Genomic DNA, 57671 nt, shown 5'->3' with positions numbered 1-57671 from the left:
CTCCGGCTCGTGGGAGATGGCGCAAGAGTGCCTGAAGATGAATTTCTATCTCTCCTTCGGGGGGCCGGTCACCTATAAAAATGGCAAGCGCCCGCAAGAGGTGGTCGCCAAAGTGCCGCTGGAACGCCTGCTGGTGGAGACCGATTCGCCCTATCTCACGCCGGAGCCGCACCGCGGCAAGCGCAACCAGCCTGCTTTCGTCCGCCATGTGGCGGAGAAGATCGCGACGCTCCGCAACATGTCTGTAGAGCAGATCGCGCTGCAGACGACGAAAAACGCGTGCGAGCTGTTCCGCCTGCCCGAATAGCCCGAATAGAAGAGACGTGGAAGCCCTATTGATCATCATGGTCAATAGGGCTTTTTTGATCAGCTTCTGTTCAACTGGCTTGACGAAAGTGCACTTTGATGATGTTGAGCAGCTGGTTGGCATTGCTCAGCGTTTCGTTGGCCAGAATCTGCCCTTCCGGATTGATCAGCACGGCGGCTGGCACTTTCTCGATGTGATAGTTGGACATCACAAAGCGCGAACGCAGATGATGCACACCTGCCGGCACTTGTTTCTGCGCCTCCTCTTCCGATTCGCCGCTGATCACCAGCAGGCGCAGGTTGGGGTGCGCCTGCTGCACGTGCGGGAGGTGGGTGATCAGCTCCTGGCAGATCGAGCACCCTTGCTTCGTGAAGAGGAGCAGCGAATGCTCGCCCTGGTGTTCGGCGAGCTTGACCATCGTGCCGTGCTGATCCTCCTCCCGAAACAGCGGCGCCTTCATTCCCGCCTTCAGCGTCAGTTTCCCCACCTGTGATCCATCGGTGCGAAAACGGTTGAGAAACTGTGTGATCAGCTTGGTCAGCATAAAGATGACGACCAATTGGACGGCGACAAAAATCCACAGTCCGATGTTGGAGATCAAAAGAAAGGTTTCCATCTACAAGCTCCTTCCGATCGGCTTCACCAATCTGCCCATCTGTTTTCGCATCACAGCAAGCTCGCTTCCAAGCGAGAGCGCGAGCAAGGAAAGCCCGGCCATCACCGCCATCATCCAAAAGCCAAATCCGAACGAACTACCTACCGCTCCTCCTGCGAGCATGCTGTCCAAACTGCCATACGCGGTGGCGATCGTCGCGACATACCCGCAGAGGCAGATCAGCAGGAGGTTGCGAGCGACGAGCCACCACGACAGCTGATGCGTGCCGGCCGCTCCACCGCATCCGCAGGACACTTCCTTTCGTCCACGAAAGAGGTTGATCGCGATGGCGAGCGTGTAGATCACAAGCAGCCCCGCCCCGACCAATGCCGCAGAGGTGCGGTACAGGCCGACGGCGAACAGGGCGCCGAGCAGCAGTTCGACCCACACTTCGGCGCGGGCGAAGATTCCGGCCCATGCGGCGGGCAGAATCTGATAGTCTTTGACGATCAGCACATGCTCTTCCATCTTCCTCACCTTCGACCAGCCTGTGCTCAGAAAGAGCATGGCGAGCACGAGAGCAAAATATAGGGATGCCTCTTCCATGAGGCTCACCTCGTTTCCTGTGAAGTTCCTGCTACCTGTGATCGATCAGGCGTACCATTTTGCCTGTGCGCCGTACATCTGAGCGTACTCGGCGTTTAAGGCGATCAACTCCTCGTGGGAGCCGATCTCGACAACCTGCCCATCCTTCATCACGATGATGCGGTCTGCCATCCGCGCGGCAGACATCCGGTGCGAGATGAAGATCGAAGTCTTGTCGCGAGTCAGCGATTCGAACTGGCGGAACACTTCCATCTCCGCATGCGGATCGAGCGCGGCGGTCGGCTCGTCGAGGATGATCACATCCCCATCCCGAAACAGGGCGCGCGCCAACGCGATCTTTTGCCATTGGCCCCCCGAGAGGTCTTCGCCATCCTGTAAAAAACGGCCCAAGTAGGTGTTGTAGCCGTTGGGGAACTTCTGGACAAACTCATCGACGCCGCTGGTCGCCGCCACCTCTTGGACATGCGGATGATCGTCGAGCCGCTCGATGTCGCCAAAGGCGATGTTGTCGTGAGCGGAATAGGAGTACCGCATATAGTCCTGAAAGATGACCGTAATATGCTGATAGAGGTCGCTCTTGTCGATCTGCTTGATGTTCAGGCCATCCAGCGAGATGCTGCCCGATGTGACCGGATAGAGGCCCATCAGACATTTGACCAGCGTGGTCTTGCCCGATCCGTTCTCGCCGACGATCGCGACCTTTTCGCCTGGGCGAATCTGGAAGGAAACGTTTTGCAAGACCGGCCTGTCCTGACCTGGATAGGAAAAGGTCACAGCATCGATCTCGATCCCAGTCTTCAGCGGGGCGGGGAAGGGCTGCGTGCCCGTCTCGCTGATCAGCGCTTGATTTTCATATTCGAGGAAGTGGAAAAAGTTTTGGATGTACAGGCTCTCTTCATAAATCCGTGCGGAGAGCATCGAGATCTGGTTGATCGAGCTCTGCGTTCCTTGCACCGCCTGCCCGATCGCCACAAAGTCGCCGATCTTCACCGAGGTGGTGCGGATCAGCCAGATGATGATCCCGGCAGAGCCGACATAGAACAGCGCGGTCAAACCGTCCAGCCCGACATCTGCCAGCTGCTGCTTGCGCAACAGCTTGAGCGACTGGTTGGCATTCCGCCAAAATCGGTCCGACCAGCGCTTGGCCAGGTGGGACGCCAGCCCGAACAGCCGAATCTCCTTTGCCGCGTTGCGATCTTGCAACAGGTGGCTCGTGTAGTTGGCCTCCCGAGCGAGCGGCGTCTGGAACAGAAACAGGCGGAATTTAGAGTTGCCAAACTTTCTCTGCACCAAAAAGATCGGAACGGCTGCGACCAGGCTGAGCAAGACCAAGCTCCAATGCACGGTGAACAGGTAGATCAGGAAGGACCCGATCACGATCCCCGATTTTCCGATGTTGAGCAGGTTGCGGATCGGCGAGACAAACCGCGAGCCCTGATTGCCCTGCACGCGGCTGAGATGATGATAAAAATCGGGGATGTCAAAATAGGCGAGCGGCACAGAGGTGGTCTTGGCCAAGATCACCTGTTGCAGATCATGGTCGAGCCGAAGCTCGATCTTGCGATCCAAATACTCTTGCCAATTGGTCATCACCGAGGAGAACAGGCTGATCAGAAACTGCAGCAACAGCAGGCTGAGCGCCAGTCGGTAGTCCCCCGCCTGATCCATGATCAGGTTGGCGACCGCGTTGATCAGCTCTTTGGTGATCCAGAGCGCGGTGACCGGGATCAAGCCGGCGATGATGCTGAAGAGGATCGTGGTGATCAACCACGCTTTGCCGAGCTTCCAGACCATGCGAACCGATTTGAGCAGATGCTTCATCTTCATCCGCTCACCCGTTCGCGGCGGCCGACGCCCCGCGATGCTGCTCTGTGGGCGCTGTTGCTTTAGGCGTTTGCGCAAACAGCTTGACCATCGGTCGCTCAACCCGCGTCACGACGCCTCGCGCATCGACGAGGCAAGCGGTCGGGAAGGCGGTGACCTGCAGTTGCTCGTGCAGCAGCTGATCGTCTGCTGAGATGATCTGGACGAGATCACCATATTTTTTGACATACTTTTCATACGCATCCTGTTTCTCCGCTCGCAAGACCACAAGAAGTGGAAGTGCAGGAGCGTTTCCTTGGAATGCTTGGAGATAGTCTTCGATCTCCTTCTGGCAGGGGGGGCAGGTCGGCGAAGAGAACATCACGACCGCTTCCCGTTGTTTCAGATGCTCCGGCCAAGGCATGGCATCTGCAAGCTGGAGTCCGATCAGCGGATGCAGGCTGGCGACAGATGATTGCCCTTCGGTCGGCAGGAAAGCGATCTCCCCGCGCAGTCTGCGGGTCCAGATCAATGCCAGGCCGAGCATGGTGCAGCAGAAAATGGCTAGAAGCGCTGTTGTAGTTTGCATGAGATCTCACCCCGTCGAACGGATCGTTCAGAATGTGTGGCAGGTAGGTTGTGAAGAGAGGTCAGGTCTGCAGGAGCTATGGAAAAGGAACAGACTGCCATGATGCAACAGCCTGTTCCCTTTTAGTTCTCACAGACTTGTCGGTAGTCACAGTCGCATTTTTTGAAGGACTGATTGTCGTTCATGTCAATCCAATAGGTGACATACCTGCTGGTTTAGCAGCCGCAGTGTTGGAAAACCGGTTTGTTGTTAATCCAAATGAACGATGCCTCGTAGGGGTAAGTCTGGCAGTTAATGTGGGTCGCGCAGGAAACATCAGCATCAGGTTCGACGATCGAATCTTGTTTCACACCGATCAGAGCAGAGAACTTGTCAAGCATGTACAACACCTCCAATGTAATTGTGGAAGATCTGCTTGCTTAACAGCCGCATTGTCGGAACACCCAATTGTTTCCGAGCAAAACGTACAATCCTTCAGAGTAGGGGTAGGACGTGCAACTGCTGTGATACGCGCAGTCGGCGGGAGCTTCAGGTTCGACGATCGAATCTCGGTTTACACCGATCAGAGCGGAGAACTTGTCGAGCATTTGCAGCACCTCCTCGCTTGAAGTATTCTCTAACAATTATAATATTATCATTAATAAGTAATGTAATCAATAATATTTTTAGAATAATTTGTCATATGCCCGATGGTTGCAGCAGATGTCTGTATCAGATGTAAGCAATGAAAAGGCTGTCGCAGTGCGACAGCCCGTTTCTATTCGTTGCTTAGGACAATCGTTGCTTAGCAATCGCAGTATTGGAATACTGCCTGGCCATTGATCCAATGGTAGGTTGCCTCGCCATTTCTGTTGCTGGGGGTTACGCAGTACGGGGTATTTTGGCAACCAATGATCGCCTCTGGTTCAACTACAGATTCCTGTTTTACACCGATCAGTGCAGAAAACTTGGTAATCATAAGCGACATCTCCTTGTTTGAAGTTTTTCGTTACATTTTTTATTATATTATTTATCTTATTTTCGATCAATAATATTTTAACAAAAAATAGAAAAAGAAAAGACTGTCGCAGCGCGACAGCCAGGGTTTTAAAACCAGTTCGCTCATGTCGAGGAGATATCCGCAGTAGTCGTAGACCTGCTTTCCATCGAGCTAGCAGAACGCCGCCGCTCTTGATCGTTGCAATCGGGGTGATTGCCGCAGTAACTTATGAACTCCTGTTCGACGACGAAGCCCGCTTGCTCGACCTCGATCAGCGCGAAAAGCTTGGAAATCATCTGCTATACCACCAGCTTTTGAAAGGAACGGTTCTTAGCAACCACAGTGTTGGAAGACACGCTCGTTGTTGTACCAATGGAAAGTGGCCTCGAAAGGATAGCTGGTGCAATCGTAGGAATTCTCGCAGGAGATCAGGACCTCCGGCTCAACAGATACGACCTGCTTCACACCGATGAGAGCTGAGAACTTGTTTAGCATCAGAACACCTCCTTCCTGATGCAGATGAAAAAGATTGTCGATGCGACAGCCCGTTCCTATTAACCCCTTAGTCGGTGCAACCGCAGTATTGGAATACTGCCTTGCGATCGATCACATAGTAGGTTGCCATGCCATCTTTGTTGCCGGGTGTTACGCAGGACGCCTTCCATTGGCAACCAAATTCCACCTCCGGTTCAACTACAGATTGCTGTTTCACACCGATCAGTGCAGAAAACTTGGTAAACATCAGAGATCATCTCCTTGTTTGGAATTTTTCCTTACATTACCAATTATATCATTTTAGGTATATAAAATCAATAATATTTTAATAAATAAACAAAAAGGCTACCGCGTGATGCGGCAGCCAGACGTTCCCTGCGATTCAAAACCAGTTCACGTAGCTTGCTCGTTCGCACTCATTGGTCGCAATAGCACCCCGAAAATTCCGGTTCGTCCGAGTCTTCGTACATGACGTAGGTCGCAAGTTTCGGGGGTGCACAATGGAAGAAGGGAGCGCAGTACACCCCTACGATGATGCGGATCGCATCCGGTTGTTTGACACCGATTAAAGCGGAAAATTTCGAAATCATCGCTGCATCTCCTTCCCATTTTTAGTCAAGCTGCTCGTAATAAAATCACCGTTAGCGGAGACAGATGAAGAAGACTGTCAGGGCGACAGTCTTTTCATGATGCCTTTTCTACCTTAGTAGCACCCGCAGTGTTGGAAGACCCAAGTGCCATTCGGCAGGATGTGGAAGGTAGCTTCCATCGTGACATCGGTACATCTTCTGTCGGCGCGGCAGTCAACCAGTACTTCCGGTTCGATTTTGGATGCCTGATTGACACCAATCAGATTCGAAAATTTTTCGAGCATCAACAAACCCTCCTATACTGTGAATTTTCTGTAATAATGTAATATTATCATTAATATATAATTTTATCAATAATTTTTTAAAAAATAGAAGAATCTTTGGTGGGAGCGAAAAGGAAACAGGCTTGTCTAAGTTTAAGACAAGCCTGTTCAGGAGAAGCTTCTTCTGAGGTCGTTTATGATCCGTAGTAGTCACAGCCGCAATACTGGTAGACCGGTTGGTTGTTAAACCAGAAAAATACGGCACCGCGGGGATCGGTACAACCTGGGTATGAACCGCATGAGATCACATATTCGGGTTCTGCGGAAGCGGTCTCTTGTTTGACACCGATTAGAGCTGAAAACTTAGCAATCATCTCAAAACACCTCCTCTTTTCTATGGATATTGGAGGTGGTAGAAGAACAGAACCTACTTTTCGCATGGGTGAATGCGTGACAATCAGAATTTTTGCAGGGAAGCTACCACTTACACACCATCCGAATGTTGCTGCGGCTGTGAGAAGGTCAAGCAAACGGCTGGAGAATCTGATCATGAAGATGAGCGTTGTACCAGAATTGGAGGTAGATCGGAAGGAGTTCGGCAATTGCCGAGGCGTATTGCAAAAAAAATCGGAACCGGATGGACGAGGTGAGAAAAACTCTGAAGATCGGATCGAAAGTTTTGTCGGGGAAATTTGCGGCAGGAAAGGTGCAGAGTTAACCCTGTTGCGAGTCAGGTGAAGCAGATTGGAAGCTTCTAGTCACCAGTTGATATGGCGACTAGAAAGACAGCACAGAGTGAATCATCCGGAAACGGTATTACTGTTTTTTGCCGACTGTTCAATATGTTGTTCTCCCCATGCACACATCGAATCGAGAATGGGGCGTAAGGACCAGCCATAATCGGTTAGCGAATAGATGACCTTTGGCGGAACTTGTTCAAAAATCTCTCTCTGCAGCACCCCATCATGTTCAAGCTCGCGCAATTGCTGGGTCAGCATCTTCTGTGTGATGCCCGGCATCAGTCGTTTTAGCTCGCTGGTTCGCTTCTCCCCTTTGATCAGGTGGCACATGATAACGACCTTCCACTTTCCTCCGATCACTTCGAGCGTAGCTTCGACCGGAATGTTGTATTTCATCGTCCGCGTCTCCTCCTCATCAGATAGGAACTTTTTGGTGCCTATATTACTTTGGAGTGCCTATATCACTTGAAAGTGCGTACTTATCAGCAGCAACTTTACGGCTATATAATAACACTCGTGAACCAGAAGTAAAGGTCACACAATATGATCTGATAGAGGAGGATCACGATGAGCTTGCATATTTCTCGATCGGCGTCCCGATCCAGCATGTCGACGCAATCGGGAACTTGGGCTTTGATCGCTCTGGCGATCAGCGCATATGGAATCGGAACCACAGAGTTTGTTCCTGTCGGACTGCTCACCTCGATCGCCGAGGATCTAAATATCGGCCTTACGTTCGCGGGCCTGCTGATTTCCGGCTATGCGATCGGTGTCGCGGTCGGAGCACCGATCATCACCGCGCTGACCAATCGGATGAGCCGCAAGAAGCTGCTGATGTCGCTGATGGGGTTGTTCATCATCGGCAACGGGATTGCTGCGCTTTCCCCATCGTTTGAGCTGTTGTTGATCGCTCGTTTTGTCACAGCGTTCTCGCACGGTGTATTCTTTTCCATCGGATCGACCATCGCGGTTCAATTGGTCGCCCCCGAAAAAAAGGCGAGCGCGATCGCCCTGATGTTTACTGGCCTGACGATCGCGATCGTGACCGGTGTTCCGCTTGGGACTTTGATCGGGGAATTCTTCAACTGGCGGGCGACATTTGCCGGCGTGGCCTTATTAGGGCTGATCGCGCTCATCGCCAGCGCGATTCTGATTCCCAATCGATTGAAGCAATCCCCTCCGGTTGCGTTTTCGGATATGATCAAATTGATCACCAACGGCCGATTGGTGCTCGCCTTTCTGATCACGGCGCTCGGCTATGGCGGGACGTTCGTTGCGTTTACCTATCTGACACCGCTCCTGCACGATGTGACCGGGTTGAGCAGCGGCGCGATCAACATCATGTTGATCGGCTATGGTCTGGCTGTGGCAATCGGCAATTCGCTAGGTGGAAGATGGGCCAACAAGAGCCCGATTCGCGCGCTCTTCATCATGTTCATCCTGCAAGCAGCCGTGTTGGTCCTGCTGACATTTCTTGTGCCATATCGAACGGCCGGCATCATCGGGGTGCTTTTGATGGGTCTGTTCGCCTTCATGAATGTTCCCGGCCTTCAGCTGTATGTTGTCCAACTGGCCGAAAAATATTTTCCAGCAGCAGTGGATGTAGCTTCTGCGATCAACATTTCAGCGTTCAACATCGGCATTGCGATCGGCTCGGTGATCGGAGGACTTGTTGTAAATTCCTTCGGGCTTGTGCATACTCCGTGGGTCGGCGCTTTGCTGGTGATCGTTGCGGTGCTGCTGACGGGGATTTCCGCCAGGCTGGAGCGAACATAAGGTTCGGGGCAGAATGCTAACTTTTCAAGATGCTGATCATCTTGAATTCAAACCAGATCGATGAGGAGGATCATCACATGCAAAACTTGCAAGCGACTGTAAAACTAAACCACGGGAAACCTTTTCCGTGGCTCGGTCTAGGCGTCTTCAAGGTCGAGGAGGGCGATGCGGTCATTCAGGCTGTTGAGGAGGCGATCGTCGTCGGCTATCGTCATATCGATACGGCAGCCATCTACCAGAACGAAGAGGGCGTAGGCGAAGGGATCCGCCGCGGGCTGAAGCGCACCGGGCTTACGCGAGACGATCTGTTTATCACTTCGAAACTGTGGAATTCAGATCAGGGCTATGAGAGCGCGATTGCCGCCTATGAGACCAGCTTGAAAAAGCTCGGCTTGGAATCTCTCGACCTGTACCTGATCCACTGGCCGGTTGAGGGTAAATATCTGGAGAGCTGGAAGGCGCTCGAAACTCTGTATCGCGAAGGGCGCGTCGGCGCGATCGGAGTGAGCAATTTTCACATCCACCACCTGGAAAAACTGCTGAAAGAGGCGACGGTGAAGCCGGCGATCGATCAAGTGGAGCGCCATCCGCGACTCGTTCAGGCGGAGCTGAAGCGATTTTTAGACGAACAAGGCATCTTGCCCGTCGCCTGGTCGCCGCTGATGCAGGGGGAAATCTTGGGAGAGCCGGTGCTCATGGAGATTGCGGAACGCGCAGGAAAATCGGTCGCGCAGATCGTGCTGCGCTGGCAGCTCCAAAGCGGCTGGGCAACGATTCCGAAGTCGATCCACGCCAGCCGGATTCAGTCCAACGCGGCGCTCTTTGACTTCTCGTTGAGCGATGCCGATATGGCTGCGATCTCCGCCCTCGATCAGCATCGCAGGGTCGGACCAGATCCGGACAATTTCGATTTCTAGTTTGGAAGCAAAAGGCGCCTTGCAGTCGGATCTTTTTATCCGACTTGTGGAATTACCGGATGCTCTTCTCCGGCAGTCAATGATCGATGGAGTGGTATCGGTCGTTTTACTTGTTTGATTTCAGGGGCTGACATGAGAGGGGCTCGGTGATAGGCGAGCAACAAGAAAGGCTGTCGCGTCGATGCGACAGCCTTTTTTGTGCAACTGTGTTTAGAAGCAGTCACAGCGTACGAAGGTCAACATGCCATTTTTATCGCTGAAACTTGCGTAGGCGGAGGAGCATTCGGGCTGGAAGAGGCAGAGGAGATCCTCTTTCGGCTCGACATCCGGCTTTATCCCAAGCAGGGCAGAAAATTTCTCTATCAAGTTCGTCACCGCCTATTTTATTTTATGATAGTAATGTATCATTGTTAATTTGATAGATCAATAATTATTTAAATTGTTAGAAAATTTTAGTGAGGCAGCGGACCTGCCTGTGGAAGCAATGGCTTTTGCGTCTGGATGACCTGTGTACCGCGAGTTCGATTAGCAGAAATCGGCGATTTTCGACTCTTTTTGATCAAAGCTGACCATCATTTTATGCGTTCTACTTCTTTTCGAGCCACCCAACCGATTTCAATTTTCGGGAAGTGAGCGCAACCTTTTACACATAGAAGGAATATCCTTTTTCTTACAAGGGAATTTTACGGAAGTGACCTCTTCCTCTCCTTTTTTTGGTGCCGGTTTGCTATAATGGGACGGTACTGGAGTTTGTCAAGATCAAACGTGGGAGAGGTATGCTCGATGAGCAATAATAGATTGCGTTGGTTGAAGGATCTGGACTTCTTTTTGATTCTTGTGGTCATCGCCATCTGCGGCGCGAGTCTGCTTGCGATTTCCAGTGCGACTCGTTCGTTTGAAGGCGGTAGCACGCTGTTTGTGATCAAGCAATCGGTGTGGATCGGCCTCGGGCTGATCACGATGTTTGTTCTGATGCGCATCGATTATCGGCACTTGCTGCGCTATATTGAGTTCGCCTATTGGACGATCATCGTGCTGCTGTGCGTCGTCTTTCTATTTCCCAGCGTCGCCGCTGAGACAGGCGCGTACGGTTGGATTCCGCTGCCAGGCGGCACCAATCTGCAGCCGTCCGAGTTTTTTAAGGTGGTGTTCATCCTGATGCTGGCCAAATACTTGGCCAACGAGCAGGAGGATGAGGACGGGAAGTTGCCCGATCCTACCCGCAGCTATCTGCTGATCACCGGAGCGTCGATCTTGGGCATCGGGCTGATCGTCGCCGAACCTGATCTCGGTCAGACGATGATGCTGATGGCGATCGTCGCCACCGCTCTGTTTATGCATTTGCCGAAAAAGTGGTTCTGGTGGATGCTCGGCTCCGCATCTGTTGCGTTAGCTTTGTTCTTCACCTTGACGATGGTCTATCCGGAACAGTTTTTGTCTGGGATGGATTTTCTTGCTGAGAAAGGTGTTTTGGAAGAGCATCAGCTCAAGCGTTTCCACACGTTTATCCATCCAGAACAAGATCTGACCCGTGACGGATTTCAGGTCTATCAAGCGAAAATTGCCATCGGTTCGGGACAGCTGTTCGGCAAAGGGCTGTATCAGGGCTCACAGACCCAAGGGAACTGGGTGCCCGCACAGCACACCGACTTTATCTTCAGCACCATCGGGGAGGAGCTCGGCTTCGTCGGGGCGGTCGCGCTGATCTTCCTGTTCTTCCTGTTGCTCTACCGCATCGTCATGAACGGGTTTTCCGCGAAGGATCGCACCGGCTTCTACATCTGCGCGATGGTCGCGGGGATGTTCATCTTCCAGATCTTCGAGAACATCGGCATGTCGTTGCAGCTGATGCCGATGACCGGGGTCACGCTGCCGTTCATCTCGTATGGCGGCTCTTCGATCCTCGTCAACTTCATGCTGATCGGGATCGTGCTCAATGTCGGCTTGCGGCGTCGAAAGCTGAGCTTTAGCAACAACTGATCGGATGATCTGCGAGTTCCAAGCGGCAGCGAGGCCCACGGAACTCGCTTTTTTCAAACATTGAGGGGATGGGAAAAGATGAGAATCAAGGAAGTGATCGTCGTTGAGGGCTATCATGACAAACAGGCGATCGATGCGGCTGTCATCGCCGATTGTCTGATCTCAGGCGGCTCTGCTGTCAACGAGACGTTTCTCCGACAGGTCGAGCGGGCCGCTCGCGATCGCGGGGTGATCCTCTTCACCGACCCGGATCATGCGGGGGAGCGGATCAGACGGATCGTCGCCCGCCGCGTGCCAGGTTGCAAGCATGCGTTCTTGCCCCGCCACGAAGCGATGGCAGGCGGGGACATCGGCATCGAGAATGCGAAGCCGGATGCGATCCGCCGGGCGCTGGAGAGCGTTCGCACCGACTGGGCGGGCGAGGAGCCTGAGTTCTCCTGGGCGGAGATGACCGAGTACGGCCTGACCGCACATCCGCGAGCTGCGACGCGGAGGCAGCATCTTGGCGAAAAGCTCGGGATCGGCTACGGCAACGCGAAGGCGCTCTGGAAAAAGCTGAACATGCTCGGCGTGTCTCGCGAGGAGTTTGAGCGCGTGTATCAGGAGATCGAACCACAGTTTCAACTCCAAGGAGGAAAAAGCTCATCATGACCAAACGGCTCGTTTCGCCTGCTGTCACCCGCGATGTGGTGAATCGGCACGGCTTTCATTTTAAAAAATCGCTCGGCCAGAACTTTTTGATCGACGGCAACATCCTCGACAAGATCGTGACGGCGGCAGAGCTTGATCAACAGAACGGGGCGCTGGAGATCGGCCCTGGCATCGGCACGCTGACCCAGGAGCTGTGCGAAAGCGCTCGCCAGGTGGTCGCGGTGGAAAAGGACAACCGCTTGCTCCCCGTCTTGACGGAGACGCTCGCACCTTACAGCAATGTGCATGTCCACCACGCAGATGTGCTGGAGACCGACCTGCACGAGCTGTTTGCCACTTGGTTTGCCGACATGGAAGTATCGGTCGTCGCCAACCTGCCCTACTATGTCACGACGCCGATCGTGATGAAGCTGCTCGAAGAGCGATTGCCCTTGCGCCATATCGTCGTGATGGTGCAGCGCGAGGTGGCGGAGCGGATGGCAGCGAAGCCGGGCGGCAAGGACTACGGCACCCTGTCGATCGCCGTCCAATACTACACAGAGCCGGAGCTGGTCTGCCGCGTGCCAGAATCATCCTTCATGCCGGCGCCCAACGTGGAGTCGACGGTGATCAAGCTCAAAGTTCGCAAAGCGCCCGCTGTGCAGGTGGCAGACGAAAAGCTGTTCTTCGCGCTGGTCAAAGCGTCGTTCGCCCAGCGGCGGAAAACGCTGCTCAACAACCTGCAGAACAACCTGCAGCCCAAGCGGGACAAGGAGAGCATTTTGGCAGCGCTCGAACGCGCCGAAATCGAGCCGAGCCGCCGCGGGGAGACGCTCTCCTTAGCCGAGTATGCCCGACTTGCAGATCAATTGCTCAATTCCTGAGCCCGTTTGGGCGCCCGTCTACATGATTCTCCTCACCGCCGAATAAACTATCACCAAAGGGCGGTGAGACTTGATGGATTTTGTAAACCCGACAAAAGGAACGCTCTCCTTAGCGCTCGTGGCCCAAGACCTGCTGGACTATATGGCCGCAGAGCCCCAAGAGGACTATAAGATCATCATCGGCTCCGACTCGCAAAATAAAGAATCGCGCCTGAAGACCACCTTCGTGACGGCGCTGATCGTACATCGAGTGGGCAAAGGGGCGCGGTATTATTTTCATCGACGCACGAGGCCGATGGTCACCAACATGAAGCAGCGGATGTTCACCGAAGCTTCCTTATCGCTGATGCTGTGCGGGAAACTGCGCGAACTGCTGCACGATCAGCGGGTGCAGAACTTAGAAGTGCATCTCGATGTCGGGCAAAACGGGGCGACCGAACCGCTGATCAAAGAGCTGGTCGGCTGGGTGGAAGGAAGCGGGTATGAGGCGCGGATCAAGCCGGACTCGTTTGTCGCTTCGAAGGTGGCAGATCGCTACACCCGCTGTTGAACTTGTCAGCTTTTCGCTTGCGTATCCTAATCTGTATGAACAAAAGCCTTTGCTCATTCATCTGAGCAAAGGCTTTTTTGATCGATCGTTTGATCAATAGAAGGCAACTTCGTACGGCTCGGACGGCGAGAAGCCGGAGTACCCTTTCACCACGATATAGTAGGTCTGCCCGTCAACCGTGTTGAAACGGAGCGTTTCATCCGCATTGCCAGCACCGGTTGAACTTGCGATCACATTTGTACCGGTGGAGTCATACACGTAGAGATCATAGTCATAGCTGCCATATGGCACAAGCAGTCGCACGCGTTCATAATCGGTGATATCCGCAGTGAACTTGAACCAGTCCACATCTCCTGCTTTTCCGATCGTACCGCTTTTTCCTACTCCAAACAGGTTAGCCGTCGATTTGGTATCGTTCGGCTCAGATTCGGACGGGAATGCTTCTGGAGAGATGATCGAGAGAGCTTTGATGCCTTTGTCAGCTTGTACTTCTTGCGTGACTTCAGATGCGGATGCGCTCATCGAGCTGGCCAATGCCAGTACCGCCAATGCGGAAACCATTCCGACAGCGATTTTTTTCACAGTGTATCAACTCCTTGTGATTTGCTTGAGAAGAGGATATCAAAAGATTGGAATATTCGTATTTTTAATAGGGGCGGATGATCATTGGAAAACTTCAAGAATGATCGCGATCTCTTCCGTTTTTCTGCGACATTATTCTTTTATGAATACTGATAGAAATGATTGCTTGTGTTAGATCTTTTGATGAGGACTAAAGAAAGTGACCTTGCAAGCGATGATCGTTTTGCTTACATCGTTTCTTAGACAGCTTGCGACCAAGCGATCAAGAACGATTTAGAACGGGGAGAACACCCCTGCCAATTTCGGCTGGCGCGATCTATTTAAGTGAGAACCGCTTCGTGTAACCGATCGATCGCGTTTGTGATCAGACTAGCCTTTGCTCATTCATCTGAGCAAAGGCTTTTTTGGTGGGAAGAAGCGCAGTAGCAAAGCATCGGTATATTTTATTCATTATATATAATTACCTTTATTAAAATGGATAGAATCAGCGTTATATGCGAAAAAGTTAGATATTTTAAACGAAAAATCGAACGAAGCTCTTCCTAGTGGAACTAATTATAAGTTACAATCTCAATAGATGTGAGAAAAATAATTTAATTCAAGAACTATCCAAATCTCACGATTGAAATGCGATTGATGATTATCAATTCATTTACAATTTATGAAGGAAGGCGATGACGATGGCACGTTCGTTTTCTACATTGGTCGATCTCCTGCGAGGGAGAGCCGATCGGATGGCAGACCGGGTTGCATTCACCTTTTTGTTAGAAGATGGCTCGGAGGAGCGTCTCACCTATGGTCAATTGGATCGAGATGCACGGGGGCTTGCGATGCGCTTTCGACATCGAGCGCTCGGTGAGCGCGCCCTGTTGCTCTATCCGCCGGGGCTCGATTACATCCGAGCTTTTTTCGCTTGTCTGTATGCGGGTCTGGTACCGGTGCCCGCTTACCCGCCGCGCGCAAACGGTCATTTGGGTCGCCTGCAGGCGATCGTCTCCGATTCGGACGCGACGCTTGCGCTGACCACCGATTCGATCCTCGCGAGCGTCGAGGCGCGATTTGCAGATTCACCCAGCCTGCGCTCGCTGGAGTGGATGGTGCTCGACCGAGCGTCCGATCAGCTGGTCGATGCGTGGGCACCGCCTGCGATCGATAGCCAAGCGCTCGCCTTTCTGCAGTATACATCTGGCTCGACCGCCCTGCCCAAGGGCGTCATGCTCACACATGGAAACCTGTTGAACAACCTCGGCCTGATCGAGCGATCTTTCGGTACGAGCCCGGAGAGCCGCTGTGTGATCTGGTTGCCGCCCTATCATGACATGGGGCTGATCGGGGGGATCTTGCAGCCGTTGTTCACCGGATATCCGGTCACGCTGATGGCTCCGGTCGATTTTATCCAGCGTCCGTTCCGCTGGCTTGAGACGATCTCGCGCTTGAAAGCGACAGTCAGCGGCGGGCCGAACTTTGCGTACGACCTCTGTCTGCAAAAGATCACGCCGGAGCAGCGCGATACGCTCGACTTGAGCGGTTGGGAGGTCGCCTTCACCGGAGCGGAGCCTGTCCGCGCCGAGACGCTGGAGCGATTTGCCGACTATTTTGCTCCGTGCGGCTTTCGCAAGGAAGCGTTCTATCCCTGCTATGGCCTCGCAGAAGGCACTCTGTTCGTCTCCGGCGGCGCAAAGGCGGAACTGCCGATCGTTCGCCAGTTCGATGGCGCTTCGCTGACCGAAAACAGAGCGCTGGAAGTGGCTGATTTCAAGGAAGGCGACCGCACGCTCGTTTCCAGCGGTCGGCTGTCCCAGATGGAGCAGCAGATCGTCATCGTCGATCCGCAGACCGCGCAGGAGCGCGGACTGGGTGAGGTCGGGGAGATCTGGGTGTCCGGCCCGAGCGTGGCACAAGGGTACTGGAATCGTGCGGAACAGACGCAGGAAGTGTTTCAGGCACGCATCGCCGATTCGGGAGAGGCGTCTTTCTTGCGCACTGGAGATCTGGGATTTGTACAGGAAGGCGAGCTGTATGTCACCGGGCGGCTCAAAGACCTGATCATCATTCGCGGGCGCAACTATTACCCGCAAGATGTTGAGTTTACCGTCCAAGAGAGCCATGTTGCGGTGAAAAACAGCAACGGGGCAGCTTTTTCGGTCGAAGTGGAGGGGGAAGAGCGCCTGGTCGTGGTGCAGGAGATCGAACGCACGCACCGTCGCGCCAACCTCGCCGAGGTGGCGACCGCCGTTCGCCAGGCCGTTTCGGAGGAGCATCAGCTCCAAGTGTATGCGGTGGTGCTGCTCAAGCCGGTTAGCATCCCGAAAACCTCGTCGGGGAAGGTACAGCGACATGCTTGCCGCAATCGCTTCGTGGAGGGGACGCTCGATGTGCTGTTCAGCGATCTGCTCGACGCTCAGGCGGAGGTGGCGAGCGCAGCATCCGCAGAGACTTCGCTCGGAGAGGAAGCTTTGGAGTTGAAGCGGGAGCACCTGCTCGCCCTCGATCCTGAGCGGCGTCAGGCAGCATTGGAAGCGTACCTGATCGGACATGCGGCGCGCGTGCTTCGCCTCGCACCGACGCAGGTGAGCGCTGAGCAGTCGCTGCATGCGCTGGGGCTCGATTCGCTGATGGCTGTCGAGCTGAAGCAGGAATTGGAAGACTCGTTCGGCGTGGTGTTGCCGTTCGCCGATTTCTTGGCCGGTCCGAGCATCGCCGAGCTGGTGCGGGACGCTTGTGTGCAGCTGGACGGGGCAGATGTGAGCGAGGCGTCGCCCGCTTCGTCGGAGCACCTGTCTGTCGCCAGTCCGATCTCTTCGCTGTCGCACGGTCAGCAGGCGCTGTGGTTTTTGCATCGCCTCGACCCGGACAGCGCGGCGTACAACATCGCGCGCGCTGCGCGAGTGGTCGATCTCGATCTGCGCGCGTTTAGCAGCGCGCTCGACGAGCTGGTGAATCGCCATCCGCTCCTGCGCGCCAACTTTTCCATGCAGGACGGCCTGCCGATTCAGGTGGTGCGCGAGGAGGCGTCTGCGCATCTGGAATGGTTTGACGCGACCGCTTGGAGCGAGGAAGCGCTGCGCGAGCGCTTGCAGGCGGAGGCGATCGCCCCGTTCGATCTGGAGTCGGGTGCGCCGATGCGCATCCACCTGTTCAAGCGCTCCGAACGAGAGCATGTGCTGCTGTTCAATGCGCACCATCTGATCGTCGATTTCTGGTCGCTCAGCGTGCTGGTGCAGGAGTTGCAAGCCTATTATCAGGCGGCAAAGCGAAGCGAAACGCTGTCTTTCGCCGCGCCTCGTCGCGCGTATGCTGATCATGTGCGGGAACAGGTGGAGCGCTTGGCCGGGAAGCGCGGCGCAGAGCTTTTTGCCTATTGGGAGCAACAGCTGGGCGGCGAGCTGCCCCGCTTAGATCTGCCGACAGACCATCCCCGTCCACCTGTGCAGACTTCGCGCGGTTCTTCGCGCTCGTTCGCCTTGCCGAGCGCTTTGGCGCCATCGCTCAAGCGGTTGGCGAAGGAGATGGGCGTCACGCTGCACATGGTGTTTCTGGCCGTCTTCCAAGTGCTGCTGCATCGCTACTCCGGTCAGGAGGACATTCTGGTCGGCTCGCCGACCACCGGAAGAACCAGCGGGAAAGATGCGGGCGTGATCGGGTACTATGTGAATCCGGTCGTCCAAAGAGCAGATTTTTCTGCGCCGCTGACGTTCGCCGAGTTTCTGCAGCAGGTGCGGGCGACGGTGATCGGCGCGCTTGAGCATCAGGAGTATCCGTTCTCCCTGCTGGTTGATCGCTTGCAGCCCAAGCGCGATCTGAGCTATCCACCGCTGTTTCAAGCGATGTTCACCTATCAGCAGTCCCATTTGGCCCATGCCGGAATGGCAGGGTTTGCGCTCGGGGAGCCTGGCGTACAGCTGCAGATCGGGGACATGTCACTCACCTCGCTCCCGCTTGCGCAGGAGTTCGTTCAGTTTGACCTCGCGCTTACGATCGCCGAGGTCGAAGATGCGTTTGCGGGCCGCATGGAGTTCAACACGGCGCTCTTCTTGCCCGAGACGGTGGAGCGGATGATCGCCCATTTTGAAACGCTGGTCGAGAGCGTCGTTCAAGACTGTCAGCAACAGGTGGCAGAGCTTGCGATGCTGACCGAGGTCGAGCGCCAGCGACTGCTGATCGAGTGGAACAAGGCAGGGGCGGGCGTCGAAGCAGAAGCATGCGTTCATCAGCAGTTCGAAGCGCAGGTCGAGCGCACGCCAGATGCGATCGCCCTCGTGTTTGAGGACAGCGAGCTGACGTTTGGCGAGCTGAGCAGACGCGTCGATCGGCTGGCGCATCTTCTGCAGCAGCACGGGGTTGGCCCGAACGCGTTGGTCGGCCTCTGCATGGAGCGCAGTCTGGAGATGGTCGTCGGGCTGCTGGCGATCTTCAAAGCGGGTGGCGCTTATGTGCCGCTCGACCCTTCCTATCCGCAAGACCGGCTTGCGTTTATGATCCAAGATGCGAAGCTCTCCGTTCTGCTCGTCGACGAGGAGCAGGTGGGCGCGGAGCTTGTGGGCACCCTGCCCGAAACGGTCTGCCTGACTGTGCGCGGGGCTTCTTTGGAGATGGCGAGCGAGGCAGTTGTGCGCAGTGCGGCAACGCCAGACGATCTCGCCTATGTGATCTATACGTCCGGCTCGACCGGCTTGCCGAAGGGCGTGTTGCTGACGCATCGCAACGTGGTCAACTTCTTCGTCGGCATGGACGAGCGAGTGGGATGCGTTGCTGGCGATGCGATGCTCGCGGTAACCAGCATCAGCTTCGACATCGCCGTCTTGGAGATCTTCTGGACGTTGACGCGGGGCGGCAAGGTGGTCTTGCTCTCGGAGGAGGAGAAGATCAGATCGACCGTATCGTCGGGCGATCATGCCGATCTGGCCAGCGATCACTCCTTGCAAGCGCTGGCCGTCCGCCATGCGGTCACGCTGATGCAGTGCACGCCTTCGCTGATGACGATGATCGCGCAGAACGGAGCGGCGCTGCAGGCGCTCGGCTCGTTGCGCGTCCTGATGCTCGGCGGGGAAGCACTGCCGCAGCCGCTGGCCGAGCGGTTGCTGGAAGCGCTGCCGAGCACTCGCCTGATCAACATGTACGGCCCGACCGAAGCGACCGTCTGGGCGACGACGCATGAGGTGGATCGCCAGGACAGGCAGATCAAGATCGGCCGACCGATCGCCAACTATCAGGCGTACGTGTTGGATCGCCACCTGCAGCCTGTGCCGATCGGCGTGGCGGGGGAGCTGTACATCGGCGGCGCCGGGGTGGCCGGCGGCTATCTGAATCGGCCGGAGCTGACAGAGGAGCGCTTCCTCGCCCATCCGTTTGCCGGAGCAGGTCGATTGTATCGCACCGGAGATGCGGTGCGCTGGCTGGCAGACGGCACGCTCGACTATATCGGCCGGATCGACAACCAGGTGAAGATCAACGGCAACCGCGTGGAATTGGGTGAGATCGAGGCGCGGCTGGGACAGCATCAGGCGGTGCGTGAGGCGGCCGTGGTGGTGCGCGAAGTCGCTCCTGGGGAACAGCGCATGGTCGCCTATCTGGTGGCTGCAGTTTCACCTGTGCCGGAAGCGGGTGAATGGCGGAGCTTTTTGCGCGAGAGTTTGCCCGATTTTATGGTGCCTTCCGCCTTCGTGGTGTTGGAGGCGATGCCGCTGACGCCAAACGGCAAGATCGATCGCCGGGCATTGCCGGCGCCAGACCGTTCGCAGCTGGGCGCAAGCGGCGTCTATGTGGCACCGCGCACCGAGGTGGAGCAGGTGCTGGCAGACGTGTGGGCGAGCTCGCTGAAGCTTCAGCGCGTGGGCATCGAGGATAATTTCTTCGAGCTGGGCGGTGATTCGATCCTGAGCATTCAGATCATCAACCGCGCCAACCAGCTCGGCATCCGCTTGCAGCCGAAAGATCTGTTCAAGCATCAGACGATCGCCGAACTTTCGGCGGTGGCAAGCGTTGTGGCAGAGCGGATCGCAGACCGGGGGCTGGTGACAGGTGTGACCTTGCTGTCCCCGAGCCAACAGCAGTTTCTGCAGCAACAGGCGGCAGATGTTCATCATGCGAACCGAGCGGTGTGGCTCACGCTGAAGGAGAAGGTCGAGGTGAGCGTGCTGCGCGAGGCGATCGCACACCTGCTGATGCATCATGATGCGCTGCGGATGCACTATCTGCAGAGCGAGACGGGCTGGCGACAGGTGACTGCCGATCTGCCCGCAGAGGTGCCGCTGGTCGCGCTCAACCTGTCTGAGCTGGAAGCGTCCGAACAGGAGGCGGTCTTCCTCGCCGAAGCGGAGCGCCTTCAAGCGTCCTTCAACCTCGCCGAAGCACCGCTGGTGCGCTTTTTGCTCGCCGATTTTGGTGCTGAGCGAGCAGGTCGACTGCTGATCGTCGCACACCAGCTGATCATCGACAGCGCCTCTTGGCAGATTTTGCTCAGCGATCTGGAAGCTGCCTACCGCATGCGTGCGGCGGGAGAAGCGATCGGGCTGCCGGAGAAGACCGCTTCTTTCCAAGCGTGGTCGGAGCGCATGGCTCAGTTCGCATCGGCAGAGGAGCTGCCTGCTGCGCTTGACCGAGCGCCGGGGGCGGAGCTGATTGCGAAACGCCTGCCGACCGATCTGCCCGCCGGAGAGAACATGGTGGCATCCAGCCGTCAGATCGCGGTGAAGCTGAGCGCAGAGGAGACGGGAGCACTGCTGCAAGCAGCTCCGCAAGCGTACCGCACAACGCTTGAAGAACTGCTGTTGAGCGCGCTGGTCAGGTCGTTCGCCAACTGGACGGGGGAAGATGCACTTCTGATCGAGCTGGAGCGAGATCAGCGAAATGCGAGCTCGACCGATCTTGACCTCTCCCGCACCGTCGGCTGGTTGAGCAGCTCCGATCCGGTGCTGCTGCACGCAGGCGAGAGCGACTCGCTCAGCCAGATGATCAAAGGGGTCAAAGAGGCGGTTCGCTCGCAGGCAAATCGCCGCAGCGGCAGAGTCCTGTCGCTTGACGGGCGGGCAGCGACAGCAGGTCTGAGCGAAAGCGGGCAACCATCCGCTCGACCGGAAGTGGCGTATCGCCATCTTGGTCAGCGCTTTGTGGAATCCCCGCTGTTCGCCCTCGCGCCAGAGGAGTACAGTTTCATCCAAAGCGGTCGGAACAAAAGGAAGCATCTGCTGGAAATCGACAGCTTCGTGGCGGATGGGCAACTGCAACTCGTCTGGACGTACAGCGCCGATCTGCATCAGGAGCGGACGATCGAAGCGCTGGCCGATTCGACTCTGGAGAGGCTGCGCGATGTGCTCGCCCATTGCCTGTCATCCGAAGCGGGCGGATTTACACCGTCCGATTTCCCGGAGGCGCAGCTGACGCAGGAACAGCTCGACCAGATGATCGCCGAGCTGGCTGATCGCGCTCTGCCGCGAGCAGAGATCGAGCAGATGTATGAGCTGTCGTCCGTCCAACAAGGGATGCTCTACCACAGTCTGGTCGCCACACAATCTGGCATGTATGTGACGCAGGTGAATCTGGAGCTCCGCGGGGCGGTTGACGGGCCCGCTCTGAAGCGCGCCTGGGAGAGCTTGCTGGATCGCCACACGATCTTGCGCACCCGCTTCTATTGGCAGGGGACGAGCAATCTGCTCCAGATCGTTTCGCGCAAGCCACAGCTTCCGTTTGCTGAACTCGATTGGCAATCGGTGACACCGCTTGAGCGAGCGGAGCGCATGCGCGCATTTTTGCAGGAGGACAGCGACCGCGGGTTTGAACTGCACGAGGCACCGCTGATGCGCCTGACGCTGATCAGACTGCAAGAGAACGCCTATCGACTGGTCTGGACGTTCCATCACCTGCTGCTCGACGGTTGGTCTTTGCCGTTGCTGTTGCAGGAGTCGTTCGCCCTGTATAACGCCTATGCGCAGGGGCGGGAGGCGGAGCTTCCAGCTGTCAGACAGTATCGCGACTATATCGCCTGGTTGCAGAAGCAGGATCTCACCGCTGCGAAAAGCTATTGGCAACAACGCCTCGCCGGGTTTGCTGCGCCCACGCCGCTCGGTGCGGAGAAGACGCGCAGCTCGTCTCTGGCAGGCGAAACGAAATATGCGGAGCAGGAGCTGGCGCTTTCGGAGCGGGCGACCGCTTCTTTGACTGCGCTCGCCAGACAGCATCAGCTGACGATGAACACGCTGGTACAGGGCGCTTGGTCGATCCTGCTGTCCCGCTACAGCGGGGAGGCGGACGTGGTGTTCGGCACCACCCTCTCCGGTCGCGCAGGCGACTTGGCAGCTGTCGATTCGATGGTCGGGCTGTTCATCAACACGCTGCCGGTCAGGGCGCAGATCGCGCCAGATGCGCCTGTGCTCTCGCTCTTGCAGGAGATGCAGGCGCAGCAGCTGGAGATGCGCGAGTTCGAACAGACTCCGCTGCTCAGCGTGCAAGAGTGGAGCGATCTGCCGCGCGGCGTCAACCTGTTCGACTCGATTCTCGTCTTTGAAAACTACCCGATCGACGAAGCGCTGTCTGGCGGCGTCGAAGGGCTTGAGGTCACCGATGTCTCCTCTGTGGAGATGACCAACTATCCGTTGACGGTGACCGCGCTGCCTGGCGAGCGGCTGACGCTCAAAGCGAGCTACGACTGCCAGCGCTTTGAAGATGTGATGGTCGCTCAGATGATCGGCCATCTGCTCACCCTGTTGGAAAGCGTGTCGATCGGGCTGTCGCGTCCGATCGGCGAACTGCAGATGCTGACCGAGCGGGAGCGGCAAGAGCTGCTTACGGCGGGGAATGAGCTGACCGCCACCTTCCCGCAGGAGCTGTGCATTCACCAGCGCGTGGAGCGTCAGGCGATGCGCACGCCAGATGCGATCGCCGTCTCCTACGAGGGGCAGGAGCTGACCTATCGCGAGCTGAATTTGCGCGCCAACCGTCTGGCACACCGCCTGCAATCGCTGGGCGTCCGCAAAAATCAACTGGTCGGCATCTGCCTGGAGCGCTCGGCAGAGATGATCGTCGGATTGCTCGGCATCCTGAAGGCGGGCGGGGCCTATCTGCCGCTCGACCCGACTTACCCGCAGGATCGGCTCGCCTTCATGCTGGAGGATTCGCAGATCGCAGTGCTGGTCACGCAGGAGCTTCATCTCGACTCCTTGCCTGCCCACCGCGCGGAGGTCGTCTGCCTCGATCGCGGCGAGTTGGCTGACGAATCGGATGCCGATCTGCAGAGCGACGTGACGCCAGACGATCTGGCCTATGTGATCTATACGTCCGGTTCGACCGGCAAACCGAAAGGGGTTCCGATCCCGCACGCCAATGTGGGGCGTCTGTTCGATGCGACAGATGCTTGGTACTCGTTCGATCAGCAGGATGTGTGGACGCTCTTCCACTCGTTTGCGTTCGACTTTTCGGTCTGGGAGATCTGGGGTGCCCTGTTCTACGGCGGCAAGCTGGTCGTCGTGCCGTATTGGGTCAGCCGTTCACCAGAGGCGTACTATGACTTGCTGCTCCAAGAGCGAGTGACCGTTTTGAACCAGACGCCTTCCGCCTTCCGTCAGCTGATCAGCGTCGACGTGAGCAAGGAGGAGAGGGCGGAGCTGTCGCTTCGCTACGTGATCTTCGGCGGGGAGGCGCTCGAATTGAGCAGCCTGCTCCCGTGGTTTGAGCGCCACGGGGATCGGCAGCCGCAACTGGTCAACATGTACGGCATCACCGAGACGACCGTGCATGTCACCTACCGTCCGATCACTTTGGAAGATGCGCAAAGGGGTGCGGGCAGCGTGATCGGAATCCCGATCCCCGACCTGCAAGTCTACGTGCTGGATCAGAGCTTCCAGCCGGTGCCGATCGGCGTGATGGGCGAGATGTACGTCGGCGGCGCAGGCGTTGCGCGCGGCTATCTCAACCGCCCCGAACTGACGGCGGAGCGCTTCTTGCCCGATCGGTTTGCCGAGCGGGAGGGAGCTTTGCTGTATAGGACGGGTGATCTCGCCCGCCGCTTGCCAAGCGGTGAGCTGGAGTATGGCGGGCGGATCGACAGCCAAGTGAAAATTCGCGGATTCCGGATCGAGCTCGGCGAGATCGAGTCGGTGTTGAACGCCCACCCGCTGGTGCGGGAGTGCGTCGTCGTCGCGCGCGCGGATCGAGCGGGCGACAAGCGCCTGGTGGCCTATCTGGTCGCCGATGCGGCAGAGGGGCGGCCGGAGGTCAGCGCCTTGCGCGATCACTTGAAAGTGCAGGTGCCCGACTACATGGTTCCATCCGCCTTTGTTTGGATGGAGTCGATTCCGCTGACCGCCAACGGGAAGACAGATGTGCGGGCGCTTCCCGCGCCCGATCAGGTGCGCGCAGAGCTCGGCGGCGATCATATCGCGCCGCGCAACGAGGTGGAGCGCGCGCTGGCTGAGATCTGGTCGAACCTGTTGCGGGTGGAGCGAGTGGGCGTGTACGACAATTTCTTCGAGCTGGGCGGCGACTCGATCTTGAGCATTCAGATCATCAACCGCGCCAACCAGCAGGGCATTCATCTGACGCCCAAAGATCTGTTTCAACATCAGACGATCGCCGAGCTCGCTGAGGTGGCGAGCACCGCGTCCGCAACGACGATCGATCAGGGGATGGTCACAGGCCCGGTCGGCCTGACACCTGTGCAACGGTGGTTTTTCGAGCAAGAGCTGGTCGATGCCCACCACTACAACCAAGCGCTGACGCTCGACCTGCAGGAAGCGATCGATCTCGGCGCGATGCAGGCGGCGCTCTCGCAGCTGATCCTCCACCATGACGCGCTGCGGATGCGCTATCTGCGCGGGGAGCAGGGTGTCGAGCAGTTGAACGAGGCGGGAGGTGCAGACGCACCGCTCCACAGCTTCGATCTGTCCGACCTGCCCGCAGCTGAGCAGGAGCGATCCTTTGCGGCGGAGGCGGAGCGATTGCAGGCATCGCTAAGCTTGACCGAAGGCCGATTGGTGCAGTTTGCCCACTTCCGCATGGGCGAGGGGATTGCCGATCGCCTGCTGTTGGTCATCCATCACTTGGTGGTGGACGGCGTCTCGTGGCGCATTCTGCTGGAAGATTTGGAGACGGCGTACCGCCAGCGGACGGCCGACATGGAGCTCCAGCTTCCGCCGAAGACCACATCGCTGCAAGCTTGGTCAGCTCGCCTTGAGGAATACGCGCTGTCAGCAGGCGCGATGCTGTCGCTCGATCATTGGGAGCAGGTGCATCAGGCGGACGTACGCCCGCTGCCGACCGATTTTTCAGCGGGTGCGAACGATGTGGCATCGAGCCGCGAAGTGACCATCTCGCTCAGCGTCGAGGAAACGGATGCATTGCTGCAGGAAGCGCCTAAGGCGTATCGCACGCAGATCAACGATCTGCTGCTGACTGCGCTCGTCCAATCGTTTGCCGATTGGACGGGGGAACGCTCGCTGCTGCTCGCGCTGGAAGGGCATGGACGGGAAGATTTGCTCGGCGATGCGGATGTGTCGCGCACGGTCGGATGGTTTACTTCGCTTTACCCGGTTCATCTGCAAGTGAGCGAACGGGGCGATCTCGGGCAGAAGATCAAGGAGATCAAAGAGCTGTTGCGGACGATTCCCAACCGCGGGTTCGACTATGGGCTGTTGCGCTACTCAAGCCCCGCTCGCCCTCTGCTCGGCGAGGCGGCAGGTCTGGCGCACCCGGAAGTGCTGTTCAACTACCTCGGGCAGTTCGACCAGTCGTTTGCAGGGTCGTCGCTCTTTGCGCTGTCGCAAGTTTCCAGCGGCTCGATGCAGAGCGGGCGCAATGCGCGCAACTACCTGCTGGAGATCAATGGCGGGGTGCAAGAAGGGCAGCTGCGCCTGACTTGGACCTATAGCGCCAATCAACATCGCGCGGAGACGATCGAAAAAGTCGCCTCCTCCTTCCTCCACTCGTTGCGGGAGCTGATCGAACACTGCCAAACGCCTGAGGCGGGCGGCTTTACGCCATCCGATTTCCCGCAGGCGAACTTGAACCAGGCGGAGTTGGACGGGGTGATCGCCTCGCTCGCAGACCGCTCAGTTTCGTCTCGCGAATTCGAACAGCTCTATGCGCTGTCACACGTTCAACAGGGGATGCTGTATCACAGTCTGATCTCCCCCGACTCTGGCGTCTACGTGACGCAGGTCAAGCTGGATCTGCGCGGTCAGCTGGATCGGGAGGCGCTGGAGCGGGCGTGGCAACAGGTGGTCGAGCGCCATGCGATCTTGCGCACCTCCTTCTACTGGCAGGGGGATCGCGACATGTTGCAAGTGGTCAGGCGCGACGTCAAGATGGCGATCACGACGCTCGATTGGCAACAGCTTTCGGCAGAGGAGCAGACGGAGCGCTTTGTCCAATTTTTGCAGGCGGACAGCAAGCGCGGGTTTGACCTGCAGGAAGCGCCGCTGATGCGCCTCGTGCTGATCAAGCTGGAGGAGGGCGTGCACCGTCTGGTCTGGACGATGCACCACCTGCTGCTCGACGGCTGGTCGCTGCCGCTGCTGTTCAAAGAGGTGTTCGCGCTGTACGACCAGCAGGTGAGCGGAACGGTGGCTCAACTGGGCGGTTCGCGACCGTATCGCGACTACATCGCCTGGCTGCAATCCCAAAGTCTGGAGCTCGCGGAGCAACATTGGCGCAACAAGCTCGCCGGGTTTGACACTCCCACATCGCTCGGCGTCGAGCGGGCGCGCGGTTCGCTTCCGGCGGAGGAAGAAAAATATGCGGAGCAGCAGATCGCTTTGCCTGCAGAAGCTACAGCATCCTTGCAAGTGTTGGCCCGCCAGCATCAACTGACGCTGAGCACGCTGGTGCAGGGCGCGTGGGCGATCCTGCTCGCCCGCTACAGCGGTGGGGACGATGTGGTGTTCGGCACGACCGTCTCCGGCCGCCCCGCCCAACTGGCAGGGGTGGAGACGATGGTCGGCCTGTTTATCAACACACTGCCGATGCGAGCGACGTTCACCGCCGATACGCCGCTGCTGACCTTCTTAAAGGAACTGCAGGCGCAACAGGTGGAAGTGCGTGAGTTCGAACACACGCCGCTGGTCAGCGTGCAGGAATGGAGCGATGTTCCGCGCGGCACCAATCTGTTCGACTCGATCTTGGTCTTTGAGAACTACCCGATCGATGAGGCGCTGTCTGGCCAAGTCGCAGGGCTTGCGGTCAGCGATGTCAGCGCGGTCGAGATGACCAACTATCCGCTGACTGTGGTCGCACTGCCCGGTCAGGAACTGACGCTCAAGGTCAACTATGACCGCCAGCTCTATGCGGATGGGACGATCGGTGCGCTGCTCGGCCATCTGCGCACGCTGATCGAACAGATGCTCACGGTGAAAGATCAAACGGTCGCCGATTTGCCGATGCTGACCGCGCCGGAGAAGCAACAGCTGCTGGTCGAATGGAACGACGCGTCGACGCCCTACCCGGAAGTGTGCATCGATCGCCTGTTCAGCGAACAGGCGGAGCGCACGCCCGACGCGGTGGCGGTCGTCTATCAGGGCGAGCAACTGACCTATCGTGAACTGAACGCCCGCGCCAACCAGCTCGCGCACCATCTGCAAAAGCGCGGTGTCGGAGCGGAGACGTTCGTCGGCATCACCACCGAGCGGTCGCTCGGGATGATCGTCAGCCTGCTGGCGATTCTCAAAGCGGGCGGCACCTACGTGCCGATCGACCCGAACTATCCGGCAGAGCGCATCGCCTACATCTTGGAGGACACCGGCCTGCAAGTGCTGGTGACCACCGCAGAACAGGCAGAAAAGCTGCCGGCCCACCAAGCGCAGCTCATCTGCACCGATCGAGAGGCGGCGCTGATCGCGGCGGAGAGCGAGGAAACGCCGCTCTGTGCGACAGATCTTGATCGCCTCGCCTACGTGATCTACACGTCCGGCTCGACCGGCAAGCCGAAAGGAGTCTGCGTGCCGCATCGCGGTGTTGTTCGACTGGTCAAAGCGACCAACTATGTGAACTTCTCACCTGACGAGGTGTTCCTGCAGTTTGCGCCGGTCGCCTTTGACGCTTCGACGTTTGAGATCTGGGGCAGCCTGTTAAACGGCGCCCGCCTGGTGATCTTCCCGACGCAGCTGCCCTCCTTGATCGAGCTGGGCCGCGTGCTGCGAGAGCATCAGGTCACGACGATCTTCCTGACCACCGCGCTGTTCCATCAGATGGTCGAGGCGAGGTTGGAAGATCTGCAGAGCGTTCGCCAGCTGTTGGCCGGCGGTGAAGTGATGTCTGCCGCCCATCTGAAAAAATTGATCGACCAGTTGCCGAACACGCAATTTATCCACGTGTACGGCCCGACCGAGACGACCACGTTCGCCAGCTTCCATCCGGTGCGCGAGGTGGTGGTCGGCCAATCGGTGCCGATCGGCAAGCCGATCTCCAACACCTCGTTCTATGTGTTGGATCGCCAGCTGCAACCCGTTCCGGTAGGAGTGGCGGGAGAGCTGTACATCGGGGGCGCAGGGCTTGCTCGCGGCTACCTCAACCAGCCGGAGCTGACCCGCACTGCCTTTGTGCCCAGCCCGTTTGCTGAAGGGGAGCGCCTGTACAAGACGGGCGACCTGGTGCGCTATCTGCCCGACGGCTCGATCGACTTCCTCGCCCGGATCGACAGCCAGGTGAAAATCCGTGGGTTCCGCATCGAGCTCGGAGAGATCGAAAGCGTGCTCAGCGGGCATGAGAGCGTGCAAGAGGTGGTGGTGATCGCCAGAGAGGATGTGCCGGGCGACAGGAGATTGGTCGCCTATCTGGTGGCACAGGAAGCGGTCGAGCTGGAAGGCCGTGAACTGCGGAGCTATCTCAAAGAGCGCCTGCCCGACTACATGATCCCCTCCGCGTTCGTGCTGTTGGAAAAACTGCCGCTCAACCAAAACGGCAAGGTGGATCGCCGGGCATTGCCAGCGCCCGACCTCTCCCAACTCGGAGCGGGCAACGACTATGAAGCGCCGCGCAACGAGGTGGAGCAGTCGCTGGCAGACATCTGGTCGACCCTTTTGCGGGTGAAGCAGGTCGGCATTCATGACAACTTCTTTGAGCTGGGCGGCGACTCGATCTTGAGCATTCAGATCATCAACCGCGCGAATCAGCAGGGCATTCACCTGACGCCGAAAGATCTGTTCCACCATCAGACGATCGCCGAGCTGGCCGCGGTGGCAGGCACGGCGACCGAGACGGTGATCGATCAGGGCATGGTCACCGGAGCGGTGCTGTTGACGCCGATCCAGCGCTGGTTCTTCCAGTCGCAGCTGCAAGATGCTCACCATTTCAACATGTCGTTGCGCTTCGACTTGCAACAGGCGGTGGATGTCGAGCATCTGCGCGAGGCGATCGCTCACTTGCTGCTGCACCACGATGCGCTGCGGATGTGCTACCTCGAAAGCGAGAGCGGGTGGCAGCAGGAGAACGCTGCGTGGAGCGAGCAGGTTCCTTTCGCTTCCCTCGACCTGTCTGCGCTCGCCGCCGCCGATCAGGAAGCGACTTTGCTTGCCGAAGCGGAGCGCCTGCAAGCATCCTTTGCGCTCGCAGAAGCGCCGCTGGTGCGCTTCCTGCATGCGGATCTCGGTGCGGAGCGGGCGAACCAACTGCTGGTGATCGTGCACCATCTGGTGATCGACGGCGTCTCGTGGCGGATTTTGCTGCAAGATTTGGAGACCGCCTATCTTCAGCGCCTCGCCGGTCGCCCGATACAGTTGCCGCCGAAGACCACCTCGTTCCAAGAGTGGGCGAAGCGGTTGGCAGAACATGCGACCTCCGAGTCGTTGCGGGCGGAGCAGGACGCGTGGCTGCCCGCGAAGCAGGCGCGCATCGAGCGATTGCCGATCGACCTGCAGGCGGGTGACAACACGGTGGCATCGAGCCGCCATGTGATCGTCAAGCTGAGCGCCGCTGAGACGCAGGCGCTGCTGCAAGAAGCGCCCAGAGCGTACAACACGCAGATCAACGACCTGTTGCTGACCGCGCTTGGCGAATCGTTTGCCGCTTGGACGGGAGAGCGATCGCTCTGGGTCAGCCTGGAGGGGCACGGACGGGAGGACATCCTCGCAGGTGTCGACCTCTCCCGCACGGTCGGGTGGTTTACCACGTCCTATCCGGTGCAGCTACAACTTGGCGATCACCGCTCGATCGGTCGGACGATCAAAGGGATCAAAGAGCAGCTGCGCGCGCTTCCAAACCGCGGGATCGGCTACGGGCTGCTGCGCTATCTGCGCGCAGAGGAGCAGGGGCAAGGCGGAGCTTCCGCATGGGCCAATCCGCAGGTGATCTTCAACTACCTGGGCCAGTTTGACCAATCGTTTGCCGAGTCGTCGCTGCTGAAGCTTTCTGCCGAATCGAGCGGCTCGGTCTACAGCGGCCGCAACGAGCGCAGCCATCTGCTCGAAGTGAACGGAGGCGTGCAGGACGGACAGCTCTGGATCGACTGGACCTACAGCGCACATCTCCATCGCGAAGAGACGATCGAACGGTTGGCACAGTCCTATCTGGACGCTCTGCGCGCCGTGATCGAGCATTGCCGATCGGCAGAGGCGGGCGGGTTCACCCCGTCCGACTTCCCGGAGGCGAAGCTCGATCAGGAGGAGCTCGATCTGCTGGTCGCAACGTTGGCCGAACGCTCGATCAAGCGTGCGGAGATCGACCAGATCTACGCGCTGTCCCCCACGCAGGAGGGGATGTTGTACCACAGCTTGGTGTCGCCCGACACGGGGGTCTATGTGACGCAGGTCAACTTGGAGCTGCGCGGCCGCCTCGATCTGGCGGCGATGCATCGCGCCTGGCAAAACGTGTTGGATCGCCATGCGATCTTGCGCACTTCGTTCTACTGGCAAGGGACGAGCCAACTGGCGCAGGTCGTGCAGCGCCATGTACAGCTGCCGATCGAACAGCTCGATTGGCAGGAGCTCACAGCGGAAGAGCAGGCGGCGAACATCGAATCGTTTGCCAGCGAAGACTGCCGACGCGGCTTCGAACTGCACCTCGCGCCGCTGATGCGCCTGACGATCATCCGATTGGGCGAACAGGTGCAACGCCTGATCTGGACGTCCCATCACCTGCTGCTCGACGGCTGGTCGCTGCCGCTCTTGATCAAAGAGCTGTTTGCGCTGTACGACAGCGATGTGCAAGGGAACGAACTGCGACTGGGCAGCGCACGACCCTATCGCGAGTACATCGCCTGGCTGCAAAAACAGGACTTGGCGCTGGCGAAAGCGCACTGGCAACAACAGCTCTCCGGGTTCTTGGCACCGACTCCGCTCGGGGTCGATCGGACGCGCCTCGGTGACGCACCTGCGGAAAAAGAGTATCGGGAGCAACAGACGGTGCTGTCTCAGGAGCTGACCGCTGCGATGCAAGGGCGGGCCAGACAGCATCAGCTGACCTTGAACAATCTGGTGCAAGGCGCGTTTGCGATCATGCTCTCCCGCTACAGCGGGGAAGGCGATGTGCTGTTCGGCACCACCGTCTCGGGGCGCCCTGCCGATTTGACGGGCGTCGAATCGATGGTCGGGCTGTTTATCAACACGCTGCCGATGCGCGCGCAGTTCACGCCGGAGACCGACCTGTTGACGTTCCTGAAAGGGATGCAAGCGCAGCAGGCGAGCATGCGCGAGTTTGAACATACGCCGCTGGTGAACGTGCAGGAGTGGAGCGATGTACCGCGCGGCTCCGATCTGTTCGAGTCGATCTTGGTCTTTGAAAACTACCCGCTGCAGGAAGCTGTTTCAAAAGTCGGGGAGCTTGAGATCACCGATGTGCGGCTCGGACAGATGACCAACTATCCGCTGACGGTGACCGCGTTGCCAGGCGAAGCGTTGACGCTGCATGTGAGCTATGATGCGCAGCGCTTTGAAGATGTGGTGGTCACGCACATGCTCGGCCATCTGACCACGCTGCTGGAAAACATGCTGTCTCGCCCTGCACAGGCGATCGACGACCTGCCGATGCTGACCGAGCAGGAGCGACAGCACCTGCTGGTGGAGCTGGAGGCAGACCTGCCGGAGTCGGACGCGATCATCCATCGCCTGTTCGAAGCGCAGGTGGCGCGCACGCCAGATGCGGTGGCGGTGCAGTTCGCAGGGCAATCGCTGACCTATCGCGAGCTGAACGGCCGCGCCAATCGCTTGGCGAACCATCTGCGCGAGCTCGGCGTCGGCCCCGATGTGATGGTCACGCTGTTCGTCGAGCGCTCCGCAGACCTCGTGATCGGCCTGCTCGGCATCCTGAAGGCGGGCGGAGCGTACGTGCCGCTCGACACCGCCTATCCGGAGGAGCGCATCTCGCTGATCCTCGAAGACAGCGAGGCGTCGGTCATGGTGACACAGTCGCACCTGCTCGACCGACTGCCGGTCTCGCCTGCGAGCGTCGTCCGCCTCGATGCGGATCTGGAGCGCCTCGCCAGCTATTCAGAATCGAATCTGACGCACGAGGTCGCCCCGAGCGACCTGGCCTACATGATCTACACGTCCGGCTCGACCGGACGACCGAAAGCGGTGATGGTCGAGCATCGCAACCTGGTCAGCACGATCATGGCGGCGCAAGACCAGTTCGCGTTCGCCGAAGCGGACGTGTTCCCGTGGATCGCCTCGGTGGCGTTCGACATCGCGCTGTTCGAACTGCTCAACCCGCTGCTGGTCGGCGGCCGATCAGAAGTGTTGACCAAAGAGCAGGTGCTCGACGTGAGCCGACTGCTGACCGATCTGGAGCGGTACACGATGATCCACACGGTGCCGAGCCTGATGCGGCAGATCGTGCAGACGATCGAGGAGCAGCAGCGGCCGAGCGAGCGCTATGACCGCCTGCGGACGATCTTCATCGGCGGGGATGCGGTGCCGCCCGACCTGTTGCAAGCGATGCACCGGGTGTTCCGCCAAGCGGAGGTTCAGGTGCTGTACGGGCCGACAGAAGGCACGATCATCTGCTCCAGCTACCATGTGCCGCGCGAGCGAGCGCTGGACAAGATGGTGATCGGCACCAAGCTTGCCAACGCCAACTTGCGGGTCTGCGATGCGAGCGGACAGGCGGTGCCGGTCGGGGTATCGGGCGAGCTGTACATCGGCGGAGCGGGAGTCAGCCGCGGGTATTTCCGCCGAGCAGATCTGACTGAAGAGAAGTATGTGACGAGAGAAGGGAAGCGGTGGTACCGGACGGGAGACTTGGTGCGCCGCCTGCCAGACGGGACGCTGGAGTTCTTGGGCCGGATCGACAATCAGGTGAAGATTCGCGGGTTCCGCATCGAGCTGGGCGAGATCGAAACGGTGCTCTGCCAGCGCGCCGATGTGCGGGAAGCGATCGCCGTCGTGCACGAGCCGACTCCGGGCGACAAGCGTCTGGTCGCCTATGTGGTGCCAGAAGAGGGGGCGGAGCTGTCCGCAACCTCGCTGCGAGTCGATCTGAAAGCGAGCCTGCCCGACTATATGGTGCCGTCCGCCTTTATGGTGCTCGAAGCGCTGCCGCTGAACCAGAACGGCAAGGTCGATCGCCGCGCTCTGCCCGAGCCGACGCTCGATCGCACCGATCTGGACAGCAGCTATGTGGCGCCGCGCAACGAGGTGGAGCAGGCGCTGGCCGAAATCTGGTCGGCACTGCTGCGTCAGGAGCGCGTGGGCATCCACGATAATTTCTTCGAGCTGGGCGGCGACTCGATCTTGAGCATTCAGATCATCAACCGCGCCAACCAAAAGGGAGTCCGCCTGACTCCGAAAGACTTGTTCCAGCATCAGACGATCGCCGAGCTGGCTGCGGTGGCAGGCACTGCGGCAGAAGAGGTGATCGATCAGGGGCTGGTGACAGGGGAAGTGCTGTTGACGCCGATGCAGCAATGGTTCTTCGAGCAAAAGCTGGAAGCGGCGCACCACTTCAACATGTCGGTTCTGCTCGAACTGAAGGAGCGGGTGAACCTCGATCTGCTGCGCGAAGCGTGCGGGCACCTGCTGATGCATCACGATGCGCTGCGGATGCGCTATCTGCGAGCGGAGGATGGATGGCAACAGATCGCCGGGGAGCCGGGTCAGGATGTACCGTTTACGGCGCTCGACCTGTCCGCCCTGCCGCCTGAGGAGCAAGAGCCCGCATTCCTGCTGGAGGCAGAACGTGCGCAAGCGTCGCTCGACCTTGAGCAAGGGTCGCTGGTGCGCTTCCTGCACGCCGATCTTGGTGCAGATCGACCGAGCCGTCTGCTGGTGATCATCCATCATCTGGTCACCGACGGCGTCTCTTGGCGCATTTTGCTCCAAGACCTAGAGCTCGCCTATCGCCAGCGCTGTGCGGGTGAGGCGATCCAACTGCCTCCGAAGACCACATCGCTACAAAAATGGTCGGAGCGGCTCCACGCTTATGCTGCATCTGATGCGCTTTTGGCGGAGCGGGACGCATGGTCGCAAGTGCAGCGAGCGAATGTTGTGCGCTTGCCGCTCGACCATGCGGAAGGTGTCAACCGCGTCGAATCGACCGATCATCTGACCGTTTCGCTCAGCGCAGAGGAAACGCAGGCGCTGTTGCAAGAGACGGCCAAAGCGTACAACACGCAGATCAACGATCTGTTGCTGACCGCTTTAGCAGAATCGTTCGCCCTGTGGACGGGCGATCGATCGCTGCTGGTCGCGTTAGAAGGTCATGGGCGGGAAGACCTGTTTGCCGGCGTGGATCTGTCCCGCACGGTCGGGTGGTTCACCACCTCCTATCCGGTGCTGGTCGACCTGTCTGACCGCTCGACATCCGGCCAGGCGATCAAAGCGGTCAAAGAACAGCTCCGCGCCATCCCGAACCGCGGGATCGGCTACGGACTGTTGCGAAGCGAGCTGGGGATCGCAGCGCCAGAGGTGCTGTTCAACTATCTGGGGCAACTCGACCAGACGTTTGCCGAGTCTTCTCTGTTTGCGCTCTCCACCGCCCCGGCAGGCGCTGTGCAGAGCGGGCGCAATGCGCGCAGCCACCTGTTGGAGATCAACGGCGGCGTGCAGGGCGGGCAGCTCCAGATGACTTGGACGTACAGCAGCTCGCTGCATCGCCGCGAGACGATCGAGCGGGTCGCCAACTCGTTTGTGCAGGCGCTGCGCGAATTGATCGCACATTGCCAATCGCCGGACGCGGGCGGCTTCACACCGTCCGACTTCGCCGAGGCGAAGCTGATGCAGAGCGAGCTGGACAGCGTCGTCGCCAGTCTGGCCGAGCGATCGGTCAACCGCGCGGAGATCGAACAGATCTATGCGCTGTCCCCGATGCAACAAGGCATGCTGTACCACAGCCTGCTCGCTCCCGATTCGGGCGTCTATGTGACGCAGCTGCATTTTGCGCTGCATGAGCGGCTGAACCTGTCTGCCTTGCAGCGGGCTTGGCAGACGGTGCTGGAGCGCCATTCGATCCTGCGCACCTCCTTCTATTGGGAAGGCATGGGCAAGCTGCTGCAAGTGGTCAGGCGCAACGTGCAAGTGCCGATCGAGCAAGCAGATTGGACGCACCTGTCTGCGGAGGAGCGAGCGACCCAACTGGCGACGTTCTTAGAAGCGGACAGCCGTCGCGGTTTCGACCTGCAGGCGGCGCCGCTGATCCGCATGACGTTGATCGAGATGGAGGAGGGCGTGCAGCGCTTGGTCTGGACGTCGCACCATCTGCTGCTCGACGGCTGGTCCTTGCCGCTCCTGTTCAAAGAGCTGTTCGCCCTGTACGACCAATACGCTTTGGGTCAGGTAGCAGAGCTTGGAGCGACGCGCCCATACCGCGACTACATCGCGTGGTTGCAAAAGCAGGATGCAGCTGCTGCCGAGCGCTACTGGCGCAACCGGCTTGCCGGATTCTCTGTGCCGACTTCGATCGGGACGGAGAAGGCGCACAGTTCGCAAAGCGAAGCGGGGAAAAAATATGGCGAGCAGAAGGCGTCGTTGTCGGAGCAGCGCACAGAATCACTGCAAGCGCTGGCCAGACAGCACCAGCTGACCTTGAACACGTTGGTGCAAGGCGCGTGGTCGATCCTGCTCTCCCGCTACAGCGGGGAAGAGGACGTGCTGTTCGGCACCACCGTCTCCGGCCGTCCGGCCGAACTGGCAGGGGTGGAGACGATGGTCGGGCTGTTTATCAACACCTTGCCGATGCGGGCGACGTTCAGCTCCGACACCGAGGTGTTGACCTTCCTGAAAGGTTTGCAAGCCCAGCAGGCGGAGTTGCGCGAATACGAATACACGCCTCTGGTCAGCGTGCAGGAGCTGAGCGAGATTCCGCGCGGAACCAATCTGTTCGACTCGATTTTGGTCTTCGAAAACTTCCCGGTGGACGAAGCGATCTCTGGGAAGGCTGGTGGTCTGAAGATCACCGATGTGGTGCAGAGCGACATGACCAACTTCCCGATCACGGTGACCGCCCTGCCTGGCAAAGCGCTGTCGCTGATCGCCAACTATGATCGCCAACAGTTTGCAGATGAGACTGTGACGCGTTTGCTCGGCCATCTGCAAATGCTGATCGAGCAGATGCTTGTGGCGATCGAACGAAAGATCGGCGACTTGGAAATGATGAGCGAACAGGAGCGCCACAAGCAGTTGGTGGTGTGGAACGACACGGCGACCTCCTATCCGGAAACGTGCATCCACCAGCTGTTCAGCGAGCAGGCGATGCGCACGCCCGATGCGGTGGCGGTTGTCTTTGAGGGGCAACAGCTGACCTACGCTGAACTGAATGCCCGCGCCAACCAGCTCGCGCACTACCTGCAGCAGCAGGGCGTGGGAGCGGAGACGTTCGTCGGCATCACCACCGAGCGGTCGCTCGAACTGATCGTCGGCCTGCTGGCCATTTTGAAAGCGGGCGGCGTCTATGTCCCGATCAACCAGAACGACCCGGTGGAGCGCGTTCTCTATCAGCTGGAAGATGCGAACATTCACACGCTGTTGACCAACCAGGAGTTTGCTGAGCAACTGCCGCCCCACCCTGCGCAAGTGGTGCTCTTCGATCGCGATGCAGAAAAGATCGGGGCGCAGAGCGAGACGGAGCCGACCTCTGCGATCACCCCTGACCATTTGGCCTATACGGTCTACACGTCCGGCTCGACCGGACAGCCGAAAGGGGTCTGCGTGCCGCATCGCGGCGTCGTCCGCCTGGTGAAGGAGACCGACTATGTGAGCTTCTCGCCAGATGAGGTGTTCCTGCAGTTTGCACCTGTCGCCTTCGACGCCTCGACGTTTGAGATCTGGGGCAGTCTGCTAAACGGCGCCCGCCTCGTCCTCTGCCCAGCTGGGCAACTGTCGCTGTCGGAGCTGCGCGATGTGATCTGCGAGCATCAGGTCAGCACGCTGTGGCTGACTGCCGGGCTGTTCCATCAGATGGTGGACGAGCATCTGGACGACCTAGGCGGCGTCCGCCAGCTGCTGGCAGGCGGGGATGCGCTGTCGGTGGCGCATGTGAAAAAAGTGGTCGAGCGCTGGCCGAACTGCCGACTGATCAACGGGTACGGGCCGACGGAGAACACGACGTTCACCACCTGCTACCAAGTGACAGCAGCGAGCGAGCTCGACGGGTCGGTGCCGATCGGCCGCCCGATCGCCAACACGACCGTCTACGTGCTGGATCGCCACCTGCAACCCGTACCGGTCGGCGTGGCAGGCGAGCTGTACATCGGGGGTGCGGGGCTGGCCCGCGAGTATCTCAACCAGCCGGAGCTGACCGCCCAAACGTTTGTCACAAGCCCGTTTGCCGAAGAGGAGCGCCTGTACAAGACGGGCGACCTGGTGCGCTACCTGTCGGATGGGACGATCGACTTCCTCGGCCGGATTGACGGTCAAGTGAAGATCCGCGGGTTCCGCATCGAGCTTGGGGAGGTGGAAGCGATGATCGGGCAGCATCCTGCAGTGCAGAAATGCTATGCGATGGTGCGCCAAGATGCACCGGGGGACAAGCGACTGGTCGCCTACCTGGTGGTGCAAGAGCAGGTGGAGCAGAGCGAGTTCCGGGCGTTCCTCAAGGGGCGATTGCCCGACTACATGATCCCGTCCGCGTTCGTGCAGCTGGAGAAGCTGCCGCTGAACCAAAACGGCAAGGTGGATCGCCGCGCGCTGCCCGCACCCGATCATGGAATGCTGTCGAGCACCCACTATGTGGCGCCGAGCACGCCGACGGAGGAGCGGTTGGTCAAAATCTTTGCCGACGTGTTAGGCGTCGACCGCGTGGGCACGCAAGACAACTTCTTCGAACTTGGCGGACACTCGCTGCTGGCGACGCAGATCATCTCGCGCATCCGCTTGGAGTTCCAGATGGAAGTGCCGCTGCGGAAGCTGATCGAGCTGCCGACGATCGCCGATTTTGCCAAGCTGATCGACCAGCACCTTGCGACGAGCGACAGCCAGAAGCAACAGGCGCCGATCCAAGGGCTGAACCGAACCGCCTACCGCCGGAAACGCTAAACCAAGCAACGCAAAGGAGGAAGAACGATGTCAGATCGTTGGACAGACCGATCTTCCTCCGATCCTGATCTCCACGCGGAGACCGGGTCGGAGGAAGCGATCGATTCGATAGAAGAATTTGCATTTCCCGCATCATTTGCCCAACAGCGGTTGTGGTTTCTTGATCAGCTCGAACCTGGGCAGGCGGTCTACAACGTTCCGTTTACAGGTCGATTTCAAGGGCGCTTGGACGTAGCGGCGCTGGAGGAGAGCATCAATGAAATCATCTGGCGGCATGAGAGCTTGCGCACGACGTTCGCCTATGAAGAGGGGGAGCTGTTGCAGATCGTCGTCACCTCCCTGTCGCTTTCGATCGCTCAGGTCGATCTGGAAGGCTGCCCGCAAGCGGAGCGGGAAGGCAAGCTGATCGAGCTGGCGAGCGCAGAGGTGATGACCCCGTTCGATCTGGAGCGGGGGCCGCTGTTGCGGGCCAAGCTGATTCGCCTTGAGGAGCAGGACCACGTCCTGCTCCTCACCCTGCATCACATCATCTCCGACGGCTGGTCAATCGGTGTCTTGATGCAGGAGCTGGTGGCGTGCTATCACGCTTTTTCTGCCGGACAAGAGCCAGCGCTGCCCGACCTGCCGATTCAGTATGCAGACTATGCACACTGGCAGAAGGAATGGCTGGAGGGAGAGGTCCTCGAAACGCAGATGTCCTATTGGCGCGAGCAATTGGGCGGCGATCTGCCAGCGATGCAACTGCCGTTCGACCACAAGCGCCCGCCGACGCAGACCAATCGCGGGGCTCTGGAACGGTTTGCGCTTCCCACAGCGCTGACCTCCGAGCTGAAAGCGCTGAGCCAGCGCCGCGGGCTGACCCTGTTCATGACGTTGCTCGGAGCGTTTCAGCTGTTGCTCGCCCGCTATAGCGGGCAGACGGACGTCGCGGTCGGCTCGCCGATCGCCGGGCGCAATCGCACAGAGCTGGAAGGGCTGATCGGTTTTTTTGTCAACACGCTGGTGTTGCGCACCGATCTGTCGGGCGATCCGACCCTGGACGAACTGCTGGAGCGCGTCAAAGAGGTGACGCTCAGCGCCTATGCGCACCAGGATGTGCCGTTCGAAAAGCTGGTCGGCGAGCTGCTGCCGGAGCGCGACAGAAGCGTTTCGCCCTTTTTCCAAGCGCTGTTCGTCTTGCAAAATTCGCAGACGGGCAAGGTGGAACTGCCAGGGCTTACGATCTCGCCCTTTGTGGTGGATAGCACCGCCGCCAAGTTCGACCTCGAACTGTCGATGGAAGAGCGGGACGGGCAGTTGTTCGGCACGCTGATCTACAACGCCGACCTGTTTGCTGCCAGCACGATCGCACGGCTGATCGGACATTATCAGCGGTTGCTTGCGGGGATTGTTCAGCAGCCAGAGCGGAAAATTTCTGATTTGCCGCTCTTGACCGAACAGGAGCGCCACCAGCAGGTGGTGGTCTGGAACGACACAGCGACCGCCTACCCGGAAGTGAGCATCCACCAGCTGTTCACCGAGCAAGCGGCGCGCACGCCCGATGCGGTGGCGCTCGTCTATGGGGAGCAACAGCTGACCTACGCCGAGCTGAACGCCCGCGCCAACCAGCTCGCCCACCATCTGCAACAGCAGGGCGTGGGAGCGGAGACGTTCGTCGGCATCACCACCGAGCGGTCGCTCGAACTGATCGTCGGCCTGCTCGCCATCTTGAAGGCGGGCGGCGTCTACGTGCCGATCAACCCGAACGACCCGGTGGAGCGCGTCCTCTATCAGTTGGAAGACGCGAATATCCACACGCTGCTGACCAAGCGGGAGTGGGCGGAGCAACTGCCGCCTCACCCTGCGCAGGTGGTGCTGTTCGACCGCGATGCGGAGCGGATCGCAGCGCAGAGCGAGACGGAGCCGAGAGGTGAGATCACGCCCGACCATCTGGCCTATGTGCTCTACACATCCGGCTCGACCGGGCAGCCAAAAGGTGTCTGCGTGCCGCATCGCGGCGTCGTGCGACTGGTCAAAGAGACCGACTATGTGAGCTTCTCGCCAGACGAAGTGTTCCTGCAGTTTGCGCCGGTCGCCTTTGACGCCTCGACGTTTGAGATCTGGGGCAGCCTGTTAAACGGCGCCCGCCTGATCATCTGCCCAGCGGGACAGCTGTCGCTGTCGGAGCTGCGCGATGTGATCTGCGAGCATCAGATCAGCACGCTGTGGCTGACGACCGGACTGTTCCACCAGATGGTGGACGAGCATCTGGACGACCTGCGCGGCGTCCGCCAACTGTTGGCAGGCGGGGATACGCTGTCGGTGGCGCATGTGAAAAAAGTGGTCGAGCGCTTGCAGAACTGCCAGCTGATCAACTGCTATGGCCCGACGGAGAGCACGACGTTCACCACTTACTACCCGGTGACAGCAGAAAGCGAGCTCGACGGGTCGGTGCCGATCGGTCGTCCGATCGCCAACACCACCGTCTACGTGCTGGATCGCCACTTGCAACCAGTTCCGATCGGCGTGGCAGGCGAGCTGTACATCGGCGGAGCGGGGCTTGCCCGCGAGTACCTCAACCGGCCGGAGCTGACCGCCCAAACGTTTATCCCGAGTCCCTTTGCAGAAGGGGAGCGCCTGTACAAGACGGGCGATCTGGTGCGCTACCTGCCGGATGGGACGATCGACTTCCTCGGCCGGATCGACAGCCAGGTGAAGATCCGCGGGTTCCGCATCGAGCTCGGCGAGGTGGAAGCGATGATCGGGCAGCACCCGGCGGTGCTGGACAGCTATGCGATGGTGCGCGAAGATGCGCCGGGGGACAAGCGACTGGTCGCCTATCTGGTGGTGCAGGAGCAGATGGAGGTGGAGCGGAGCGAGCTCCGCGCGTTCCTCAAGGAGCGGTTGCCCGAGTACATGGTCCCGTCCGCCTTCGTGCAGCTGGACGAACTGCCGCTCAACCAGAACGGCAAGGTGGATCAGCGCAAACTCTCCGCCCCTGATGCCTCCCAGTTTGGCGGAGACTCCCCTTACGTGGCACCGCGCACCGCGCTCGAAGAGCAGGTCGCCGCGATCTGGGCGGATGTGCTGCGCGTGCCGCAGGTCAGCATGCTGGACAACTTTTTCGATCTGGGCGGACACTCGCTGCTGGCGACACAGGTCGTCTCTCGCCTGCAGGCAGAATGCGGCGTGGAGATTCAGCTGCGAGCGCTCTTCGAAACATCGAGCGCAGAAGAGCTGGCAGCGCGCATCGAGCAGATGCAGCAGGGCGAGCAGAGGGCGGTGGCGACGCCGATCGCAAGCGTCGATCGCAGCGCTCGACTCCCGCTCTCCTTTGCCCAGCAGCGCCTGTGGGTCGTCGATCGGCTGCTGCCAGGCACCGCCGTCTACAACATGCCGTTTGCGGTGCGGTTGCAGGGTGCTTTGCGCCAGTCAGAGCTGGAGAGAAGCATCAACGAGATCATCAGGCGGCACGAGGCGCTGCGCACCCATTTTGCCGAGGTGGACGATCAGCCGGTGCAGGTGATCGCAGATCCCGTCTGGCGGTCCTTGCCCGTCGTGAACCTGCAAATGCTCTCCGCTGAGGAGCAGGAGGTGGAGGTGAGGCGACAGGTGCAAGCGGAAGCGGATCGACCTTTCGATCTGCTGACCGGCCCCTTGGTGCGCTTCGCCCTGTTGCAACTGCAGGAGGCGGAGCACGTCCTGATCCTGAACATGCACCACATCATCTCCGACGGCTGGTCGATGGGCGTGTTCATCAACGAGTTTGCCACGCTCTATCGATCGTATGCCGCCGGGGAGGAGTCACCGCTCCCTGAGCTTGCGATTCAATATGTCGACTATGCGGCTTGGCAGCGGGATGCGCTGGAAGGCGAGGCGCTCGAAGAGCAGCTCGCCTATTGGAAAGAGCAATTGGGCGGCGAACTGCCCGTCTTGCAGCTGCCGACCGATCGTCCTCGCCCTCCGGTGCAGACGTATGTGGGCGCGATCAAACACTTCACCGTTGAACCGGAGCTGACCGCTGTCCTGCAACAGCTCAGCCAGCGCCACGGCGTCACGCTGTTCATGACGCTGCTCGGCGCGTTCCAAGCGTTTCTCTCCCGCTACAGCGGACAGGAAGATATCTCTGTGGGCACTTCGATCGCCGGCAGGACGCGCCGGGAGACGGAAGAGCTGATCGGCTTTTTTGTCAACACGCAGGTGTTGCGCACCGACCTTTCAGGTCAGCCCACTTTTGTCGAACTGCTCGGCCGCGTCAAAGAGGTGGCGCTCGGAGCGTATGCGCATCAGGATGTGCCGTTTGAACGGCTGGTCGAAGAGCTGCAGCCGGAGCGCGATCTCAGCCGTTCGCCGCTGTTCCAAGTGCTGTTCGCCCTGCAAAACGCGCCGATGTCGGCGATCGAACTCCCTGAGCTGACGATCCAGCCGGTCGAGTATGAGAGCCAGATCGCCAAATTTGACCTCTCGCTGCTGATGACCGAGGCGGATGGAGCTCTTCATGCATCTTTCGAGTACAACACCGACCTGTTCGATCTGGTGACGGTGGAGCGGATGATCGAGCATTTCCAAACGCTGCTCAGGTCGATCGCCGCACAGCCGGAGCAACGCATCACGCGCCTGCAGATGTTGTCAGATGCGGAGTTTCAGCAGGTCGTGGTCGAATGGAACCGAACGGATGTGGCCTTCCCCGACCAGCTGTGTCTGCACCAGCTGTTCGAGCAGCAGGTCGAGCGCGCACCGGAGCGCGTGGCGGCGATCTTCGGCGAGCAGGAGATCACCTATGCCGAACTGGAAGCGCAATCGAACCGCTTGGCGCATCGGCTGATCGAGCTGGGCGTCGGCCCCGATGTGCCGGTCGGCCTGTGCATGGATCGCTCGCTGGAGATGGTGGTCGCGCTGCTCGGCATCTTAAAGGCGGGCGGCGCCTACCTGCCGCTCGACACAGAAGCTCCGACCGCGCGGATCGCCCAAGTGCTGACAGATGCGCAAGCGCCGATCTGCCTGACGCAGAGCCATCTGCGCGAGCGCCTGCCTGACGATGTGGCAGTCTACCTGTCCCTCGATCCGACAGCAGAAGATGCGGTTCGGCTGGGCAGCTATCGAGCGACCGCGCCGCAGGTGGCGGTCACGCCCGACCACCTCGTCTCGATCTACTACACGTCCGGCTCGACCGGAAGGCCGAAAGGTGTCGCCAGCACGCATCGCGGCTGGGTCAACCGGATGGTCTGGATGCAGCGCCACTACCAGCTGGAAGCGCAGGAGAGCGTTCTGCAAAAGACCACGCTCACCTTTGACGACGCCGCCTGCGAGTTCTATTGGCCGCTGATGGTCGGCGCGCGAATCGCGCTGATGGAGCCCGGTTTGCACAAAGATCCGCGCGCGATCCTCGATGCGGCGATCCGCTACCAAGTCGCCTTCACCACGTTCGTGCCGAGCATGTTGGCGCTGGTGGTCGAGACGATCACCGCGGACGATCGGGAAAAACTGCGCTGTCTGCGCCACGTCGGCTCCAGCGGCGAGGCGCTGCGCGCCAACCTGGTGCGCCAGTTCCGCGAGCGGGTCGGCTGCCAGCTGCACAACACGTGGGGCGCGACCGAAGTGTCGATCGACTCGACCGTCCACGTCTGCACCGAAGCGGACGAGTCGGGGGCGGAGATCGTCTCGGTCGGCCGTCCGATCGACAACAACCGCTGTTATGTGCTCGATGCGCATCTGCAACCGGTGCCGATCGGGGTGCCAGGCGAGCTGTATCTGGGCGGTATCGGGTTGGCCCGGAATTATTTGAACAACCCGGAGCGCACCGCCGAGTCCTTTTTGCCCAACCCGTTCGTGCCTGGTGAACAGCTGTACAAGACGGGAGATCGCGGGTATTTCCGCCGTGATGGCGCGATTCAATTTCTCGGGCGCATCGACAACCAGCTGAAGATCCGCGGGATGCGCGTCGAGCTCGGGGAGATCGAAACTGTGCTCAGCCAGCATGAAGCGGTCAAGGAGGCGGTGGTGATCGCCCGCGAGGAGATGCCGGGCGACAAGCGGCTGGTGGCCTATCTGGTGGCGCACCCGTCGGCCGAGGTGGACAGACACCTCTTGCGCAGCTTCTTGAAAGAGCGCCTGCCGGAGCACATGGTGCCGCCAGAGTATGTGCTGCTTGAGGCGATGCCGCTCAATGCGAACGGCAAGGTGGATCGCCGCGCACTCCCTGCGCCCGACCGCTCCCAGCTCGCGCAGGACAGCAGCTACGTGGCGCCGCGCACGCCGGTCGAAGAGATGGTCGCCGCGATCTGGGCGGACGTGCTCAATTCGCCGCAGGTCGGAGCTGCGGACAACTTTTTCGAACTCGGCGGGCACTCTCTGTTGGCGACACAGGTGATGTCGCGCCTCAACCGCGCCTTCGGACTGCAGATTCCGCTGCGGGCGCTGTTTGAAAATGCGACGGTCGAAAGCTTGGCCGGCGCGGTCGCAGAAGCGTTGCACCGAGAGGAAGGAGCGCTAACTCCTGCGATCGAAAAGGCGGATCGCAACGGGCCGCTTCCGCTGTCCTTTGCCCAACAGCGCCTGTGGCTGGTGGAGCGACTCCTGCCTGGCACCGCCGTGTACAACATGCCGTATGCGGTGCGCCTGCAAGGGGCGCTCGATCTGCAGGTGCTGGAGCGGACGATCAACAGCATTCTTGACCGTCACGAATCGCTGCGCACCTCGTTTGTCGAGCGAGAGGGGCAGCCGCTGCAAGCGATCGCAGCCCCCGTTTGGCAATCGCTGCCTGTGCAGAGCCTGCAAGGCCTGACAGCCGAACAGCAAGCGCGAGAAGTCGAGCGGCTGGTGCAGGCGGAGGCGGAGCGTCCGTTCGACCTGCTGGCAGGCTCTTTGGTGAGATTCTCCCTGCTGGAATTGGACGCTTCCGATCATGTGCTGCTCCTGAACATGCACCACATCGTCTCCGATGGCTGGTCGATGGGCGTGTTCATCCAGGAGTTTGCCGCGCTCTATGAAGCGTATGGGGCTGGCTTGCCCTCGCCGTTGCCGGAGCTTGCGATCCAGTATGCCGACTATGCGGTCTGGCAGCGCAACTGGCTTTCCGGCGACGTGTTGCAAGCGCAGTTGGACTACTGGAAGGAGCAGTTGGGCGGAGAGTTGCCCGCCCTGCAACTGCCGACCGATCGCCCGCGCCCGCCGGTGCAGACGCACGTCGGCGCGCTGGCGCCGTTTGCGGTCGCAAGCGAGGTGGCAGAAGCGCTGAAACGAATCGGGCAGCGACAGGGCAGCACGCTGTTCATGACCTTGCTCAGCGCCTTCCAAACGCTGCTCTTCCGCTACAGCGGCCAAGAGGAGATCATCGTCGGCACGCCGATCGCCGGGCGAAACGCGCAGGAGACAGAAGCGCTGATCGGATTTTTTGTCAACACGCTTGTCTTGCGCACCGACCTGTCGGGCGACCCGACCTTTGCCGAACTGCTCGACCGCGTGCGCGAGGTGGCGCTCGGGGCGTATGCGCATCAGGATCTGCCGTTCGAAAAATTGGTCGAAGAGCTGCAGCCGGAGCGGGACAGAAGCAGATCGCCGCTGTTCCAAGTGTTCTTTGCCCTGCAAAACGCACCGGTCGGCGCGATCGACCTGACCGGGCTGACCATCCAGCCGGTCGACTATGAGAGCAAGATCGCCAAGTTCGACCTCTCGCTGTCGATGCATGAAGACGAGGCGGGCTTGCGCGGTTCGTTCGAATACAACACCGACCTGTTCGATGCGTCCACGATCGAGCGCATGATCGGACACTTTCAGCAGCTGTTGCATTCGATCGCCGCGAGCGCCGAGCAGCGCGTCTCCGCCTTGCCGATGCTGACCGAGCAGGAGCGACAGCACCTGCTGGTGGAGCTGGAGGCAGACCTGCCGGAGTCGGACGCGATCATCCATCGCCTGTTCGAAGCGCAGGTGGCGCGCACGCCAGATGCGGTGGCGGTGCAGTTCGCAGGGCAATCGCTGACCTATCGCGAGCTGAACGGCCGCGCCAACCGCTTGGCGCACCATCTGCGCGAGCTCGGCGTCGGCTCAGATGTGATGGTCACGCTGTTCGTCGAGCGCTCTGCAGACCTCGTGATCGGCCTGCTCGGCATCTTGAAGGCGGGCGGAGCGTACGTGCCGCTCGACACCGCCTATCCGGAGGAGCGCATCTCGCTGATCCTCGAAGACAGCGAAGCGTCGGTCATGGTGACACAGTCGCACCTGCTCGACAGACTGCCAGTCTCGCCTGCGAGCGTCGTCCGCCTCGATGCGGATCTGGAGCGCCTCGCCAGCTATTCAGAATCGAATCTGACGCACGAGATCGCCCCGAGCGATTTGGCCTACATGATCTACACGTCAGGCTCGACCGGACGACCGAAAGCGGTGATGGTCGAGCATCGCAACCTGGTCAGCACGATCATGGCGGCGCAAGATCAGTTCGCGTTCGCCGAAGCGGACGTGTTCCCGTGGATCGCCTCGGTGGCGTTCGACATCGCGCTGTTCGAACTGCTCAACCCGCTGCTGGTCGGCGGCCGATCAGAAGTGTTGACCAAAGAGCAGGTGCTCGACGTGAGCCGACTGCTGACCGATCTGGAGCGGTACACGATGATCCACACGGTGCCGAGCCTGATGCGGCAGATCGTGCAGACGATCGAGGAGCAGCAGCGACCGAGCGAGCGCTATGACCGCCTGCGGACGATCTTCATCGGCGGGGATGCGGTGCCGCCCGACCTGTTGCAAGCGATGCACCGGGTGTTCCGCCAAGCGAAGGTTCAGGTGCTGTACGGGCCGACAGAAGGCACGATCATCTGCTCCAGCTACCATGTGCCGCGCGAGCGAGCGCTGGACAAGATGGTGATCGGCACCAAGCTTGCCAACGCCAACTTGCGGGTCTGCGATGAGAGCGGACAGGCGGTACCGGTCGGAGTGTCGGGCGAGCTGTACATCGGCGGAGCGGGAGTCAGCCGCGGGTATTTCCGCCGAGCAGATTTGACCGAAGAGAAGTATGTGACGAGAGAAGGAAAGCGGTGGTACCGGACGGGAGACTTGGTGCGCCGCCTGCCCGACGGGGCGCTGGAGTTCTTGGGCCGGATCGACAACCAGGTGAAGATTCGCGGGTTCCGCATCGAGCTGGGCGAGATCGAAAAGCTCTTGTGCCAGCTCGCCGAGGTGCGCGAAGCGGTCGTCGATGTGCAGGAGCCGACTCCGGGCGACAAGCGTCTGGTCGCCTATGTGGTGTACGAGGCGGGACAGACGCTGACGATCGGCGAACTTCGCAGCCATCTGAAGGCGCGGGTGCCCGATTACATGGTGCCGTCCGCCTTTGCGGTGCTCGAAGCGCTGCCGCTGAACCAAAATGGAAAAGTGGATCGCCGCGCCCTTCCTGCGCCAGACATGAGCGAGTTGGACGGCGCGTATGTCGCGCCGAACACCGCGGCGGAAGAGCTGGTCGCAAGCATCTGGGAAGAGGTGTTGCAAGCGGAGCGGATCGGCGTCCACGACAACTTTTTTGAGCGCGGTGGACATTCGCTGTTGGCGACACAGGTCATCTCGCGCATCGAGGAAGCGTTCGGAGTGGACGTGCCGCTTCGCCACCTGTTCGAACTTCCCACCGTCGCCGCTTTGGCCGAACAAGTGCAGGCGCTGCAGGCGGCAGGGCATGGACGACAGGTGCCACCGCTGTTGAAAGCGGAGCGAGTGGGTCCGATGCCGCTCTCCTTCGCGCAGCAACGCCTGTGGTTGATCGACCAACTTCAGCCGGGCAGCGCGGTCTACAACATGCCGTTCGTCGTGCGCCTCGAAGGGGAGCTCGACGTCGAGGCGCTTGAGCGGAGCCTTGAGGAGATCATCGCGCGACACGAAGCGCTGCGCACCACCTTTGTCGAAGGGCCGGCAGAGCCGTTGCAGGTGATCGCCGCACCCGATAGGTTGAGCCTGGCGGTGCGCGACCTGAGCTCGCTTCCTGCCGAAGAGCGGGAAGCGACCGCGAGGCAGCTGGCGCAGGAAGAGGTAGCGGCGCCGTTCGACCTGTCCGCAGGGCCGTTGATCCGCTGCTCCCTGCTCAAGTTGGCCGAGCGGGAGCACCTGTTGGTGCTGAACATGCACCACATCGTGTCGGACGGCTGGTCGACCGGCGTGTTCCTCCACGAGTTTGCGGCGCTGTATGCCGCCTTTGCGGACGGACGTCCCTCGCCGTTGCCAGCGCTTGCGATCCAGTATGCCGACTATGCGGTCTGGCAGCGCAACTGGCTGCAGGGCAGTGCGCTGGAAGAGCAGCTCTCCTACTGGAAAGAGCGGCTGGGCGGCGACCTGCCAGCTTTGCAGCTGCCGACAGACAGACCGCGCCCGCCTGTGCAAACACATCGCGGGGCGGTGGTGTCTGCCGAACTGTCACCAGAGCTTGCGCAGGCGTTGCAGGCGCTCTCCAAGCGTCAAGGTGTCACGCTGTTCATGACGTTGCTCGCCGCCTTCCAAACGATGCTGGCTCGCTACACAGGGCAGGAGGACATCGCTGTCGGCACGCCGATCGCCGGTCGCAACGCCAAGGAGACGGAAGAGCTGATCGGCTTCTTCGTCAACACGCTGGTCATGCGCACCGACCTATCTGGGGAACCGACGTTCCGCGAGGTGCTGAAGCGGGTGCGCGAAGTGGCGCTCGGAGCGTATGCGAACCAAGATGTGCCGTTTGAGCGTTTGGTGGAGGAGCTGCAGCCACCTCGCGACACGAGCAGAACACCGCTGTTTCAAACGATGTTTGTCCTTCAAAACGATGCGTTGCCAGCGGTAGAAGTAGAAGGGCTTTTGATCGAGCCGCTCGACATTTCGAACGAAACGGCCAAATTTGACCTGACGCTGTTTGTGCAAGGGGAGCAAGACGAGCTCGTCGCGATGTTCGAATACAACACCGACCTGTTCGAAGCGAGCACCGCTCGTCGGATGATCGATCATTTTCACAACCTGTTGCACGAGATAGCAGCAGACCCCGACCGATCGATCAGCCGGTACTCGCTGCTCGCAGAGCGGGAGCGAGACACATTGCTCCTTGAGTGGAACGATACGAAGCGGGAGCACGGTGAGGAAAAAACTTTTGCCCAGCTGTTTGAAGCGCAGGCGGAAAAAACGCCAGACGCGGTGGCGGTCGAGCTGAGCGCGGAGAGCTGGACGTACCGCGAGCTGAACGAGCAGGCCAATCGGTTGGCACATCTGCTGAAGCGATATGGCGTCGGGCCGGATGTGATCGTCGGCATCTTCCTCGACCGATCGCTTGCGATGATGGCCGCGTTCTTAGCGGTATTCAAGGCGGGCGGGGCCTATCTGCCGCTCGATCCGTCAACGCCGCCCGAGCGGATGTCGTTCCTGTTGCAGGATGCGGGCGCAGCGCTGGTGCTGACGACCTCGACGCTTGGCGATCGAGTGCCGGCGAGCGATCTGCCGCAGATCGTTCTGGATGGGCAGGCGGACCTGATCGCCGGGCAGCCCGCAGACAACCTAGCGCCTGTCGCCGAGCCGGGGCACCTCGCCTATCTGATCTACACGTCCGGCTCGACCGGACTGCCGAAGGGGACGATGATCGAGCAGCGCGGCTTGACCAACTACCTGCTGTGGGCGGTCGACGCCTATCGACTGCAGGAGGGTGCCGGGGCGATCGTGCATTCGTCTGTCGCGTTCGATATGCCGATCACCTCCCTCTTCCCTCCGCTGTTGACGGGCAAAAAAGTGGTCTTCACGCCGCAGGAGGCGAGCGGGGTGGAAGCGCTTTGCCAGCTGCTGCTGACGAGGCAGGATTTCTCGCTGGTCAAAGTGACGCCAGCGCACCTGCAGCTGTTGAACCGAGAGCTGGAAGGCGAGGACTGGCAGGGGCTTGCGCGCGCGCTGGTCATCGGCGGTGAAGCGCTGTTGCCGGAACAGGTCGCACCGTGGCAGGAGCGAGCGCCGGAGACGAGGCTGATCAACGAATACGGCCCGACGGAGACGGTCGTCGGCTGCTGCGTGCACGAGGTGAGCGAAGCGGACCGAGGTGGTGCGATCCCGATCGGGCGACCGATCGCCAACATGGCGATGTACATCCTCGACGCACAGCAACAGCCGGTGCCGATCGGCGTGGTCGGAGAGATCTACATCGGCGGTCACGGCGTGGCGAGAGGGTATCGAAATCGAGAGGAGCTTCAGGCGGAGCGCTTCCTGCCCGATCCGTTCCGAGCGGAGGAAGCGGCGAAGCTGTACCGGACGGGAGATCTGGCGAGCTACCGGGCGGACGGAGCGATCGAGTATGTTGGGCGGATCGACAGCCAGGTGAAGATCAGAGGGTATCGGATCGAGCTCGGAGAGGTGGAAGCGGCGCTCTATCAGCACCCGGCGGTGCGAGAGGCGCTGGTGATCGATCGCGAGGACATTCCGGGGAACCGCCGCTTGGTCGCCTATCTGGTCGCTGGAGAAAAGCTGGTGGCCGGACGGGAAATCAGGGCGTTCCTCAAGCGTTTCCTCAGCGAGTACATGATCCCTTCCGACTTTGTCTGGCTGGAGGAGATCCCGCTCACCGCAAACGGCAAGGTCGACCACAAAGTGCTGCCGACCCCGTCAGCCGATCTGGAGCGCGAGGAACGGGAGACCGCTCCGCGCGATCGATTGGAGATGCAGTTGGTTCGCATCTGGGAGGCTGTGCTTGGCAGATCGAACATCGGAGTGCGCGATAACTTCTTCGAGCTTGGCGGTCATTCGCTGTTGGCGCTGCAAGTGCTCAAGGAGATCGAAGCGCGGTTGGAGCAAAAAGTATCGCTGACCGCCCTGATCCAAAGCGGAACGATCGAACAGCTCGCCGCTCTGCTGCGAGACGGGGAGGCGTCCGATCATCGGGTGCCGACGTTGTTGCCGCTGCGAGCGAACGGTACGCAGCGACCGCTCTTCCTCGTCCATCCGATCGGGGGACATGCGACCAGCTATGTAGAGCTGGCGAAGGCGCTGGGAGAAGACCAGCCCGTCTACGCGCTCCAATCTCCTGGCTTGGAAGGGGAATGTGAGCCGCTCGATCGAATCGAAGACATGGCCGCACACTATCTGGCAGAGATTCGCGCTGTCCAGCCGGTCGGCCCCTATCTGCTCGGCGGCTGGTCGTTCGGTGGAGCGGTCGCCTATGAGATGGCGCAGCAACTGCGGGCAGCTGGCGAAGAGGTCGCCCTGCTCGCTCTGCTCGACAGCGCGGTGCCGAAGTTGAACCGGCGCACAGAGGCAGAGCTGGAAGAGGGGGCGCTCGCCCTCCAGTTTGCAGCCGACCTCGCAGGGCGATTTGGGATCGATGTCACTCCATTTGCGGAGGAGTTTGCAGAAAAGGGCGCAGAAGAGACGCTCGATGCTGTGCTGGAGCTGGCACAGCGACACCATGCGCTGGCTCCCTCGTTTGAGCGAGCAGACTTGAAGCGCCTGTTCGATGTGTTTCGGGCCAATGCGATCGCCTACCAGCAGTATGAACCACAGCCTTTCGATCGCGAGGTGGTGCTCTTCCGCGCCGAAGCGGGGCCATCCGCGCTGATCGAAGACCAGTCGCTGGGCTATGGCGAGCTGGTGCAGGAGGTGGACGTGCACGTCATGTCTGGAGACCACTTCACACTGCTGCAAACGCCGAATGTGACGCAGCTTGCCAGCCGATTGCAAACGGTGCTGGAGCGGGTGAAGAAGACGGAGACAACCTCGTAGGAAGTTTTGCAAGGACGAACGGAAAGCCGCGCCTCGTGAAGATGGAGGCGCGGCTTTTCCTGTTCATAGATGCCAATGGTCAGATACAAATCACCTCACTTCTTTTTCATGAAAAATTATAAAATTCTGTATTTACTTATCTCATTTTCGTGATAAAGTAGACATATAAGATTAATAAATACTTTATTCGAGTAGAGGTGTATTAAGTTATGAGAAAATTTACAAAAATGATGGTTGCCGGAGCGGTGCTTGCATCGCTGCTCGCTCCCCAGTCGGCGCTGGCAGCAGCGCCAGCTCCCACGCTGAAGAACGACAACCCGAGCGCCAAATTTGGAGACTGGTACGTCGGCGCGGTGCCACCGAACGTCGACTACAGCAGGCCGGTGATCCTGTTTGTGCAGGGCTTGCACTCCGACTACACCACCTGGTACAATTCGGACGGCTTTTACGACGCGGCCTACAGCGCAGGGTACCGCACCGCGTTTGTGCAGCTGAAAGATGCGGACGGCACAGGCGGGGATATGTGGGTCAACGGTTCCAAGCTGGCCGAAGTGATCACCAAGGTGAAAAACTACTATGGCGTCTCCAAGATCAACATCGTCGCCCACTCCAAAGGCGGAATCGACACGCAGACCGCGCTTGTGCACTACGGAGCCTATCCGTATGTCAACCTCGTGCATCAGCTCTCCACGCCGAACCGCGGCTCTGAGCTGGCCGACCTGTGCTACAGCTCCTGGACATGGTGGATCGCGGAGTTGATGGGACAGCGCGACGATGCGACCTATGTGCTGCAGACGTCCTACATGGATTACTTCCGCTCGGTCACCGACGGCCTCACCCAAAACAAATCCACGCGCACCTACATGTCGGGCGGCACTGGCGATGATGGCATCCTGTCGTCGACCTTCTATTCCCGCGCCGTGTTGCCAGGTGAAGATGATGGCGCCGTGTCGATCGCTTCGGCGTTCGGCTTGCCCAACGGGTACTACGGCTTTACCGACAACGGTTCGGAGCGCCTGTCGCATACGAAGATGCGCTGGGCATCGAAGACGTGGTGGCAGGTCAAACCGCGCCTGACGACCACCTCCTATGCGGCGATCGCCCCAACTGCGATCGCATCCACCTCCTACATGGAGAAAAAATCGGTCAACGAAGCGAGCTCCAACATCATGCGCGGCGGCGAGATCAACGGCAAAGTGGTCGACACGTTCACGCTGGAGAGCAAGGCGACCGCTTATGTGGACGTGATGACGTCCAAGTCGGACACCAGCGTGGCGCTCGTCTCCCCGTCTGGCAAAGTGTATCGACCGACCCGCGGGGAAAACAAGCTGGATGACAACGCTGTGCTGTTCACCGATGCGGTGCACAACATCTTCTCCATCAAAGGGGAAGCGGGCACCTGGACGCTGCAGGCGGAAGGGGATCAAGATGCGTACTTCATGCTCGCCAACGTGGAAGGCGGCGCCAAGTCGAAAGTGAAGTCGGCGAAAAAATCGTTCAAAAAGGGCGAGAAGGTCGAGCTGGGCGTCGAACTGCAAGGCGGTAAGCTGGACGGGAAAAACAAGAAGCAAAAGCAGGCGAAATTGTCCAAATCGGGCAAGCAGTCCGCACAAGAGGTGACGCTGACCGAACAGGCGGATGGCACGCTCACCTCCTCGTTTGTCGCGCCGACCGAGCCGGGCGTATACAACATCTCCTTCGATGTGACCGGAACGAACGACAAAGGCGAATCGTTCACCCGCTCTGTCAACTACAATTTCGCAGTGCTGGATGAGAACGGCAAGCTGTAAGAGCTAGATAAAATGAGCACGCCCAACCCCTGCGGGAGATCGCGGGGGTTTTTTTGTCGAGCGGGCGAATCCAATCAGCCCCAGATGTTGTTAGCATCTATCGACCATTCCTTCTCCCATGCTATAATGCAGAAAATATTACGAATGGCGAAATAATAGCTTGCATTCGTCGTGGGAGAGAACATCATGAACAACAAAGAAAAGGCGGAAAGAGGGACGAGCATCTATCTGTTGCTCTTGCTGGTGCCGCTGTTTTGGGGCGGTGCGTTCGGTGCGGGGAAACATGTGTTGACAGAGATTCCGCCGTTCTTGACGGCGACGTTGCGCTTCGGGCTGGCCGGGCTGATCCTGATCGCTTGGCTGACCTATAAAAAGGGCTGGGATCTGCAACTGCTCAAAGCGCGCTGGAAGGGGATGCTGCTGCTGGCCGTGACGGGCATCTTCGGGTACAACGCGTTCTTTTTCTTCGGGCTGCAATTCACGTCGGCGACCAACGGTTCGCTCGTCGTGGCGATGAATCCGGTGTCGACGACGCTTGCGGCGGTGATCTTTCTCGGAGAAGCGTGGAGCAGGCGGCTTGGCATCGGGATGACCTTGTCGCTGATCGGGCTGCTGGTCGTGATCACCGGAGGCTCCTTCGAGACGGTGCGCTCGATGTCGTTCAACGCGGGCGACCTGCTGCTGCTCGGCTCGGTGGTGAGCTGGTCGATCTACTCGACGGTCGGGAAAGTGGTGATGAGAGGGATGTCCTCGCTGTTGGTGACGACCGTCACGACGGTGGCCGGGGCGTTCGGGCTGTTCATCGGGTCGCTGTTCGAAGGTGGCTGGGATCGATTGTCGAACCTGTCTGTGCAATCGGGGTTCGAACTCGTCTACATGGCGGTGTTTGCGACGGTGATCGCGTTTGTGATCTGGAACTTGGGCATTCAGCGCATCGGAGCTTCGAAGACGAGCGCCTATGTCAACCTCGTCCCGATCTGCGCGACGACGATCGCCGTGCTGCTCTACGGCGAGCAGGTGACCTGGGCACATGGGATCGGCGTGGTGCTGACCATCTCCGGCGTCCTGCTGTCGACGAGCGACCCGTCGAAGCGGATCGGGGCGAAGAGCGGAGTGAGGGTGTAGAGCGGGGGAGTTTGGGAGAGGAGAATTGAAGAGTATTGATGATGACCCCGCTGAATGGCGGGGTTTTTTTGCTTTCTAACTCAAAAAAACCTGTGCCTAGAGCAATATTTCGTGATACATAACATTTTCATGCGGGTATATTCATTTATGAATACTGGTTGAAAAGCTCGATCAGATCATATGAAGCACTCTTGTAATGCTCTGCTGCAAATGATCAAGAAACAGCCGCATTTGAAGATGGAAGATTGCTTCACGATCTTGGCGATCGAATGATGCTGGAGAGGTGCCTCAAGGCGTGTCAACACACAAAAACCCCGTTCGTTTGAACGGGGGCTTTTGTGCGCATACTAAGCGGAGAACACGCCTGAGAACGGTCGAATGATCGCAGAGTTCGGGCTCCTGATCACAGCTTCCAATGCGAGATGCTCAATTCTAGGTATATCGCTCATACCTATCAAATTAATCCTGAATCACGAATTGACGAGCAATAAACAATGAACCGTTTCCTTCACATGCTCATATCCTATATAATAGTAGCACAATCTGTCGAGCGATGTGAGGGACGGCAGCGTACAGATGAACTGAACAAGGGAACCGATAGCGGTTTCGTATATAGGATGGTGCAACAGTTTCATGATGTTTTCGGAGACGATCTCCATGATGAAAGGCGGGCAGAACCTCGTGCTCTGCCACGACCAAGCCGACAGCGATGCGGTCGGAGCTGCTTTTGCTCTGGCGCGCTTCATCGGCGCCGATATCGGCGTGCCGCAAGCGGTGGCGACGCACACGCATAAATTGCTGGAGGAACTAGAGATCAACATTCTGATCGGCCCGGATGTGAGCCGATACGAGCATGTTGTGGTCGTGGACACCGCAGCGCCCATTCAGCTGAAAAGCTCGCTTCCCGAGCGCTTTTGGCTGATCGATCATCACCCGGTCAACACGCTGTTCGCGCAGGCGCTCGGCGGTCTCTACGATCCGGTCTCTTCGACATGCCAACTGGTCTATCGCCTGTTGAAAGAGTTGAACGCCCCGTTCGACCGCCAGATCGGGCTTGCGCTGGCGGCGGGGATCATGACCGATACGATCAACTTCCACAAGGGCGACCCGGAGGCGTTTCGGGCGTTCGGCGAGATCTTGGAGGTCTGCCAGCTCACCTATGAAGAGGTGCAGCGCCTGTATGTCGTCGATGAGCGCAAAGACCGCGGCTCGATCTGTCAGGCGGCGTTAAACGCGCGGAAATACACGTTTGGCGGCTACCATGTGCTGGTGACGGAGATCGATTCGAACATCCCGACCTTTGCGGCGCGCGCCCTGTTCGACCTCGGGGCGGACGTGTCGGTCGTCGGGTTTACAAAAGGCGAGGAAGTGGAGATCCGCATGTATCTTCGCCAGGAGCTGGCCGAGGTGCATCACCTCGACGCGGCCGAGCTGTTCCGCACGATGCCAGGCATGGATGCGGGCACCGCTTGGGGCTATTCGCTCTTCGCGGGGTATCGAGCGAGAGGCGAGCTGCCAGGCTTGCTTCGCGCGATCGTCGAGCGGTTTTCGCAGCTGCTTCAAGAGGAATCGATCGGAAAGTAGAGAGAGGAAGGATTGCCGAGCGGGCAATCCTTTTTTTATTGTCGAGGCACAACTGTCGAGGCAAAGCTGTCGACAGCTCTGCTGAGCGGCAGGTCGATCGAGCGCACGGGCAGTTTCCCGCTAGCGAGGCTCGATCTGCAAGCTGTCCGCAAACCGCTCCAACAGGTCGAACCTGCGCTTCGAGTGGTACCCATCGAACTGATGACCGCGGTATTCGCGGCTGCGCACCCGGCCATCGAGCAGACAGTGCGCCTCTAATAGATCGCCGATGATCGTATCGCGGATGTGCTCAAAATGAACCGGCCCTTTGTGCGAGGAACCGAGCCGCGCCTGCGGGATATGGGTCAGCGCGTCGATGCGCAGGCCGAGCTGTTTGGCGCGGGTCAACACGACAGGCGGGATGGCCAGATCTGCGCGGGGGATGAGGCGCAGGAGGCGACGAGAGACCACGTGCGGCCCGTGAGAAGGGTTGCTCAGGCCGAGGCGAGGTTCCAACCCCAACCGACGGTTGAGCGAGCTGCGCAGGCGCAGGAGCGGGTTGTGAGCGACATCTTGGTGATGTGCCGTCCCATACGTGTCGGTCAGCCCGAGATCGATGCCGAAGCGCACCGCGTCCTCGGTCAGCCGCTTCAGCTCATGCCGGTGGTGCCCGATCAGGTCGCCATCGTAAAACAGCACGTGCTCCGCGCCCTGTCGATAGGCGTACTGCGCCCCGATCGCACGAGGAACATCGAAGCCGAGCGGGGCGCGGAAGCTGATCAGGGTCATCCGCTCGTCCTGCAGGCGGCGCACCACCTCCAAGGTGTCATCCTGACAGCCGTTGACCACCACGATG

At 59.4% G+C, this 57671-nt stretch carries 25 protein-coding genes and 1 pseudogene (2 of these 26 running past the window's edge); 13 read left to right on the top strand and 13 right to left on the bottom strand.

Going from position 1 to position 57671, the window contains the following annotated elements:
- Positions 1 to 307 carry the final stretch of a TatD family hydrolase gene (locus ACFSOY_RS12040; protein WP_386046980.1) on the top strand. It extends 488 nt beyond the left edge of the window, so only the last 307 of its 795 coding nucleotides appear in the window; its start codon lies beyond the left edge, outside the window; the stop codon is at positions 305 to 307.
- A gap of 70 nt (positions 308 to 377) precedes the next feature.
- On the opposite strand, the gene ACFSOY_RS12035 is transcribed toward ACFSOY_RS12040, so the two are convergent.
- The 10 genes from ACFSOY_RS12035 to ACFSOY_RS11990 all read right to left on the bottom strand — a co-directional run bounded on the left by ACFSOY_RS12035 (position 378) and on the right by ACFSOY_RS11990 (position 6248).
- The gene (locus ACFSOY_RS12035) at positions 378 to 923 is read right to left on the bottom strand and encodes a peroxiredoxin family protein (RefSeq protein ID WP_386046979.1); all 546 of its coding nucleotides are present in this window, start codon (positions 921 to 923) and stop codon (positions 378 to 380) included.
- Complete coding sequence (locus ACFSOY_RS12030) at positions 924 to 1508, bottom strand: MauE/DoxX family redox-associated membrane protein (RefSeq protein ID WP_386046977.1); 585 nt, start codon at positions 1506 to 1508, stop codon at positions 924 to 926.
- Positions 1509 to 1553: 45 nt separating this feature from the next.
- On the bottom strand, positions 1554 to 3410 hold the full coding sequence (locus tag ACFSOY_RS12025; protein WP_386046975.1) for an ABC transporter ATP-binding protein: 1857 nt from the start codon (positions 3408 to 3410) through the stop codon (positions 1554 to 1556).
- Positions 3340 to 3900, bottom strand: a complete 561-nt coding sequence (locus tag ACFSOY_RS12020; protein ID WP_386046973.1) for a TlpA family protein disulfide reductase — start codon at positions 3898 to 3900, stop codon at positions 3340 to 3342. The genes ACFSOY_RS12025 and ACFSOY_RS12020 overlap by 71 nt, the downstream gene beginning before the upstream one ends.
- Positions 3901 to 4319: 419 nt before the next feature.
- Entirely contained in the window at positions 4320 to 4487 is a 168-nt protein-coding gene (locus tag ACFSOY_RS12015; protein WP_386046971.1) for a hypothetical protein, read from the bottom strand.
- Between the two features lie 197 nt (positions 4488 to 4684).
- Positions 4685 to 4858, bottom strand: coding sequence for a hypothetical protein (locus ACFSOY_RS12010; protein WP_386046969.1), 174 nt, complete (start codon positions 4856 to 4858; stop codon positions 4685 to 4687).
- Positions 4859 to 5001: 143 nt separating this feature from the next.
- Complete coding sequence (locus ACFSOY_RS12005; protein ID WP_386046967.1) at positions 5002 to 5175, bottom strand: hypothetical protein; 174 nt, start codon at positions 5173 to 5175, stop codon at positions 5002 to 5004.
- 34 nt (positions 5176 to 5209) lie between these two features.
- The gene (locus ACFSOY_RS12000) at positions 5210 to 5374 is read right to left on the bottom strand and encodes a hypothetical protein (RefSeq protein WP_386046966.1); all 165 of its coding nucleotides are present in this window, start codon (positions 5372 to 5374) and stop codon (positions 5210 to 5212) included.
- A gap of 67 nt (positions 5375 to 5441) precedes the next feature.
- Positions 5442 to 5621 (bottom strand): hypothetical protein, encoded by a 180-nt coding sequence (locus ACFSOY_RS11995; RefSeq protein WP_386046965.1) that lies wholly within the window; start codon positions 5619 to 5621, stop codon positions 5442 to 5444.
- 456 nt (positions 5622 to 6077) lie between these two features.
- A complete protein-coding gene (locus ACFSOY_RS11990) occupies positions 6078 to 6248 on the bottom strand; it encodes a hypothetical protein (RefSeq protein ID WP_386046963.1) in 171 nt (56 codons plus the stop codon).
- Positions 6249 to 6467: 219 nt separating this feature from the next.
- Here ACFSOY_RS11990 and ACFSOY_RS11985 point away from each other — a divergent pair, with 219 nt between their 5' ends.
- A complete protein-coding gene (locus tag ACFSOY_RS11985; protein ID WP_386046961.1) occupies positions 6468 to 6965 on the top strand; it encodes a hypothetical protein in 498 nt (165 codons plus the stop codon).
- Positions 6966 to 7027: 62 nt separating this feature from the next.
- On the opposite strand, the gene ACFSOY_RS11980 is transcribed toward ACFSOY_RS11985, so the two are convergent.
- A complete protein-coding gene (locus ACFSOY_RS11980; RefSeq protein ID WP_386046959.1) occupies positions 7028 to 7363 on the bottom strand; it encodes a winged helix-turn-helix transcriptional regulator in 336 nt (111 codons plus the stop codon).
- Positions 7364 to 7534: 171 nt separating this feature from the next.
- Between ACFSOY_RS11980 and ACFSOY_RS11975 the strand changes: the two genes are divergently transcribed.
- The 6 genes from ACFSOY_RS11975 (at position 7535) to ACFSOY_RS11950 (ending at position 13704) form a co-directional block, all read left to right on the top strand.
- Positions 7535 to 8743 (top strand): MFS transporter, encoded by a 1209-nt coding sequence (locus ACFSOY_RS11975; RefSeq protein WP_386046957.1) that lies wholly within the window; start codon positions 7535 to 7537, stop codon positions 8741 to 8743.
- Between the two features lie 77 nt (positions 8744 to 8820).
- Positions 8821 to 9660: an aldo/keto reductase gene (locus tag ACFSOY_RS11970; protein WP_386046955.1), complete on the top strand. Its 840-nt coding sequence runs from the start codon at positions 8821 to 8823 to the stop codon at positions 9658 to 9660.
- Between the two features lie 783 nt (positions 9661 to 10443).
- On the top strand, positions 10444 to 11640 hold the full coding sequence (locus ACFSOY_RS11965) for an FtsW/RodA/SpoVE family cell cycle protein (RefSeq protein WP_386046953.1): 1197 nt from the start codon (positions 10444 to 10446) through the stop codon (positions 11638 to 11640).
- Positions 11641 to 11718: 78 nt separating this feature from the next.
- Positions 11719 to 12291: a ribonuclease M5 gene (rnmV, locus tag ACFSOY_RS11960; RefSeq protein WP_386046952.1), complete on the top strand. Its 573-nt coding sequence runs from the start codon at positions 11719 to 11721 to the stop codon at positions 12289 to 12291.
- On the top strand, positions 12288 to 13154 hold the full coding sequence (gene rsmA, locus ACFSOY_RS11955) for a 16S rRNA (adenine(1518)-N(6)/adenine(1519)-N(6))-dimethyltransferase RsmA (RefSeq protein WP_386046950.1): 867 nt from the start codon (positions 12288 to 12290) through the stop codon (positions 13152 to 13154). Before rnmV ends, rsmA begins: the two co-directional genes overlap by 4 nt.
- A 73-nt stretch (positions 13155 to 13227) precedes the next feature.
- Positions 13228 to 13704 (top strand): ribonuclease H-like YkuK family protein, encoded by a 477-nt coding sequence (locus ACFSOY_RS11950; RefSeq protein WP_386046949.1) that lies wholly within the window; start codon positions 13228 to 13230, stop codon positions 13702 to 13704.
- A 93-nt stretch (positions 13705 to 13797) separates the two neighbouring features.
- Here the strand turns inward: ACFSOY_RS11950 and ACFSOY_RS11945 are convergent, their stop codons facing one another.
- Positions 13798 to 14286 (bottom strand): PPC domain-containing protein, encoded by a 489-nt coding sequence (locus ACFSOY_RS11945; protein WP_386046947.1) that lies wholly within the window; start codon positions 14284 to 14286, stop codon positions 13798 to 13800.
- Positions 14287 to 14960: 674 nt separating this feature from the next.
- Between ACFSOY_RS11945 and ACFSOY_RS11940 the strand changes: the two are divergent.
- From ACFSOY_RS11940 to ACFSOY_RS11920, 5 genes and pseudogenes are all read left to right on the top strand, one after another.
- A pseudogene (locus tag ACFSOY_RS11940) lies at positions 14961 to 48017 on the top strand (non-ribosomal peptide synthase/polyketide synthase); the annotation flags it as partial.
- Between the two features lie 24 nt (positions 48018 to 48041).
- On the top strand, positions 48042 to 52337 hold the full coding sequence (locus ACFSOY_RS11935) for an amino acid adenylation domain-containing protein (protein WP_386047072.1): 4296 nt from the start codon (positions 48042 to 48044) through the stop codon (positions 52335 to 52337).
- Positions 52338 to 52546: 209 nt separating this feature from the next.
- On the top strand, positions 52547 to 54127 hold the full coding sequence (locus ACFSOY_RS11930) for an alpha/beta hydrolase (protein ID WP_386046945.1): 1581 nt from the start codon (positions 52547 to 52549) through the stop codon (positions 54125 to 54127).
- Between the two features lie 186 nt (positions 54128 to 54313).
- Positions 54314 to 55252 carry a DMT family transporter gene (locus ACFSOY_RS11925; protein ID WP_386046943.1) on the top strand — a complete coding sequence of 313 codons (939 nt, stop codon included), beginning with the start codon at positions 54314 to 54316 and terminating at the stop codon, positions 55250 to 55252.
- A 633-nt stretch (positions 55253 to 55885) separates the two neighbouring features.
- The gene (locus ACFSOY_RS11920) at positions 55886 to 56836 is read left to right on the top strand and encodes a DHH family phosphoesterase (protein WP_386046941.1); all 951 of its coding nucleotides are present in this window, start codon (positions 55886 to 55888) and stop codon (positions 56834 to 56836) included.
- Positions 56837 to 56956: 120 nt separating this feature from the next.
- Here ACFSOY_RS11920 and ACFSOY_RS11915 read toward each other — a convergent pair whose 3' ends face one another.
- A protein-coding gene (locus tag ACFSOY_RS11915; protein WP_386047070.1) for a glycosyltransferase family 2 protein crosses the window boundary here: on the bottom strand, positions 56957 to 57671 show its 3' portion. Its footprint extends 77 nt past the window's final position; only the last 715 of its 792 coding nucleotides appear in the window; the start codon falls outside the window, past its right edge; it ends in the stop codon at positions 56957 to 56959.

The sequence above is a fragment of the Tumebacillus lipolyticus genome (assembly GCF_042682745.1).
GTDB lineage: Bacteria > Bacillota > Bacilli > Tumebacillales > Tumebacillaceae > Tumebacillus_A > Tumebacillus_A lipolyticus.
The sequence above is the reverse complement of the archived record's forward strand: the minus strand, read 5'-3'. Positions and strand labels throughout refer to the sequence as shown.

What these genes read in the sequence shown, in the direction of transcription:
- ACFSOY_RS12035 (WP_386046979.1), bottom strand. Translation starts at nt 923, where the DNA reads ATGGAAACCTTTCTTTTGATCTCCAACATCGGACTGTGGATTTTTGTC.
- ACFSOY_RS12030 (WP_386046977.1), bottom strand. Translation starts at nt 1,508, where the DNA reads ATGGAAGAGGCATCCCTATATTTTGCTCTCGTGCTCGCCATGCTCTTT.
- ACFSOY_RS12020 (WP_386046973.1), bottom strand. Translation starts at nt 3,900, where the DNA reads ATGCAAACTACAACAGCGCTTCTAGCCATTTTCTGCTGCACCATGCTC.
- ACFSOY_RS12015 (WP_386046971.1), bottom strand. Translation starts at nt 4,487, where the DNA reads ATGCTCGACAAGTTCTCCGCTCTGATCGGTGTAAACCGAGATTCGATC.
- ACFSOY_RS12010 (WP_386046969.1), bottom strand. Translation starts at nt 4,858, where the DNA reads ATGATTACCAAGTTTTCTGCACTGATCGGTGTAAAACAGGAATCTGTA.
- ACFSOY_RS12005 (WP_386046967.1), bottom strand. Translation starts at nt 5,175, where the DNA reads ATGATTTCCAAGCTTTTCGCGCTGATCGAGGTCGAGCAAGCGGGCTTC.
- ACFSOY_RS12000 (WP_386046966.1), bottom strand. Translation starts at nt 5,374, where the DNA reads ATGCTAAACAAGTTCTCAGCTCTCATCGGTGTGAAGCAGGTCGTATCT.
- ACFSOY_RS11995 (WP_386046965.1), bottom strand. Translation starts at nt 5,621, where the DNA reads ATGTTTACCAAGTTTTCTGCACTGATCGGTGTGAAACAGCAATCTGTA.
- ACFSOY_RS11990 (WP_386046963.1), bottom strand. Translation starts at nt 6,248, where the DNA reads ATGCTCGAAAAATTTTCGAATCTGATTGGTGTCAATCAGGCATCCAAA.
- ACFSOY_RS11980 (WP_386046959.1), bottom strand. Translation starts at nt 7,363, where the DNA reads ATGAAATACAACATTCCGGTCGAAGCTACGCTCGAAGTGATCGGAGGA.
- ACFSOY_RS11975 (WP_386046957.1), top strand. Translation starts at nt 7,535, where the DNA reads ATGAGCTTGCATATTTCTCGATCGGCGTCCCGATCCAGCATGTCGACG.
- ACFSOY_RS11970 (WP_386046955.1), top strand. Translation starts at nt 8,821, where the DNA reads ATGCAAAACTTGCAAGCGACTGTAAAACTAAACCACGGGAAACCTTTT.
- ACFSOY_RS11965 (WP_386046953.1), top strand. Translation starts at nt 10,444, where the DNA reads ATGAGCAATAATAGATTGCGTTGGTTGAAGGATCTGGACTTCTTTTTG.
- rnmV (WP_386046952.1), top strand. Translation starts at nt 11,719, where the DNA reads ATGAGAATCAAGGAAGTGATCGTCGTTGAGGGCTATCATGACAAACAG.
- rsmA (WP_386046950.1), top strand. Translation starts at nt 12,288, where the DNA reads ATGACCAAACGGCTCGTTTCGCCTGCTGTCACCCGCGATGTGGTGAAT.
- ACFSOY_RS11950 (WP_386046949.1), top strand. Translation starts at nt 13,228, where the DNA reads ATGGATTTTGTAAACCCGACAAAAGGAACGCTCTCCTTAGCGCTCGTG.
- ACFSOY_RS11935 (WP_386047072.1), top strand. Translation starts at nt 48,042, where the DNA reads ATGAGCGAGTTGGACGGCGCGTATGTCGCGCCGAACACCGCGGCGGAA.
- ACFSOY_RS11930 (WP_386046945.1), top strand. Translation starts at nt 52,547, where the DNA reads ATGAGAAAATTTACAAAAATGATGGTTGCCGGAGCGGTGCTTGCATCG.
- ACFSOY_RS11925 (WP_386046943.1), top strand. Translation starts at nt 54,314, where the DNA reads ATGAACAACAAAGAAAAGGCGGAAAGAGGGACGAGCATCTATCTGTTG.
- ACFSOY_RS11920 (WP_386046941.1), top strand. Translation starts at nt 55,886, where the DNA reads ATGATGTTTTCGGAGACGATCTCCATGATGAAAGGCGGGCAGAACCTC.